Below are 57208 nucleotides of genomic sequence, written 5' to 3' on the forward strand. Positions count from 1 at the left end.
GGCGGAAGATCAGGACCTGCGCCCGACCGCAATGCCTCGATCATCAGGACCTCCAGCAGTCGATCAAGAATCATGGCACGGGCGGGCCGTTCGGCGCTTGTCTCATCGTAAAGCATCATCACAAGTGCCGTGAGCCGGTCTTGCCCACACACGTGGATCATCTGCGGCAGCACGGAGAGAAGAAGTGCCTTGTCGGGCGCGTCGAACCGGCAGTGGCCGACAAGGGCTCGCATCTCGACGGGGCTGTCGGGCGGCCCAAGGCGGAACATGCCCGGTCCGGTCTCGAGCGGAAGCCTGGCCACGCCAGGTGGCGGCGGGACCTCGCTGGTCATCGTGAAGCTGTTGAGCTCCGGTACAATCACGAAGTCCCCTGCCCTCAGCAGGATCGGCTTTTGCCGCTCCACGACCAGTCGTGCGCACCCATCGACAATGGCGGCATAGAACGGGCTCGCCATGTCGGTGCGTTCGACCTGCCAGCGCCCTCCGGCCGCGACCATCTTGGAGATGTCCGGTCGAGGTTTCAGAAGGGCGACGATGCTGGCTAACGGGTCCAGTGCGACTTCGGGCATGCATTCGGACTTTCGATGAATCTTGTCGGACTTCACAATATGGCGAGTCCAGACGTCTAGGTCTATCTCGCGGTCTTGCAGACAAGGAGAAACCTATGCCCCGTATCCTCATCACAGGCTGTTCTTCAGGCTTCGGACAGGCCATCGCCGCGCGCTTCCTCGACGAAGGCTGGGAGGTCATAGCGACGATGCGATCGCCCTCAACAGAGGGGCTGCCTCCCTCTGACCACCTCCGCATTGTCCCGCTCGACGTGACCAAGCCGGAGAGTATCGAGGCAGCGCTGTCCGAAACGGGTCAAATCGATGCGCTGGTCAACAATGCCGGCGTCGGTATGCTGAACGTGCTGGAAGGCGCGGAGATCGACAAGGCACGCGAGCTTTTTGAGATCAATGTGCTCGGCACGATGGCTATGTCACGGGCCGTAATGCCGGGAATGCGCCGGCGCCGAAGTGGTGTCATCGTTAACATCAGTTCCAGCGTGACGCTGCGCCCGCTCCCGGCCCTGTCGATCTACTCGGCGAGCAAGGCTGCTGTAAACGCCTTCACAGAAAGCTTCGCCCTCGAGGCTGCCGATTTCGGCGTGCGCGCGCGCCTCGTGCTGCCTGGTAGCGCGCCGGAGACTTCGTTCGGTCGGAACGCCGTGGCGCGGATGGGTATGGATGTGCCCGAGGCTTACGGCGCCTTCGTGCAAACCTATTTGCAGACGCTGCGGCATTCGACGGACAAGACCTCGGCTCTGGATGTGTCGAATGCTGTCTGGCGCGCCGTTACCGATGTCTACGCCCCGATGATACTGCCTGCCGGGCCCGACGCGCATGCCTTGTTCCAGAAAACCGGCGGTGCAGCAGCCTAACGCCTGCTGCGCAAAGATGGCCGCGGCGGCCACTGTCGCCTGCCGTGGCTGCTCAAGGAGACGGAATGAACCGACTGATCGACCTCGCTTTGCATCTGCCGACACCCGAACCGGCACTGACCGTAGCTTACACGCCGATCCGGCTGAGCCTGCCAAACCGTTCGGTCTTGGAACTCCGGCTAACCGCGCCGGCGTCAGGAAGGCACCTCCCTATCGTGCTGTTTTCGCATGGATACGGGCCGTCGCAGTACATTCCCTCCAAGGACGGTTACGCACCGTTGATCCAGTTCTGGGCAGAACGAGGACTGGCAATCATCCAGCCGACCCATGCAAGCTCTCGGCTTGGCGGGCTCGGTCCCGGGCAGCCAGAAGCACCATTCTACTGGCGCGAACGGGTGGCTGAAATGCAAGCGGTCCTTGACCGCCTTGACGAGGTGGAGCGACAGGCACCGGCCGTGGCGGGACGCTTGGACCGTAGCCGGATCGCCGTGGCCGGGCACTCTTTTGGAGGCCATACCTCGGCTCTTTTGCTTGGCGCGCGACTCCAGGATGAGGATTTCTCGGACCCGCGCATCGGCGCAGGCGTCCTGCTGGCCGCACCGGGCCGGGGTGGAGACGACCTCACGGCCGAAAGCGCCGCTCGTTTTCCCTTCTTCGACGTGGATTTAGGCACGATTCGAAAGCCACTCATTGTGGTCTGCGGGGCAGACGACAACCCACACTTCACGCCGCGCGGTCCCGAATGGCATGCCGACGCTTTTACCGACGCCCCCGGGGCGGAAGCCCTATTAACCATCGCTGGGGTGGGCCACGGCCTCGGAGGTATTGCCGGCCTTGATGCCAAGGAGACCGAGGCTGAAGTACCCGATGCGCTCGAAACAGTGCGACGCCTCACATTCGCTTGGTTGTCCAAGCGCATGGGCATCAACACGGAGCTTTGGGAAAAGGGCCGAGCGGCTCTGGGTGGTGATGCTTCGAGACTGGCAGCTCTTATTGAAAAAGTAAGATAGTCGCAGCCCCAATCTCTCACGATTGCGGCCGACCTATCCATATCCATCGGCGACTCTCGGAAATCGCGGATATTTGTCCAGTACTCCAACGGGCGCACGGCCCCCATTTGAATGTATTCGGCCAGATGAATCGGCGCTGGCTTGAATTCGCCACTCAGAATTGAACGGTTGGCCCTCCCGCCCCGATTGCCAGCAGCGGATTTCGATGGGGAATGGCCCCCCCCTACTCCGATCTTCAAGTGACCGGCCGTAGATGAAGGTGGTGAGGCTCGGGCAACCAAGAAACGCTTGCGTGGTGACCGCGTTCGTTATGCGAGGTATGCTGTGCGTCTGGCGCTACAGCTGCGGCAACCTAGCTGTCCACAGCAGCCTCAAACCATCTCCACGAACAACGTCTCAATCATCGAGATCACGTGTCGCAATCCACGGTCGGCAGATTGCCGGCTATGCCAAGCGATCTGCAGAGGAAATCCCGTAATGGGGATTGGCGGCGTCACCGCAAGAAGAGCATCGTGTTGATGCCAGCGGAGGCTGTGCGCCGGCAGGAGCGCAAGAAGAGAGGTGCGCGCAAGTAAGCCGGGAACAAGTTGAAACGCTGGCACCACTAACCCGACCTGACGTTGACGACCTATGGCAGCCAGTTGCGCATCAAGCGGTGTGCGCATCTCGCCTTGGCCGGAAACGACCACATGAGGCCAGGCGAGCCAAGCATCGAGGTCGAAGCCTCTGGCTGCAGGATGATCTCGTCGCATCGCAACGACATAGGTTTCTTCCAGCAGTGTGCGTCGCTCGATTTCCTCCTCGACCCGATCGAAAACCGAAATCGCAATGTCCGTATCGCCGATTCGCAACGCCGAAGCTGCTGCAGCCGCGCCGTGCCACGGCTGGAAAACGACAGAGACGTGCGGCGCCATCCGCTCAAGATTCTCCAGAAGCGGTTCTGCGATCATAGCGATCGGCAGGTCTGCCGCAGTGACCCTAAGGACGCGCTGCAGTTCAGCAAGTGGAACCTCCGCCGGATCTATCAGATCCTGAACCCCCGCAAGCAGCGATTTTAGTGGACCACGCAAGGCATCGGCACGCGGAGTGCGATGCATGGTGCCGCGTCCGCGGTCTAGGAGCTCGTCCCCCAGAAGGTGCCGGCAACGCTGCAACGCAGACGAAACCGCCGGCTGCGACAGGTTCAGCCTCCGCGCCGCGCGGCTGACATGCGCTTCGTCCAGCAGCACGTCGAGAATGACGAGAAGGTTGAGATCGACGGCCCGTAAATTCATGACGACGATAATAGAATAGAATGCATATCGATTGGAATGATTTTCCGTGACCTTCTAGCTTTTGTTCCACAGCCCGGATGCACAGGAGACCGCGATGCCCGGAACACTCATCCTTGTCTTTCACCGCGACCTTGCCGCTTCGAGGGCCAATTCCGCCCTCGCCGCTGCAGCCCGCACCCTGCCGCGTGTCGAGATCGTCGATATGCAGGCGCGATACCCCGAAGCTCGGATTGACCTCGACACCGACGCGGCACGGGATGCTCAGATGCTGCTCAACGCCGACCGGATCGTGCTGCAGTTCCCGATCCAGTGGTATTCCACACCGTCCCTGCTGAAATCCTGGCAGGATGCGGTCCTGACCCGCATGTACTACCTCGAGCGCGAGGCCGAGGGTGACCGGCTGGCCGGAACGCCGATGATGATCGCAGCGACTGCCGGGAACATCCCGGCCGCCTACGCACGTGGCGGACAGAACCACTTCACGATCGACGAGATCCTCACCCCCCTCAAGGCAACCGCGTATCGCTGCGACCTGCCTTGGCACCCACCGCATCTTGTCTTCACCGCCGACCGGCTCTCGGATGAGGCGCTTTCCAAAGCCGCCGACGACTATCGCCGGGCACTTGCAGGCTTCATCGCCGCAACTTCATCCAAGAACCCCACACATGGGATTGTCTAAGAAATGGAAACGCTGAAACACGATACGCTTCATGACATCGAGCACGGCACACCCGCCCTGTTCATCTGGTCTGCCCGTGCCTTACCTGCATTGCTCGGCGCACAATTTTTTCTTGCCGGACAAGCCCTCTTCGGTGGGATGTCCTGGGATCTCCACGGCCTTGTCGGCGCGATTGTCGGGCTGCCCGTCCTTGTCCTTGCCGGCGGTGCGATTGCACTGCCGCGACTGCGAGGTTTTAGCTGGTGGGCCGGGCTGACGCTGATCCTTTACGTCGCGCAGGTCGGGCTTGCCATGGCAGACACCGGAGCACTTGCCTTTCATCCCTTTAATGGTGCGCTTCTGCTGACCTCGGCGATCGTTCTGCTCGCCAAGGTCGAGCGCCGCCGACGCATCACCGCTGACATCCCAGGAAACCCGAAATGACCCTATCGAGACGCCAGATCCTGCGCATGGCTAGCGGACTTGCAGCCGCGACCGTCGCCAGCTCGCTCACCACATTCCGCTCGCTTGCCGAGAGTGCGGGGGTGCCGGGCTTTCTCACCGGCCATTTCCGGCCGGTGAATGCCGCGGTGCTCATTCCTCAACGATCCCAATGGCGAACGTGGTCGATCAGCGCCCGGAGCTTCGGCGCCATGTTCTGTCGCTGCGGAAAATAGAGGTAGAAGCCTGCGAAAGGCGGCAGGTAGTCCTCGAGCAAAGGGACCAACCGGCCGCTGGCGAAATGATCCCTCATACAATCCCATGGCGCAAAGGTAATGCCGCCACCCGCCAGCGCCGTGCGCAACATCAAACGCAGGTCGTTGGTCGTCACCTGCGGATTCACCATCACATCAAAGGGTTTGCCATGCTCTTCGAACTCCCACCGCCATGGTGCGGTATTGGGGGCCGGCCGCCAGCCGATGCAGCGGTGAAGAAGCAGGTCGCGTGGATGCGAGGGGACGCCATGCCGAGCGAGGTAGGCGGGCGTGGCCGCCGCTACCTCGCGTTGCGGGCTGCTGACGGGCACGGCGATCATGTCCTGTTCGATGACTTCGCCAAGCCGAATGCCCGCGTCGTAGCCACGCGCCACGATATCGAACTCGTCGTCCGTCACGGTCACGTCAAGTGTGACCTGTGGGTGCGCCTCCGCAAAGCGCGCGAGCAGCGGTCCCGCCAAGAAATCTTCCGCAATCGAGGTGACGGCCAACCGCAGCCGGCCACGCGGGATGTTCTCGCGGGTCTCCAGCGCAGTCTGCACTGCGGCCATCGGCGCACGCAGGCTCTCGACCAGCCGTTGCCCGGCTTCAGTCAGTCGGACCGAACGAGTCGTGCGCATGACCAGGTGGACGCCCAGAGCATCCTCCAGCCGCCGCACGCCTTGGCTGACGGCGGAACGCGTCAGGCCGAGCCGGTCGGCGGCAGCGCGAAAGTTGGGCTCCTCGGCTACGGCAAGGAGCAGCGGCAGCAGGTTCAGGTCCATCCTGGGGCCTCCATTGTCGAGCTTTGTTAACCGCTCAGTCCAGCAAATGCGCAATACCGTGGACAGAGTGGAGCGTCCATCTTCCTGCGTGCAACAGGCTGAACAGGAGAAAGCCATGGACAAGGTCATTCTCATCACCGGCGCTTCGAGCGGCATCGGCGAAGGGGTCGCGCGCGAGCTTGCAGCGTTTGGCGCGAAGGTTCTTATGGGTGCACGACGCAAGGAGCGTCTGGATCAGATCGCCGAAGACATTAGGGGCGGGGGCGGCGTAGTCGCGACATACGCGCTCGATGTCACCGACATTGCCTCCATGCAAGAGTTTGCACAGATAGCACTCGACCTATGGGGACGCATCGACGTGTTGGTGAACAATGCCGGCGTCATGCCGCTGTCCCCCATGTCCGCCGTCAAGTTCGACGAGTGGGAGCGAATGGTGGACGTGAACATCAAGGGTGTGCTGTGGGGGATCGGTGCCGTCCTCCCGGTAATGGAGCGTCAGGGCGAAGGCCAGATCATCAATATCGGCTCCATTGGCGCACTGCAGGCCGTACCCACAGCCGCCGTTTATTGCGGCACCAAATTCGCCGTTCGCGCGATCTCGGACGGGCTGCGCCAGGAAAGCAGCGCCATCCGTGTCACCTGCGTGAACCCGGGCGTCGTGGAAAGCGAACTCGCATCGACAATCACCCACAAGGAGACCCGGACGCTCATCGACGATTATCGCTCCATCGCGTTGAAGCCGGCTGACATCGCCCGCGCCGTGCGCCAGATCATCGAAGCCCCGTCGAGCGTCGACACGACCGAGATCACCATCCGTCCCACCGCATCAGCGAATTGAGGTCCCCAATGACGAAATCGACCATGCTCAGCGCTGCGCTGCTGACGATTGGCGCTGAGTTCGCACGAACGGATACCTCCAATTCCTATGTCGGTATTTGGGTCACCGCCGACAATCGCATCCGACACGAACTGCTACCCAACGGCCGATACGTTGAGGCTCGCGGTGAGCGGGAACGCGCCTACGAAGGGCGCTACGAGGTAACAGGCACACATATCGAATACTGGGACGACACCGGCTTCACTGCCGACGGCGACTTTGTGGAGCCGGACGTGCTGCATCATGCCGGCATGGTGCTCTATCGCAAGTGATCACTATTGCAGCGATCGCTGATCATCATGCCAGCGGCCGATGGCGTTCTAAAGGGGCTCCCTACCCTCTTGCGCAACTTGTCACTAAGTGACATATTCTCTCAGTCACTTAGTGACGCGACCGATCTTCCTGGTCGCCGTCATTCAACCAAATACGGAAAAATTGCCCATGAAAGTGCCCGGCTCTCTGAAGATGTAAGAAGAGCACTCTCCCAAGGAGAGCGCTGCGAATCGTCCAGTTCAGCGAAGCGACGAGCGAATGGAGCCTTAGATTGACGGATGGATCGAAACTGGAACAGGCCCGGCTTGAGGTATCCCGGCATGCAGCAAGGTTGTTCTGGGAGAAGGGCTTTGATGCGACGAGCGGCGATGAAATCGCTGCAGCAGCCGGCATTTCAAAGCGAACTGTTTGGCGATACTTCCGGTCTAAGGAAGCCTGTGTTGAGCCGGTGCTGAAAGTCGGCGAACTTCGCTTTGCGGCAATGCTCAAGCAGTGGCCAAAAGCTGAGAGCATTGACACGTTTCTAGCACGGTCAATGGATGCATTCATATCCGAGGATGCCTTCGTTCAGGATGCGATCGCTGCCATCCGGATTCTCTCGATCCTGCATCGAGAGCCAGCCCTCCGCTCGGCTTGGCTGATGGCATGTCACGAGTCTGAGATGGAGCTTGTTGGTATCGTCGCGGACCGGGCGTCACTGAGCAACGACAATTTCGAGGTGAGACTCTGTGCGGCGGCCATCACATCAGCCGTGCGTCTCGTGGACGAAGAAATCAGCTCGGCCGTCATCAACGGCGGAATTCGTGTGAGTTCGGAAGAAGCAACTGCCCGCATCGTCTCGGCAATCCGGGCGGCCGCGATACTACCCATCTGCGACCCCGTCGTCTGACGGGCTGCGTAGGCAGCTACACGGCGCGCCCACCGACGACAAGGATACGACATCATGACAGCAAGAGTGACCCGGATCGCCGGGCGCACGCCAACACGCGCATCGTGCCGAAAGATGCCTGAACGAATCAGCTGGCCTTCAATGACAAGGCCTCTCCGAGGCGCCGTGACCGCGCTGCTTTTTTCTATCGCCCAAGCCGCTGCAGAGGAGAATGTGCCGATGATCTATCCGGAAACCCGCCAGGCGGACACGGCAGAGGTGCATTTTGGCGTCACGATCGCGGACCCATTCCGCTGGCTGGAGAATGACCCACGTCAGGATGCAGAGGTGGCTCGGTGGATTGAAGCGCAGAATGCGCTCTCGAAGCCCTATCTTGAAGCTCTGCCTGGACAGGACGTTTTCAAGCGCCGACTTGCGGCGATGTTCGACCATGAAACCTTGCTTCCCCCTGTCGAGCGCGCGGGAAAGTATTTCCTTATCCGCAACGGCGGCCTCGATAACCAGCCGCAACTCTTGATGCGGCAAGGCGCGGACGGCGCGAACCGCATCCTGATCGACCCCAATATTTGGTCCAGAGACGGCACCCTAGCACTGGCCGAATGGGCGACCTCCAGCGATGGCGCGTTTGTGGCTTTTGCCTTGCAGGATGGTGGGTCAGACTGGCGGACCATTCACGTGATGGATACATCGACAGGAGAGATGCTGGACGACAAGGTCGAATGGGCGCGGTTCACCACCATCGCCTGGCATCCGGATGGTTCTGGGTTCTACTACTCCCGGTTTCCTGAGCCTGAGGAGGGTGCAGCCTTCAGCACCAGCATTGAAGGCCACGCCGTCTATTTCCATCGGCTTGGTTCGGACCAGTCGGAAGATCGGCTCATACATGCGCCAATACCGGGGCGCTCACTGTTGCACACGGCCGATGTCACACCGGATGGCCGGTATCTCATCGTTTACTCGTCGGCGCTTACGGGCGGGGTCGCGGTCACTGTAACGGACCTCACATCCGAAACCCAGCAACCAAGAACAATTGTTAAAAGCTACGATGATCGTTGGGTGCTGTTGGGGAACGTCGGCACAAAACTCTTCTTCGCGACCCAAGAGGATGCTCCTCGTGGTCGTATCGTGACGATGGACCTGTCAGAGGCGCGGCCCGAGTTTTCCGAACTGATCCGAGAACGGACCGATGCGGTTCTACGAGAGGGCGGATCTGCGCTTCTTGGCGACCGGATTGTCCTGTCGTATACGATCGACGTCCAGTCCCGCGTCGAGCGCTATCGGCTTGACGGGACATTCGATGGCAATGTGTCGTTACCTGGTCCTGGCAGCACCGGGATCGTCCAAGGGCGTCCCGGCGAGAACGAGGCATTCTTCGCCTTCACCAGCTATGATGCGCCGCTGACCGTGCTCCGCCTTGACGTAGAAGCTAACAGCACCACAGTCTGGTCAGAACCCAAGATTGCGGTGGATCTCGACGATATCGTCGTCGAACCACAATTCTACACTTCGAGGGACGGCACTCGGGTACCCCTGTTTGTCGTCAGGCGCAAAGAGCTCAACGGTCCGGCACCGACTATGCTCAGCGCGTATGGTGGTTTCGGGATCAGCATGGTGCCACATTTCTCGCCCACCGCGCTGGCTTGGGTCGAGCAGGGCGGCGTCTATGCCGTAGCGAACATCCGTGGTGGTGGTGAATACGGTCAGGCGTGGCATCATGCCGGGCGACGCGCGAACAAACCGAACGCGTTCGACGACTTTATTGCCGCCGGTGAGCATCTGATCGATCAAGGCATCACGCCGACTGACGGGCTGGCGATACAGGGAGAATCTAATGGCGGATTGCTGATCGGAGCGGTCGTCAACCAACGTCCTGATCTGTTCGCGGCAGCCCTGCCCGGAGTGGGTGTCCTCGACATGCTGCGCTTTGACCGCTTCACGAGTGGCGCAGCCTGGGCCGAGGAATTCGGCAGCCCCCATGTGGAGCGCGAGTTCCACACCTTGCTCTCCTATTCGCCCTTGCACACCATTGGCGAGAGTGAGCCCTACCCGGCAATACTCGTCACCACGGCAGACACCGATAACAGGGTGGTTCCAGCTCATTCGTTCAAGTACGCGGCCACTCTGCAGGCCGCAGACATTGGGGAACGACCGCACCTTTTGCGAGTAGAAACCCGAGCAGGCCACGGTGCCGGCAAACCGACAGATATGGTCATAGCAGAGTACGCTGACATGTGGACCTTTGCCGCCCACTGGACCGGGCTCGCGATTGCAGAAGGCGACTGAGGCATCAAACCTGCAACGGCTGTCTCAGGCTTCACATCATCCTGATCGGTGGGATGGACTGATCGAGGCTCGCTCGGAAAGATCTTCGCCTCTTCCATCTGCATAATGTGTCCGCTCCCGAGACGAACGGAGCTAGGCACCTCCGCAAAGGAGCACGTGCATCGACACAGGCGCGTAGTGCAGCGAGGACGTAAGCAATCTAGGACGCAAAATGAGAGTACTTCTCGTTGAAGACGAGGCCGAATTCGCCAAAGCCTTGCGCGGCGCGCTTGAACGCGACCAGTTCGTCGTCGACTGGGTGGCAGGATTGTCTCTCGCCAGCGAAGCATCACGGTCTGGCGTCCACGATCTCGTTCTGCTCGATCGCACGCTGCCCGACGGCGATGGCCTGAGCCTGATTCCACAACTGCGTATCGACACTCCGGGCGTCCCGATCATCGTGTTAAGCGCGCGCGGCGAACTGAGCGACCGGGTGGCCGGGCTAGACGATGGTGCCGACGATTACCTGGTGAAACCCTTCGACCTAGAGGAAATGCTCGCTCGCATTCGGGCCGTGCGGCGCCGCCCGAATCAACTTGCACCAGACGAGATTGTTGTCGGTGACCTCGTATTCGATATGGCTCACGGCGAAGCGATAGTGCGCGGAACGCGGTTGAATCTGCGGAGACGAGAAGTGAGGGTGCTAACAGCACTGCTTCGCCGCCGCGGGCGTGCTGTCCTCCGCGAGTCCATTGAGGAAGCGGTCTACGGCTTCGACGATACGATCCAGTCGAACATACTCGATTCTCACGTCTCCCGCCTGCGTCGAAAACTCAGCGATTCAGGCGCTGGCGTCGAGATCCATACAGTAAGAGGAGTGGGCTATCTGCTCAAAGAAATGGATTGAAGCACCGTCAGCCATCATTGAAGTTTCGCCTTATCAGCAGGCAACTGATCCTCCAGTTCCTGACGGTCGCGGCTGCCGCCCTCGGCTTCATTGTCTTCATCGTGAGTTCGGCTCCCGATGGGATGTATGTCGAGGAGGCCGTTGTAAAGGTCGCCGCAAACTCGATCGTTTGGGATGCGGCTGGAGCTCCGCTGGTGAAAGTGACACCCGAGCTGGCGAAACTTCAAGAGGAGTCGCCCGACCTTTGGTTCGCTGCCAGGCTGAGCGACACCAATTTGGTTACCTTCGGGCAAGTACCTGCTGAGTACGCCCCCCTTATCCCCCAGCTCGACAAACTGTCCTCGGCAGACATACGTGGGCAGTTCGAGCCCTTTGCCCTTTCCGCCGTCGTCCGCCAGGTAGCTGGTCCCTTAGGCGACATGAAGATTATTGCGCATGGTCGGGTCACCCCCTTCACAGCGCTCATCACAATGGCATCCAATATGGTGGCAGCCGCGATTTTCCTCGCACTGGCTCTGGTCTCCATCGTCGCGACGCCAATGATCGTCAGACGTGCTTTGGCCGGCATCACCAAGACTGCGGAAGAAGCAGCGCGGATCGACGTCGGGCGTCGCGGCATCCGCCTTTCGGAGGACAGAGTTCCACGGGAGATTGGCCCGCTCGTCCGAGCTGTCAATGAAGCTCTCGATCGCCTTGATGCCGGATATGATCGTCAGAACCGCTTCATCGCGTCGGCCGCACATGAGCTGCGCACGCCAATCGCAATTTTGAGAATGAAGATCGATGCCACGAGCGACAAAAGTCTGCGGGCGCTCTCGCTCGACCTATCCCGGCTTGGAACGCTGTCGGAGCAATTGCTCGATCTTCATCGGCTGGACAATGACGCGCCAAGGGACCGGATCGACCTGGTTGCGCTTGCCCGCAGCGTCGCTGCGGATCAGGCACCATTGCTGATCGCTGTGAACAAGGCAATCGGAGTGGTCGTAGAGCAGCCTGGGGTGATACTGGGCAATCCGAGCTCGATAGAGCGCGCGCTCGCAAATCTCATTCAGAATGCTGTCGAGCATGGCGGGGACGAGGTGATCGTGCGGGTCGACGGTTCCTCCGTGGAAGTGGAGGACAACGGACCCGGCATACCTGGAGAGGAACACGAACGGGTGCTTGAACCCTTCTATCGGCTAAGGCCGCGGGCCTCAGGCACTGGTCTTGGGCTCAATCTGGTGAAGCAGGTCTTGGACCACCATTGCGGCCGCGTCACCATCACAGCGGCGCCCGCCGGAGGCACGATCGTCCGGTTGGATTTCCCCTCGATCAAGGACTGGCCGCCCGGAAATTGTTGATGCAACTCCTGCGTCTATTCGAGCGAGATGGTACTCGGGCACGGGCATGACGTCCGCATGACCCTGCCCGTCTCGATCATGGTCAGCCTTCTCGTCGTGTTCTCTTTCCGCCAACAACAAGAAGGGTCGGCCTGACCCCCGCGCCGCCCTGCACTGCCTCCATACCGGGATGATCGTCATCGCGTCGGCGCTCGGCCTCGCAGCGATGCAGGAACGGCGCGCGTAGTGATGGCTGAAAAAGCATACTCGGCTGTTCAGCGCGCATTTTTCGATCTCAGACAATGTTGCCGCAATGTGTGCCTGCTTCTTGGCGCCGTGATGACGGATTTTCGGGGCACCGCTTCGCCCTCTTTGTGCCGCCGAGAAAACGTCCAACCTCAATTTACAAGGAGATTAACAGAATGCTTAGACACCCTTCCGCCAAACATCGTGGGTCTGCGATAACCATCTTCTCCATCGCCCTGATCGGCCTCGCTGTAACGGGCTGCGTGTCCGCGCAAGAAGGGCAGTACAGGGACGCGGGCACCTGCGAAAGCTTTGGGGCTCCCTTTGGGTCTCGCGCTTATACAAACTGCATGCTGGAACAACAGGCACGGCGGGACAACGCACAGCGGGATTCGCTTGAGCGGATGCGACTGACGCAGGAGGTTGCGAGGAACGCTCAGGAGATGACTGATCGTGCGCGCTTGGACCGTTGCAGGCGTGATCCTGATCGGCGCGAGTGCCGGCCATGAGGCAGACCGTCGACTGATATTGGCTAACAATGGCACTGTTTCGCCTTTCTCTGCGGCTAAACAGTCCGCACCGTTGATGGGGAAAGATTCGGGCCAGCTTCCCCGTTAGGAAGTGACACACCTCTCTTGCTCAGTTGGCCTGACACTCGTGCTCAAGGATCGCCACCTTGAGGACGGCAACGGCTAGCTGAGCGAGATCCGGTGTGGTGTCGACAGCAGCATCGCTACGCAAGTTTTTGGCAGCCTCAAGGTGCGCAAGAACCGACTTCGATATTGCGGTAGGCGAGAGTATGGCGAGGATAAACACAAGCGATCCACTGTCACGATGATCACACGGTTGTCCATTTTGTTGGTTTGCATCGCAGCGACCGCTCTTGCCATCTCCCAAGCAAATGACGGTATGAACGCGGGAATGAGAATGTCTGTACACGAAGAACTGACTGCGGCGGGTCCAACTGGGCCACTCGCTGGGACCTTGACTCTCCCGTCCGGCGAAGTGCCGCTTTCCATGGACCTGCCGGTGTTTTTGATCGTGCCAGGATCGGGTCCGACCGATCGTGACGGCAACTCGCCTCTCGGTATTACTGCGGCGCCCTACAGACTGCTTGCAGAGGAGCTAGCTGCTAAGGGGTATGCTTCAGTGCGCATCGACAAGCGTGGCATGTTCGGATCCATAGGTGCCGCCCAAGACCCAAACAATGTGACGATCGCAGCCTATGGCGACGACCTCCGAGCGTGGATTGAAGCCATTCAAGAGCGGCTGCCCGCAAATTCTGGTGCGCGCTGCGTCATCCCGATTGGGCACAGCGAAGGCGGACTCGTCGCCCTAGCTGCCATGACACGTCTCACAGACGCCTGTGGGCTGATTTTGATCGCAAGCATCGGCAGGCCATTGGATGCGGTGCTTCTTGAGCAGTTGCGCGCCAACGCCGCCAATGCACCTTTCCTGATGGAGGCGGAATTGGCACTCGCGGAACTGAAACGCGGCAGACGGGTCGATCCGAGCGCGCTCAGTTCCGAACTTCAGCCACTTTTTCGGCTTGAGGTTCAGGGCTACCTGATCGATGCGATCTCGTACGACCCGCTGAAACTTGCAGCACAAGTCCAAGTTCCGATACTGGTTTTGCAAGGCACACGCGACCTGCAGGTTAGCTTACAGGATGCACGGATGCTGGCGCACGCGGCGACTGACGCAAAGCTCTCTCTGCTTCCGGACGTCAATCACGTGCTCAAGACTGTAGCGTCCGAAGACGTCGCAGCTAACGTTGCAACATATGCAGACCCTGACCTTCCCATCGCGCCCGATGTTGTTGATGTAGTTGCGCATTTCGCTGCCACGATCGCTGGTAAATAAAGCTGCGAATGGCGTTTAACAACGACGCTGAGCAAGACTTACTTTCGAGCGAGTCTAACACTGACGCCGAGACCGGCGAGATGGCTCGCCTCCCGGTCAGCCGATCCGGCATTCAGACGAATCTGCCGAGTTGAAGAACCTGGCTCTTCGTTGAGTTCAGAATGGTAGGTCCGCTTTTGGGTGAAGGAGAGCTTCCTTTTAGCGTCCAAAAAGGGGCGCAAAGCTGACGTTGACGGGGTGGACGGGAAATCAATTCCCAAGCTATTCGGGGCCAACGTCTAAGCGTTAGCTTTGCGCCCCATCCCGGTCGATAGGCGCTTCGAAGTATGAGCCCAAAAGCAGACGCTGGTGGACGGATGCTCAACTGGGCCAGCCGATGTCAAGGCAAAGCACTCCAGCCTTCGGTTTGGACTGGTTGAACAGTCGCCGCACTGCTCCGCCGTCCCAGCGAAGCGAGAACGTCGCTATTCACGCCGATTGCCGATAGCTACCGCTGACGTTAATAGGCGGCCAGAAGACGCCGGGGGCTGATAATCCTAGTTCTTCCGGGCGAAATGAATGCCGCAGATCTACTCTCGGTATCGGTCTCAAAACCGACTAAAGCGATTGTTCTTCGGCGCCGGTTTGATCCTAAAATCGAACGGCCGCAGCGAGAGCGAAAAACCATCCGTTTTGGGCGAGATCATTCCGATTACAAGCTGCTCTTCCCGGACGCCGGCGCAGGCGGGTATATGCTGGCAAGCTGGCGGAGATGGTTCAACATTTCACGCTCGGCCGCTTCGGGGTCACGCTCCTTGATCGCCCTGAAGATGCGCTCATGGGCCGCAAAGGCGGTGTCCATTTGCCCCTCAATCTTCAGACTCGTGTGTCGTACTTCATGGAGCCAGCGGTCGATCGCCGTGAAAAATGCGTTGATGATGGGGTTATCGACGATATCGGCGATCTTTTGATGGAACGCGATATCGGTTCGTCCGAACAAATCTGCGTCTCCGATAGCCTCTCGATTGGCGTATAGAGCCTCCTCGAGAGCTCTTATCTGGGCGTCGCTCGCTGTGGGCGCAGCCAGACGTGCGACGCCTGCTTCGACGATTTGACGGACCTCGCTGAAGGATCTGAGCCCGCCGGGTTGCTGGAGATAGAACGTCGCAGCCTGCGACAGCATGCCGAGCAAGAATTCCGGCTGCGGCGCGCAGACACGCGCGCGGGTACCCGGACGCGTTTCGATAAGTCCCATCGCCTCCAAAGCAGCAGTCGCCTCGCGAACGGTGAGACGCGATACGCCATACTCATCCATGAGCGCCCGCTCGGATGGCAGCGAGTCGCCAGGTGCATACACGCCTTCCTGAATATCCGCTGCAAGCATGTCCACGAGGTCTTCGTGCATTCGGCGGCGCTTGATCGTTCGATCCACGTCTTTGCGTCCCGTCTCCAACTGATCAGTTGCCACGGAATTCTCCTGAGACTTTTGATCGGCGTGACCGACCTCTGTTGACAACACCACCATTTCCGAAGAACAAATGCAACCGTTCAGATGGTCTGATGGTCAGACCAGTTTCGCGGGAGGTGGGGAGCCGCGATTGAGGAGCATTCGACAGCCTTGCACAGCACGGCAGTGCGTCGTCCCCGACGCATGAACTTTGGGAGGAGTTGAACAATGACCCGTCACATCATGGCCGCACTGCTGGTCGGTGCTGCTTTCACCACGCCTGCATTCGCGGAAGACATCGCGATCGCGCTTCACGTCGATCCCGGGCACGAAATGTTTCAAGTGGGGGAGCGGCTAAAGGAAACGATCGAAGAGCGTACCGAGGGCCGGTTCACGGTCACTCTTCTTGGAACGGAAGTTGGTGGTGAGCGCGATCATCTTGAGGGCGCGAGCATCGGCGAGTACCAAATCGCACTTGGCGGCTCAATGCCGATGTCTCTCTACGCAGCACCCTACGCAGCTTCCGATCTTCCTTTCGTGTTCAACTCGAGCGCGGACGCAAGACGCGTGTACGAAGGCGAGATCGGCGACGCCGTTCAGGAATCGCTCGTAACAAACGGCAATCTTCGCCTCGTCGGTTTGTCGATCCGCAATCCCCGGAACCTGACCTCCAAGGTTCCGGTGCTCAGCCCCGACGATGTTTCTGGTGCCCGCTTGCGCATCCCGGAGATCACCCCTTGGGTTGAAATCTGGAGCGAGATCGGCGCGCTGCCGAGCCCGATCGCCTGGCCGGAAGTTTACACGTCCCTGCAAACGGGCGTGATCGAAATGCAGGAAAACCCCGTCGACTTCATCTACAACGGCAAGCTCTTTGAAGTTCAGAGCCATGTGAACCAGACGGAACACGTCTACTCGTTCTTCCACTGGCTCATGAATAATGGCTTCTATGAGGGACTGTCAGAAGACGATCGGGTTCTGATTCAGGCGGCCATCGATGAAGCCATTGCCTGGGGCGATGAGCTTGTCCAGGGCAATGAAGCCAAGGTCTACGACCAACTCGTCGACGCAGGCATGGAACTGACCGAGCCTGATGTTGATGCTTTCCGCGCGAAAGCCGAGCCGGCTATCCGTCGTGTTGCCGATACATTCGCACCGGAAGTGCGTGACTACGTTCTGTCTCAGATCGACTAACGGCTGTGCGCGCCGCTCTAACTGAGCGGCGCGTTCCCTTGCTCAATCAAAGGATGGGACCGATGTCAGACGTGGATACGCTGTTGGATCCAGCGCCGCCTCCGAAAAGTGCATTCTGGACTGTCGTCGAGACGGCCATGATCTTGGCGTTCATCGGCATGCTGGCCGTGATGCTCATTCAAGTAGTCTCACGTTACGCTCTCGCGATTGGGGTGCCGTGGACGGACGAAGCGTCACGTTATCTCTACATCACCCAAATCTTTCTGGGTCTGGCCGTAGCAGAGCGCTATGGCATGAACATTCGCGTCACGCTGGTGCTCGATATGCTGTCCACCCGCATCAGAAGCGTAATTGAGGCAATCGGCTATCTGCTGACCATCGCCATCGCCGTCGCAGTGCTCTTCGGTGCGATGCGCATGATCAACCAAACCGGCAATGTCGCTGCAAGCACGCTTCCAGTGACAATGGCCTGGCTCTACGGCGTTCAGGCTCTCGGGCTGGCTCTCTACATCACGCTGCTTGCGAAAGACGTCGTAGCAACCTTCCGTCGCACATCTTCGGAGGCGCACGCGTCATGATCATCCTTCTCGCATTGTTTGGCACACTGATCGTGCTGATGATCGTCGGTGTTCCCGTCGGTCTCGCCATGATCGGCGCCTCAGTCGCGGTGCTCTTGTCCAACCGCGGCTTCGACAATATCCCTTACGAGATGCTTGCGCAGCGCACGCTTTACGGTGTCAACAGCTTCACGCTTTTGGCTATTCCGGCCTTTCTTCTCATAGGCCGGTTGATGAATGCCTCGGGCATATCCGACCGTGTCTTCAACGTAGCCCGCTCACTCGTGGGTCATCTGCGCGGCGGGCTTGGGCACGTAAATGTTCTCTCCAGCATGATCTTTGCGGGCATGTCGGGGTCTGCCGTTGCCGATGCTGGCGGGCTCGGCCCGGTGCAGATGCGCGCCATGGAGAAAGACGGTTACGATCGCGGCTTCAGTGCTGCGGTGACTGCCAGCTCGGCAACAATCGGTCCGATCATCCCACCGTCGATACCGGCCGTCATCTATGGCGCGCTCGCCAACACATCGATCGCCGCCGTCTTCCTTGGATCGATCATTCCAGGGATCTTGATGGGACTGTCTTTGATGGCGCTGGTTTTCATCATGTCGCACCGTCGGGGTTATCCCGTGTCTAAGCGAGCCAAACTGTCAGAGATCATTGCCGCGATCGGCGCGGGCTTCCTGCCGATGATGACGCCGGTGATCATCATCGTAGGCATCCTCTCGGGCATTTTCACGCCGACAGAGGCATCGGTGATCGCCGTCGGTTACTGCATGATCATCGCATTCCTGGTGTACCGCACGATTTCACTCCGGGAATTCTGGGTGATCTGCAGGGATACGGCTGTCGATACTGCGGCCCTTCTGGTCATCATCGCCGGCTCGGCGCTTTATGCCTGGGTTCTGGCGCGTTATCAGGTGACCAGCCAGATTATCGACTTCCTGTCCGGTGCGATCGAGAGCAAGTACCTTCTGCTCTTCCTGTTGATGATATTCGTGCTGGTCATCGGTTGCTTCATCGACTCTGTCCCCGCGCTGTTCCTGCTCACGCCGATTTTGGTCCCACTGGTCGTCAGTTACGGCATTGATCCGGTCCATTTCGGTGTCGCAATGATCTTCAATCTTATGATTGGATTGGTCACGCCACCCGTCGGAACGGTGTTATTCACGGTGCAGAAAGTGGCGAACATCCCGTATGGCGAACTCGTGCGCGAGATCATGCCCTTCTATATCCCGCTGTTCGGGATGCTCCTCGCAATTACCTTCATTCCCGGGCTGGTCATGTTCCTGCCCAATCTCCTGCTGCGATAGCAGCGGGAGGACCTACTTCCGGAGACTTTATCAATGGCAATTTTGGTATTTGGCGGTCTCGGCCATGTCGGGTCGTGGGTTGCGCACGACCTCGCGCAGCGCGGCGAAGACGTGGTCATCTTTGACCTGGGTGCGCGGGGTCTGGATGGCCTCGGGCTTGATTATCTCGAAGCGGTATCCGAGCGCCTGACCTTCGAGAACGTGGATGTTCTCGATATGCACACCGTGTTCGAACGCATGCGGGCCTACGAGGGCCGCATTGATGCGGTCATCTTCGGTGTCGCGGTGATTGCCGGCCCCACGTTTCAGCTTCGCCCCTTCCGCAACATCCAGATCAACACCATGGGAATGCTGAATGTCCTGGATGCATGTCGCATCCTCGGCGTCCCAAAGTTCATCAATCTCAGCTCGGGGGCCGTTTACGGAACCCAGGCTGGCGGCCAGACTGAGCAACTGCCGTTCATGGCGAGCGATCTCTACGGCGCCACGAAGGTCGCCAATGAAGTTCTGGCAGATCAGTATGGCGCGACCTACGGCATCGACGTGCGTCAGGCGCGGCTCTATTTCGTCTACGGCCCCGGTAAACTCCCTTCTCGTATGCACACGCTTTACCAGGCGATGTTCGGCGGTCTGGAAGGGCTCCATGGGATTGAAGTGCCGACCGGTGGGGATCAGTCTCTGGACTGGACGCACGTGCGGGATACGGCCGCCGGCATCGTGGCGCTTCTCGATGCCAATCCTGAAGACGCGGACGGCGCATTCAACATTTCATCCGGGGTTGCCGTCAGCCATCGTGACATCGTCGCGCACGTCGCCGAGATCGTTGGCCGGCCGACCGATATGCGACTGGGCGACGGCCTCTTCTTCCAGCGCGGGGCACCGCTCGATATTTCGAAAGCCAAGCAGCAGCTTCAGTTCGAGCCGCGCTTTACAGACATTCGAGATGGTCTGAAAGATTACCACGCTTGGCTGGCCACAGCCGGTCGGGCAGCATGATCCCCGATCAAAGCCGGGAGTGCATAAGGGCGAGCTATTGGCTGCGCACCATGGGCAACGTTCAGGCCGTTGCAGAAGCGATCGCAGGCGAGCAATCAAGCGGTACGTTCATCGCTCTGCCCAATGAGAGCGTTGCACTGCGCGAGCGTTCCGCAGCTCGCGTCGAAGAAGTTGCCGAAGCTCCTGATGAGGGAAACCCCTCCCTGCCCGGCTCGGCAGGAGAAGGCAGCCCCAAGACTTACCGGCTGACTGTGTCCTGGCCGCTGGCCAATGTCGGCGCGTCGCTGCCCAATCTGCTGGCCACCGTCGCCGGAAACCTGTTCGAACTCAGGCAGGTTGCCGGCCTCAAGCTCCTCGACTTCTCGGTTCCACGCGCGTTTGCCGACGCCTATCCGGGACCCGGATTTGGCGTGGCTGGCACTCGCCGCCTATCCGGCGTCGCCGAGGGTCCACTGATCGGCACCATCATCAAACCTTCGGTTGGCCTAAGTGTCGAAGAGACTGCTGAACTCGTAGAAGAGCTCTGTGCGGGGGGCATCGATTTCATCAAAGACGATGAATTGCAGGCCGACGGACCGTCATGCCCATTTGACGAACGGGCGCGCGCGGTGCTTGAGGTCATCGACCGTCATGCCCAGCGCACGGGTCGGCAGGTGATGTATGCTGCCAATCTGACGGGTGAGTTGGATGAGATGCGTCGCCGGCACGATTTGGTCCAGGCTCTCGGCGGAAACTGCGTCATGCTGAGCCTGAACAGTGTAGGCCTCACCGGCTTCTCGGCATTTCGCAAGCACTGCAGCCTGCCCATCCACGCACATCGAAATGGCTGGGGCTATCTCGGTCGCTCATCCGACAATGGGTTCTCCTATCTCGCCTGGCAGAAGTTCTGGCGGATTGCCGGCGTTGATCACATGCACGTCAACGGCATTCGCAACAAATTCTGGGAGGATGACGACAGCGTCATTGCTTCTGCACGGGCTTGTTTGACGCCCATGTACCAAGATCGGCCTCTGACCGTGATGCCCGTATTCAGCTCTGGCCAAACGGTTCATCAGGCCCATGATACGTGGCGCCGTCTCGGATCGGCAGACCTCATCCACTGTGCCGGTGGAGGCATCGTTGCTCATCCAGGCGGCGTAAGTGCCGGCGTCGAAGCGCTGCGCTTCGCTTGGGATGCAGCCCGCTCGGGCATTCCGCTAGAAACTGCGGCGCGATCATCGCGCTCGCTTGCTCAGGCCCTGGAGACATTCCAATGACCCCAACATTTCCAAAGGGGACTTTGTTGGCATTTTACGGCGACGACTTCACCGGCTCCACGGATGCCATGGAAGTGACTGCCCTTGCAGGCCTGAAGACGGTGCTTTTCGCCGGGACGCCGAGTGCTGATACGCTTGCCGAATTCGCAGATTATCCCGTCATTGGCATCGCCGGCGTTGCTCGCTCGAAAGATCCAGCGTGGATGGAAGCCAATCTGCGCCCTGCACTCGCCGCGTTGGCGGCACGTCACCCGCGTATCCTGCAATACAAAGTCTGTTCGACTTTCGATTCCTCTGCGCGCATCGGCTCGATCGGCAAGGCGATCGACATCGGCCGAGACGTTCTCGAGCCAGATTGGTCGCCCTGCATCGTGGGGGCACCGCAACTCGGACGGTGGCAGATCTTTTCCAACCTTTTTGCCGTCGCCGCCGGAACTGCCTATCGCATCGACCGTCACCCGACCATGTCGCGCCATCCGGTCACACCGATGCACGAAGCTGATCTGCGTTTGCATCTTTCCCAGCAGACGAATGCACCCGTTGGTTCGATCGACATTGGTGAGATGCAATCGGGCCTAGCTGCCCCGAAGGTATTGGCTGCGCGTGACTCCAACCAAGTGACGTTCATCGACGTCGCCGACACGCAAACGCAGGCAATCGCCGGTCGCCTTGTCTGGGAAAACAGCGAGCGCAGTTTGTTCTCGGCGTCATCTTCCGGGTTGCAATACGCCTTGGTCGCGCACTGGCGCGAACAAGGGTTGCTCCCTGCGCAGCCGCCTGAATTCGCCTCACCTCCACCAGTCGATCGGCTGCTTGTCCTCTCGGGCAGTTGTTCACCGGTCACTGCCGCACAGATTGCCGCGGCCGAGGCCGCTGGCTTCGCCTCTATCCGGCTCGACGTGATCGCGACCAGCGATCGCAAAACCGCCGTAGCTGAGCTGACCCGTGTCGAAGAAGCGATTGCCGAGGGGTTCGCAAAACATCGGGGCGTGATCGTTTACGCCGCCCGAACGGTGGATGATCCCAACTTCAGCAGGCTCAAAGAGCGCGCTGAGCAAAGCGGGATGACGTTCGACGAGGCTCAGGACAGCATCGGTCGCGCTTTGGGATCGTTGGCCCACGCCTGCGTGTCCCGTTTTGATCTGACCCGGCTCGTCGTCGCTGGTGGAGATACATCAGGACGCGTTCTCGAAGCATTGCCGATCCACGCGCTGGAATTGAAGTATCCTTTGGGCCGGGGTGCACCGATATGCGCCTCGCACAGCCACGAAGAGGCATTCAACAGGCTTGAACTCGTGCTGAAAGGCGGACAGCTCGGCCAAGAATCATTGTTTGTCGATGCTTTGGGCTAGCCACGCCAACTATGGCGACGGACACGGACGCCGGCGCAAGCCAGTGCAGCTCCGAACGTCCGCAAGACCTATCTTGTGCGATGCTAATCCATCGATGCGGCTCAGCGGCGTCGCGACAAGCCCAGAGCCGCATCCGATCATCGCTTTCCAGCAGAGCCCGCACCACTTGCGTAACGCTGCTCCATTGCATCGAATTCATCTTTCCGGACGAGACGCTGCCGTTCGGCGAACGACGCGACGGGGCCGCTTTCATCAAGGCGGTTGTCGCGTTTCAATGCGCCAAGCGCTGCTTGCATGCCGTGGACTGCGCCTTGAAGCGCGACATTGGCGTACAAGACCAGCGAGAAGCTCATCGCATCTAGTTCGGCCAGATCCATGATTGGGGTCTTGCCGCCAACGACGAGGCTCATCGATTGCCGCCGATGGTCGGGGCTGCGACGACGGCGGTGGTCGCGAAGATCACGGAACATCGTTTCACTTGGTGGGTTCGCTTTCATCTCGTCAGATGGAGTGATCGCCTTGAATTATGACTTGAAGCCAATCGACAGGCAGGTGATCGTCATCACCGGCGCTAGTTCGGGATCGGGCTTGCCACTGCCAAGGCAGCGGCTGCCGCTGGTGCCAAGGTGATGTTGGCTGCGCGGGATGAACACGCGCTGGAAAGGATCTGCAACGACCTCAAGTCGACGGGCGGGGATGTTGACTTCATGAAGACGGACGTCGGCGAAGAAGAGCAGGTCCAAGCCTTGGCTGACAGAGCTATCGAGAGCCGGCTTTGACACATGGGTCAACGATGCCGGGGTCGGGTTGATCGCAACCGTCGACAAAACGTCGACCGAGGACCATCAGCAGATTTTCCAGACGAACTATTTCGGGGTGGTCCATGGCTCGATCGCCGCTGTGAGGTATTTTCGACGCAAACGAGAACCCGCTGCCCTGATCAATTTCGGCTCGGTCGTTCCGACATGCCGATTCCACTTTCGGTTGCCTATTCCGCCACCAAGCACGCGATCAAGGGTTTTACCGACGGTCTGCGCAATGAGTCGATGCAGGAAGAGCTGCCGATATCCGTTACGCTGATCAAGCCCAGCGCCATCGATACCCAGTTCTTCGATCACGCCAAGACCGAGATGGGCGGCATGGGCAAAGCACCGGGTCCTCACTATGCGCCGGAAGTCGTGGCAGCCGCGATAATACACGCTTCCCAGCATCAGAAACGCGATTTCCCCCTCGGTGCGACCGCCGTTTTCGCGGCAGCGGCGGAACAGATGGCGCCGGAATTTGTCGACCAGCAGCAATCGTCGATGAAGCTTTCCGATCTCGTCGACTTCGGCCATATGCCAGATGCGGATTCCCTGCATGAGACGCCGGACGAAGGAGAGGAACGCTCCAGATATGGTCACGGCAGGAGATACAGCATGACGACGACAGGCCAAATCCAGCAGAAGACGACGCTTGGCCTATTGGCCGCAGCTGGTGCAGGCGCCGCCCTGGCCCTTTTCGCGACCCGTTCAGCGCGAGGCGGCAACGGCCGTTAACGACTTCGCTCCAACGACTGCTCCCCGATGATACACTGAAGATCATCTAGCGCGCGGAGAGCTGAGAGACGGTGAGGGATCTCACAGCGCTCTGTCGCGAATTTGATTTGAATCAATGCCTCGCCGCCGTTCGCGCTTTAACTGCGAGAGCCAACATCAACAATTGTCGTCAGCAATGTTCACTAGGCGCAGGCATATCGAGCCAACTCGTTTATCTGAGGAAGGTCTCTTTCACGTCACCGACGTCGTCATACTTGTTGCGGCCGTTGCCTTGATAGCAGGCGTTTCAATTTCGCTTCTCGGCGTCTTTTAAGCCTTTGTACCGGCTGCAACGGCTGCGGCTCATCATCGGCATGATAGCCACTTCCCTGCCCCGAATGGCACGTGCGCTTCTACAATCGCTTGAAATTACGCTTCACGCCACGCTCGACCTTTTCACGGCTTAAATTGGATCTTCTGGCGTATCATCGATGAGGATGCGCTCGGCGGCGCCGTCGGGATCGTCGTACTGTCCGCTGCGGAGCGCCCACTGGAACGCGATGAGCCCGATGCCGCCGAGGAACAGCGCCACCGGGATGAGGTAGACAAGCATGGTCACGCGAGCGCCTCCCGTTGGATTGCCTGTCCAGCAGAAGCGCCTGGGCGCTTGGCGGCGAAGCCGAGCCGCAGCGCGTTGGCGATGACTATGAGCGATGACGCCGACATGGCGATTGCTGCAATGAGCGGCGTGGCGTGGCCGAGGACGGCGATGGGCACGGCGACGACATTGTAGGCGATCGCGAAGCCAATGTTCTGCCGCACCAGCCTGTTTGCCTGAAGCGCAATCGAGCGGGCAAAGGGTACCGCGTCAAGACTGCCCTTCATGAAGACGAAATCGGCAGCGGCTCGGCCGATATCGGCCGCCTCTGAGGGTGCGATCGAGACATGGGCAGCGGCGAGCGCGGGAGCGTCGTTGATGCCGTCACCGACCATCAGGACCTTGCGGCCCTCTCGTTCCAGCGCCGCGATCCGCTGGAGCTTGTCGGAGGGCAGCATGCCCGGGTGCCAATCCAAGATGCCGGCGACTTCCGCCACCTTGCGACAGGCGTCTCCCGTGTCGCCCGACAGCATTTCGACGGGGCCGACGGAAGCGAGAGCTGCAACGGCTTGCGCCGCACCGGGGCGCAGGCGATCCTCGAAGCTGAAACGCGCTTTCTCCGTGCCATCAACCGTCAGAACGGTTCCTGATCCATTACCGTCGTGCCTGGCCCAGTCGGCGCGGCCAAGGCGCCATACGCCGTCGGCGTCGTGGCCTTCGATGCCGTCTCCCGGCACCTCTCGAATATCGGTCAGAGTGCCGCCCCAGTCGTCACCTGCCGCCCCGGCGATGGCGCGCGAGGCCGGATGACGCGACTGACGCGCGAGCGCACCGGCCCGGGCGAGCATTGCCGGCTTGATTGCATCGGCATTCGTCAGCCGCATTTCGCCAAGCGTCAGCGTGCCTGTCTTATCGAAAATGACATGATCGGCCTCGGCGAGCCGCTCCATCGCCGAGCCATCCTTGACCATGATGCCCGCCTCGAAGAGCCGGCGCGCCGCGACGACCTGGACGATTGGAACCGCCAGTCCGAGCGCGCAGGGGCAGGTGATGATGAGAACGGCAATCGCGATCGTCATCGCACGATGCCAGTCGCCGCCAAACGCCATCCAGCCGAGGAAGGTGAGCAGCGCGCCCAAATGCACGACGGGCGCGTAGAGCGCCGACACGCGCTCGGCAATGCGGCGATAGCCGGCGCGGCCGCCTTCGGCCGTTTCCAGCATGCGCAGCATGTCGGCGAGGAAAGAGTCCGATGCCCTGCGCTCAGCCACCAGCGTCAGGGGTCCGGTGACGTTGAGTGCGCCAGCGCGAACGCTCGCACCGCTGTCTACGCGGATGGGCCGGCTTTCGCCCGTGACCAGCGCCATATCGACATCGGAAGCGCCGGTTTCGATCAGACCATCAACCGGAATGCGATCGCCGGCAGCGATCAAGAGCCGTATGCCCGGTTCGATCTCGCTGACGGGGCGGTAGCGACGCTCACCGTCCGGTTCAATCACCAGCGCGCCGCGCGGCGCGATGCGGGCGAGGTTGCGAACCGCGGTGCGCGCGCGGTTGCGCATGACGTGGTCGAGCGTGCGGCCGATCAGAAGGAAGAAGAGTAGGGACACGGAGGCGTCGAAATAGGCGTGCGGGCCGTTCGTGATCGTCTCGTAGAGGCTCATCGCATAGGCGAGGCTCACGCCGACAGCGATCGGCACATCCATGTTCATGCGCCCATGCGACAGTGCATTCCACGCGGAGCGGAAGTAGATGCCGCCCGCATAGATCAGCGCCGGCAAAGCGATGAGCGCGGAGACAAAGTGGAACAGGTCTCGGGTCGCGCCTTCAGCCCCCGACCATACGGATACCGACAAGAGCATGATGTTGCCGGCAGCGAAGCCTGAGATGCCGACGGCGCGCAACAGGCGCGACAGTTCCGGGTCGCCATCGTCTGCCGTGTCTTCGGCCAGATGCGCCGGATAGCCGACTGCCGCCAGCGTCGAGGTTACCGGTGGCACGGTTCCCTCATAGAAGCGGACCGAGACGCGTTTGGTCGAGAGGTTGACGCGGGCATTCTCCACGCCGGGCAGCGATGCAAGTGCCTTCTCGATCGTTCGGATACAGGCGGCGCAATGGACGCCGGGAACCGATAGGTCGACCTGGCGCAGGCCGTTGCCAAGCGGGCGACTGACGAGGAGAAGCTCTTCGTCGGATGGGAGCGATTGTGACGGCAGCGTTTCCGCCCCCGGCGCGCAGCAGCTCATTGCAGCCTCCCGTCGCTCAGGATGATGCGTCGCGTCTCCCGCCAGGCCCGGCCGTCAATGGTGACGGCGTCGATCTCGACGACCCAGAGGCCATCGCGCAGCCTTGCCGCGCCGACCATTCCGCGGGCGCCAGGAACGAGCGAGATCGTGGTGTCGTCCGCCTCGGAGGCCGGGTTGCGGAAGACGAGTTCGGCGGCCGATAGCGGAATCGGCGCCGCTCCGGCATCTGCGAGGCGCAGCGAGACCGTGCCATCGTCTAGCGTCAGCGATGCGGCCCATCCAAGCGCAATCTGCTCGCGGGCCGCCTCGACTTTGCCGTTGAACTCCTGGCTCGCAATGTAGGAATTCCGCACGACGAAACCCGTCCAGCTCGTCCCCGCCAATGTCGCCATGGTGACATTGACGCCGATGATGACGCCGAAGAAGGCGATCATGATGAGGAGCATATGGCGCCCGGTAAAGGCGCCGGTGTCTTGCCCGGTCGTCATGGCTGCGGTGCCTCGAAGCTGGCAGTGTAAGAGTCGGCCTCGAAGCTCGACGGGTCTTCGACGACGAAGCGGAAGGTCTGGACGGAGCCGTTGATCGCTGCGGCTGGCTGCGCCACATAGATTTTCAGCGTGCGCAGGCGGTCCGGCTCCAACGTGACCGCCAGCTTTCGCGATGCCGGCTCGTTGATCCCGACGGCACTCATCGCCGCATGCGGCAGGCCTTTAAGCGATATGATGACGGCGCGCGGCTCAGGGATCTTGTTCAGGAGCTTGACGGTATAGCCGTTGCGGATCGCACCGTCGGATAACAGGACATATTGCGGATTGCGATCGTGCAGCACGTTCACCTGAAGACGGTCGCGCGTCATCAAGCCGTAGAGAAGGGCAAGACCGACCAGCGACCAGGCCGCGAAGTAGACCATCGTCCTCGGCCGCACGATGCGGGTGAAGCGGACATTGGTGATCCCTGGAAGCAGTCGTCCATCCCTGCCGCGGATACGCTTCGGATCGATCGCGCTGGTTCCGCCTGCCGTCGCCAGAGCCATGTTCTGGTTGTAGTCGGCAAGCGTCGCGTAGGAGATCAGGCCGCGGTCGCGGTTGAGCTTGTCCATGACGCCATCGCAGGCATCGATGCAAAGCGCGCAAGTGATGCATTCGAGCTGCTGCCCGTCGCGGATGTCGATGCCCATCGGACAGACGGCGACGCAGGCATTGCAGTCGACGCAGTCGCCGACCGCGTCCCCGGCGGCCAGCGCCTTCTTGGCATGGCGCGAGCGCGGTTCGCCGCGCCAGTCATTGTAGGTGACGGTCAGCGAGTTTTCGTCGAGCATCGCCGCCTGGATGCGCGGCCAGGGGCACATATAGGTGCAGACCTGCTCGCGCATGAGCCCGCCGAAGACGTAGGTCGTGGCCGTCAGCACGGCGATGGTGATGTAGGCGATCGGCGCGGCCCGGCCGGTGAAGAGGCCGACGAACAAGCTCGGCGCATCGGCGAAGTAGAAGATCCAGGCGCCGCCGGTCGCGACTGCGATCAGGAGCCAGATGGCATGCTTGGATACCCGCAAGGCAAGCTTGCGCGCATCATAAGGGGCGGCGTCGAGCTTGATGCGGGCATTGCGGTCGCCTTCGATGGCCCGCTCCACAACGAGGAACAGATCGACCCAGACCGTCTGTGGGCAGGCATAGCCGCACCAGGCGCGCCCGACGGCAGACGTGACAAGAAACAAGCCGAAGCCCGCCATGACCAGCAAGCCTGCGACGAGCCAAAATTCCTGCGGCCAAATCTCAACGAAGAAGAAATAGAACCGTCGATTGGCCATGTCGACCAGGACGGCCTGGTCGGGCGCGTGCGGGCCGCGGTCCCAGCGCAGCCAGGGCGTCACGTAGTAGATCATGAGTGTGATCAGCATGACGAGCCACTTGAAGCGGCGGAACGTTCCTTCAGCGCGTTTGGGAAAAATCTTGCGCCGCGGCGCGTAAAGCGGCTGACGGATGCGCGCGGCGTTCACCGGCTCGGCTGCGTGCTGCTCGATGGCGTTCCGCTCGATCGATGTGTCGAATGCTGTCATGGGATGACGAGGCCCCTTGTTGCGATCATCCCTCGCACCGGTCCGGCTGTCCGGCCTTGACCAGGATCAAATCGCAAAACAAAGAGGCCCGGCATTGCTGCCGGGCCTCTTATGGACGCAACGCGCCTCGTCATCGCGTTGCGCCCTGCTCTCTCATTGACCTCCGCCGAGAGAGTGAACGTAAACCGCGAGTTCCTTGACCGTGGTCTCACCGAGGCGATCCTGCCAGGCCGGCATCACCCCGTGACGCGGCGCGCGGATCTGGGCGGCGATCTCCTCCTTGCTCGCCCCATAGAGCCAGATCGCATCGGCGAGGTTCGGCACGCCCAGTTCGACCATGCCCTCGCCGGCATCGCCATGGCAGGCGGCGCAGTTGGCGGCGTAAAGATCGGCGCCGGCACCCGTCGACGGCGTCGCCGACATCGAAGCGACATGGCCCGCAAGCTCACCGATTTCCGTCTCGCTCAGAATGTCCGCAAAGGCCGGCATTTCCGACAAGCGGGTCATGTCGTCGCCGACAAAGCGGATGCCGTGCGCAATCGTCAACCGGATGTCCTCCGGCTTGCCGCCCCAGAGCCAGGAATCGTCATTCAGGCTGGGGTAGCCTGCCGAGCCAGTCGCACCGGAACCGTGGCACTGGACGCAATTGACCTTGTAGGCAGCCGCACCTGCAGCGGTGGCAAAGGTGCGCAGCGCGTCGTCGATGAGGATGTCGTCGACCGAGGCGACCGCGACGGCGGTTACATAATCAGCCTTCGAGGCTTCGGCGGCATCGAGCGCTGCACGCACCTCCTGCCGGCTCGAATAGCCGAGCATGCCGCCGGTGGCGCTCGAGATGAGCGGCCAGGCCGGGTAGGCGATCGTGTAAGCGAACGCCCAGACGATGGTGGCGTAGAAGGTCCACACCCACCAGCGCGGCAGCGGATTGTTCAGTTCCTTGATGCCGTCCCATTCATGGCCGGTTGTGGCCACGCCTGTGACGTCGTCGATCTCTTTCTCGCTCATGGGCGTGGTTCCGGATGTTCGTCGTTCAGCGGGATCTGGGCAGCCAGGTCTGAAGCGTTGCGCCCGCCAGGCCGCAGCGCGAAGATGACGACGCCGAAGAAGAAAAGCGTCATCGCAAGCAGTGCCCAGCTGTCGGCAAAGGCACGCATGGCCGTATAGGTGTCCATCAGCGCCCCCTCACCGGTAGCCGGCCGTTTCGTCGTACGTTTCGAAATCGACCAGCGTGCCCAGCATCTGCAGATAGGCAACGAGCGCATCCATCTCGGTCAGCGCTTGCGGATCGCCATCGAAATTGCCGATCTTGGCATTGGGATACCGGGCGAGCAGATCGGTATGCGCAGCATTGGGATCGGCCTGTGCTGTGAGGTCGGCCTCGGCGACGGCGATCATCTCGTCCGTATAAGGTACGCCGAGCCGCTGGTTGGCGACGAGATGCGTGGAAAAACCGCGCGGGTCGAGCGGCGTGTCCTTCAGGAAGACGTAGCTCGGCATGATCGATTCCGGCACAACCGAGCGCGGGTCAATGAGGTGCTGAACGTGCCATTCGTTGGAATAGCGATCGCCGACGCGCGCAAGATCAGGCCCCGTGCGCTTGGAGCCCCACTGGAACGGCCGATCGTACATGGACTCGGCGGCGAGGCTGTAATGCCCGTAACGCTCCACCTCGTCGCGGAAGGGGCGGACCATCTGCGAGTGGCAGACATAGCAGCCCTCCCGGATGTAGATGTTGCGGCCGGCAAGCTCGAGAGGCGAATAGGGCCGCATGCCTTCCACCTTTTCGATGGTGTTTTCGAGGTAGAAGAGTGGGGCGATCTCGACGATGCCGCCGACCGTGACCACGAGCAGCGAGCCGGCCAGAAGCAGCGTGGCGTTGCGCTCGATAATTGCGTGCTTGTCCATCAGTGCCATTGTGTGCCTCCTCATTCGGCCGGCTGCAGGGAGGAAGGAGCCTTGGCGACAGGCGCGCCGATCGGTTGTTCCTCGCGCTGGTGGCCGAGAATGGTCATGGTAATGTTGAAGGCCATGATCAGGGCACCGGCCAGATACAGCGCGCCGCCGATCGCCCGCATGACGTAGTAGGGGAACATCGCCTGAACGGTCTCGGCGAAGGAGTAGACCAGGAAGCCTTGAGCGTCGTACTCGCGCCACATCAAGCCTTGCATGATGCCTGACACCCACATGACGGCCGCGTAAACGACGATGCCGAGCATCGCGAGCCAGAAGTGCCAGGTGACCATGCGCACCGAATAGAGCCGCTCGCGCGCCCAGAGCTTTGGTACCATGTGGTAGATCGCGGCAAAGGAGATCAGTCCGACCCAGCCCAATGCACCGGAATGTACGTGGCCGATCGTCCAGTCGGTGTAGTGCGACAGCGAGTTGACGGCCTTTATGGACATGACCGGGCCCTCGAAGGTGGACATGCCATAGAAGGCGATGGCCGCTACCATCATGCGGATGATCGGGTCGGTGCGGATCTTGTCCCACGCGCCAGACAGCGTCATCAGACCGTTGATCATGCCGCCCCAGGAGGGCATCCACAGCATGATCGAGAACACCATGCCGAGCGTCTGCGCCCAGTCGGGCAACGCGGTGTAGTGGAGGTGGTGCGGACCGGCCCAGATATAGAGGAAGATCAGCGCCCAGAAGTGGATGATCGACAGCCGGTAAGAATAGATTGGGCGGGCGGCCTGCTTGGGCACGAAGTAATACATCATGCCGAGGAAGCCGGCGGTCAGGAAGAAACCGACGGCGTTGTGGCCATACCACCATTGCGTCAGCGCATCCTGCACACCGGCAAAGGCCGAATAGCTCTTCACGCCAAGGAATGAGACGGGGATCGCGAGATTGTTGACCACGTGCAACATCGCGATGGTCACGATGAAGGCGAGGTAGAACCAGTTCGCGACGTAGATGTGCGGTTCCTTGCGCCTCAGGATCGTACCGAGGAACACCACGAGATAGGCGACCCAGACCACCGTCAGCCATAGGTCGACATACCATTCGGGCTCGGCGTATTCGCGGCTTTGCGTGATGCCGAGCAGGTAGCCCGTCGCGGCCATGACGATGAAAAGCTGGTAGCCCCAAAAGACGAACCAGGCGAGGTTGCCACCGAAGAGCCGCGCGCGGCTGGTGCGTTGCACGACGTAGAAGGACGTCGCGATCAGCGCGTTGCCGCCGAAGGCGAAGATGACGGCCGAGGTGTGCAGCGGCCGCATGCGCCCGAAGGTGAACCATGGCTCGATGTTGAAGGCCGGCCAGGCAAGCTGCAGCGCGACGACGACGCCGACGAGCAAACCGACGATGCCCCAGGCCATGGTGGCGATCGAGCCGTAACGCACGACATCGTCCATGTAGCCGGTGTCGACCTTGGTCTTGGCTGGCGCGAAGAACGGGCGGCGCAGCATCACCACCGTGGCGATTGCGAGCACGATAGTGAGTATCCCCATGTGCTGCGCAAAGAGAGGGTCGGCTGCAAAGGCCGCACCCAACAGCGCCAGAAAGGCGAACAGACCGACGCCTATGGTCTGTGGACCGTATGTCATGATGGTTCAGGCTCCCGATGACACTGCCTGGCCGATGATCCGGCCATGCCTGCACTCATCATGGCTTTTCGCCTTGTCTGCCTTGATCCAGGTCAAGCCCGCGCGCCGCTTGTTCGATCAGTTTGGCGCTTATCGAGCGGACGGGGAGGTTGACGGCCATGATTATCGTTGAGGCGGGAAAGGATCAGGATTGCGCAGCGCGCTCGCAGTGCCCTGCAGCGTCGGCCTGCAGTCCCCTCCGCCTCGCACCCTGCGAAGGCATCCAGCACCGCCACGCGGCAAAGCTTGTGCTTTGCGACGCACTTGAGCGGATTGCAAATTCGCTGCCAGGGCCGGTCGACCGGCATCTCTGCCTGATGGTTGCGGCGGGTCTGGTGCCGCTGGTGCGCGATGCACAGCGCTATGTGGAGGAAGCGGTGTTTCCCGCCTGCAAGTTCTCGGTCGTCACGATCTCGTTTGGGGAACCACATCCGAGCACGTGACCATCTTTCATTGCAACGATCCGGTCAGCGTAGGCTGCGGCTTGATTGATGTCGTGAAGGACAATGGCGATGGTTCGGCCCCTCTCATCAACGAGCGCACGCAACTGCTGCATGAGTTCGCGGGCATAGAAGATGTCGAGGTTGTTCAGCGGTTCGCAGCTTTGCCCTGAACCATCTGAGGCAAATGATTGTGAAAGGCACATTGGCGCCCGGCCGAAGCTCTTCGACACGCCCTGGATCGAGAGCGCCGAAGGCGGCGCTCCGCAATTTCAGCCGCTCTCGCGCGATGCGGTAAATGTTTACCTGCCGCTTCGTCACCGGACATTCCAAGCGTGGTGGCCTGCCCACCGACCTCGATTGGGCCGCCGTGGTCGACAAGTCGGCATCGACCATCTTCTACATGGGCTCACGCACGGCCGGCGCGATCACAAACCGCTTCTTCGCGGAGGGCATGGCGGGCGATACGCCCGTCGTTTTTGCGGCGAATGTGGGTCGAGCGGACAGTTGGATCTATCGCACATCGATCGAAACATTGAGTGAAAAAGCGCTCCCTTATGAGGGAGACGGGCCCGTCATTGTCGGTATAGGCTTGGCCTTTGGGGAATGTCCCACTGCTGCCGAAACTCCCTTTAGGATCGACTGCAGGCATCAAACCCCATATCATCAGGATTGCCGAGAGCGGACCAGTAATGCGTCTTAATGGTCTCGTCGATCGACGATCTCTGGGGCCTGTAGGAAGACCCATGATGATCCAAGTTTCTGCCTATTATCTTTGGATAATGTCGGCGGGTGCTAAGACTCGGCTCGCCCTGTAGTAGCCACAATTTGGTAGACCCGTCTTCACCCGTTCGGGTGAGGAGGTCATTTGACATGTCTTGCTTGGACGGCGATCTGGTGGAGCAGTTGTACGAAGCCTCAGCCTTCTGACAGGCCAAAGACATCACGCAGACGCCGTCGGCGGTCTTACTGGCGGCCGCGGTGATCAGCTTGTCCGGCAGGGTTCTGTCGATGAACCAGCAAGAAACATTGCTTAGACCGAGCACCCGGGCCAATACCAACCGCCGGCCGTAGGCGGAAGCAGTACGGATCATGCGTGTTTATGCGATGTTTATGCAGATGGCATTGATGACACATCGCGCGTTGATGCCCCTGGTTAATAGATAGGACGCTTCCGAAACAACGGAGCGTTCTATGCTCGACATTCTCTACATCGCTCTGGCTGCCGGCTTCTTTGTCGCGGCCGCTACCGCCGTTCGCCTGCTCGAACGGCTCTGAGGTCCTGCCATGGCCCTCGATCTCATCATTGGCGGCGCGGTTGCCGCTCTCCTCATTGTCTATCTCGGCTATGCGCTCGCCCGTCCGGAACGGTTCTGACCCGGCGCAAGGACAATTTTCATGGCACCCGATATTTTGCAGTTCATCCTCTACGCGGTGCTTGTCACCGTGCTCGCCTGGCCGCTCGGCCTATATCTCGCCCGCGTCTATGAGGGCGGGACGACATGGCTGTCGCCTGTCTTCGCGCCAGTCGAGCGGGCGTTCTTCAGGCTCGCCGGCGTGCGCCCCGATCAAGGTCAGCACTGGACGCGCTATGCGCTGAGCGTGCTCGCCTTCAGCCTTGGTTCCTGGGCTCTGCTCTACGCGATCCTGCGGCTGCAGCATCTGCTGCCGTTCAATCCGCAGGCACTCGGCCCTCTTTCACCCGACCTTGCCTTTAACACGGCGGTCTCGTTCACGACCAACACCAACTGGCAAGCCTATGGCGGCGAGACGACCATGTCGTATTTCAGCCAGATGGCCGGGCTGACGGTGCAGAACTTCGTCTCGGCCGGCGTCGGCATGGCGGTTTGTGCAGCGATCATCCGCGGCTTCTTTGCCCGCGAACAGAAAACGCTTGGCAATTTCTGGGTCGATCTGACCCGCTCGGTTCTTTACGTTCTGCTTCCGCTATCCATAGTGCTGACCCTGTTCCTCGTTTGGCAGGGCGTCCCGCAAAACCTGCTGGCCTATGTCTCGGCCACGACCGTCGAAGGTGCACAGCAGACGATCAGCCAGGGTCCGGCAGCCTCACAGATCGCGATCAAGCAGCTCGGCACGAATGGCGGCGGTTTCTGGAACGCGAATTCGTCCGTGCCGTACGAGAACCCGACGCCGCTCTCGAACTTCATCGAGATGGTCGCCATCCTGCTCATCCCGGCCGCTTTCTGCTTCATGTTCGGGAAGATGGTGCGCGACATGCGCCAGGGGGCCGCGATCTTCGCCACCATGGGCATCCTGTTCCTCGGCGCACTGGCGCTGACATATTCGTCGGAAATTGCCGGCAACCCAGCTTTCGCGCAGCTCCCGGTCGAACAGTCGGCTGGCAACATGGAGGGCAAGGAAGTCCGCTTCGGCGTCGGCAACTCCGCGCTTTGGGCAACAGCGACGACGGCTGCATCCAACGGATCGGTCAATTCCATGCATGACTCGTTCATGCCGCTCGGCGCACTCGCTCCGATGCTCCTGATGCAGGTCGGCGAGGTCGTCTTCGGCGGGGTCGGCTCCGGCTTCTACGGCATGCTGTCTTTCGTCGTGCTGACCGTCTTTCTCGCGGGGTTGATGGTCGGACGCACGCCGGAATATCTCGGCAAGAAGATCGAAGCACGCGAGGTGAAACTTTCCGTGATCGCCTTCCTGGTGATGCCGCTTGGCGTGCTCGGGCTCGGCGCGCTCGCCGCCGTACTTCCGATCTCGCTGTCTTCGCTGCAAGAGGCAGGGCCGCACGGTCTGTCCGAAATCATCTATGCCTATTCGTCGGCGACGGGCAACAACGGCTCGGCCTTCGCAGGCTTTAGTGCCAACGTGCCTTACCACAACACGATGCAGGGCATCGCCATGCTGCTCGGTCGGTTCGTCTACATCGTGCCGATGCTGGCGGTTGCAGGGTCGTTGGCTGCCAAGAAGTCGGCGCCCGCATCGAGCGGGACGTTTCCGACACATGGCCCGCTCTTCATCACACTACTCGTCGCCGTGATCCTGATCCTCGGCGGGCTGACCTTCTTCCCGGCGCTCGCGCTGGGGCCGATTGCCGAGCACGTCTCAATGCTGGCCGGCGAAACCTTCTGAGGTACTCCCATGCGAACGAAACCCGAAATTTCACTCCTTGACTGGCGTGTCACCGGTCCTGCCCTGAAAGTGGCGTTGGCGAAGCTCAACCCCCGTTCCATGGCGCGAAATCCCGTCATGTTCGTCACCTTGGTGGTGGCGGCGCTCTCCACGTTGCTGTTCCTGCGTGATCTCATCATCGGCAGCGAGAATTTGGCCGTCAGCGGGCAAATCGCCGCCTGGCTCTGGTTCACGGTCTATTTCGCCAATGTCGCCGAGGCAATGGCGGAAGGCCGAGGCAAGGCCCGCGCCGACTCGCTGCGTGCAACCCAGTCAGAGACACCGGCGCGGAAGCTTGCCTCCATCGAGGCGCCCGAACCGGAAATGGTGTCCAGCCGTTCGCTCAAGCCAGGCGATCTGGTGCTTGTGTCCGTCAATGACATCGTTCCCGCCGATGGCGAGATCGTCGAGGGCATTGCCTCTGTCGACGAAAGCGCGATTACCGGCGAATCCGCCCCGGTCATTCGTGAAGCAGGCGGCGATCGCTCCGCGGTGACGGGCGGCACGCGCGTGGTGTCGGACTTTATCAAAGTTCGGATCACTTCCAAGCCCGGCGAGAGCTTTCTCGATCGCATGATCGCCATGGTCGAAGGCGCGGAACGCCAGAAAACCCCAAACGAGATCGCACTCAACATCCTGCTGGCGGGCATGACGATCATCTTCCTGATCGTCGTCGTGACGCTGCAACCCTTTGTCATCTATTCGGGCGCATTCGTGCCTGTGGTCTTCCTGATCGCGCTTCTCGTCACACTCATCCCGACGACGATCGGCGGCCTTCTGTCCGCCATCGGCATTGCCGGCATGGATCGGCTGGTGAAGGCGAATGTCATCGCCAAGTCGGGCCGTGCTGTGGAGGCAGCCGGCGACGTCGATGTACTGCTTCTCGACAAGACGGGCACCATCACGTTCGGCGCTCGACAGGCGGATGGTTTCGAGCCCTTGCCTGGCGTTACCGCAAAGGACATGACGGAAGCCGCGCTGCTCGCTTCCCTCTCCGATGAAACGCCCGAAGGCCGGTCGATCGTTGATTTTGCCAGAAAGCAACTCGGGCGCGCGCTGCACGGCACGGAGCAAGTCGCAGAAGCCATTCCCTTCTCGGCCAACACGCGCATTTCGGGCGCGGATCTCAAGGACGGCTCTCAGTTGCGGAAAGGTGCCTCCGATGCCGTTCTGAGATGGTGCGGCGTCGATTCATCGCCACAGCTTCGTGCGGTTGTCGAGAGCATCGCCAAGTCAGGCGGGACTCCCCTTCTCGTTGCACGCGACAAGCAGGTGCTCGGCGTCATCCATCTGAAGGACATCGTCAAGCCGGGCATTCGCGAACGCTTTGCCGAGCTGCGCCGGATGGGCGTGCGCACGGTGATGGTGACGGGAGACAATCCGCTAACGGCCGCAGCCATTGCGGCGGAGGCAGGCGTCGACGATTTCCTCGCCGAGGCGACGCCCGAGCGCAAGCTGGAACTGATCCGCAAGGAGCAGGCCGAGGGCAAGCTCGTTGCCATGTGCGGCGACGGATCGAACGACGCACCCGCGCTGGCCCAGGCCGATGTGGGCGTGGCGATGAACACCGGCACACCCGCCGCAAAGGAGGCGGGCAATTTGATCGATCTCGATTCCGACCCCACGAAGCTGATCGAGATCGTGCTCGTCGGCAAGCAGTTGCTAATCAGCCGCGGCTCGCTGACTACCTTTTCGATCGCCAACGATGTGGCAAAATACTTCGCTATCCTCCCGGCGCTGTTCGTGACGGCCTATCCGGCACTCGATGCGCTCAACGTGATGGGGCTGGGCAGTCCGGCCAGCGCCATCCTGTCGGCCGTCATCTTCAACGCACTGATCATCATCGCGCTCATTCCGCTCGCATTGCGCGGCGTGAAATACCAGCCGGCGACGGCAGCCGTGCTGCTGCGCCGCAACCTGCTGATCTATGGCCTTGGCGGCCTGATCGTTCCCTTCATCGGCATCAAGGCGATCGATCTTATTGTCAACGCCGCCGGCATCCTGTGAGGTGAGACCATGATTTCCGAATTGCGACCCGCCCTGACACTTCTCGCACTGTTCACGCTCATCACCGGTGTGGCCTATCCATTGGCCATGACGGGAGCAGCGCAGGCGCTCTTCCCGGCGCAGGCCGATGGCAGCCTGGTCGATCGCGATGGCCAGATCATCGGCTCGTCTCTCGTTGGCCAGGTGTTTACCGGCGAGACCTATTTCCATGGCCGCCCTTCAGCCGCCGGCGCCGATGGTTATGACGCTGCCTCCACCGGGGGCAGCAATCTCGGTCCGACATCGGCAGCTTTGATCGACCGTGTGACGGCCGATGCGCAAAGGTTGAGCGCCGAAAATGGTGGCGCTGCGGTCCCAATCGACCTCGTAACCGCGTCAGGCAGCGGTCTCGACCCGCATATCTCGCCGGCGGCCGCATATTTGCAGATCGAGCGCATTGCCGCCGCAAGAGGCACGGCCCCTGCGACCGTGCGCGTGCTGGTCAACGAGCAAATCGAGGGCAGGACGCTCGGCGTACTGGGCGAACCCCGCGTCAATGTCCTCCTGCTCAATCTCGCTCTTAATGAGCGCATTCCGGTCACAGACTGATCATGGAACAGGAACGCCGCCCGGAACCCGAAGCTCTCCTCGCGGAAGCCGCGAAGGAAGGACGCGGGCGGCTGAAAATCTTTCTCGGCGCGGCACCTGGTGTCGGCAAGACCTACGCGATGCTGGAGGCAGCCCAGCGCCGCAGGGCGGACGGTCTCGACCTCGTCGTCGGCATTGTCGAGACGCATGGGCGGGCAGAGACCGAGCGCCTCGTTGCCGGACTTGAAATCGTGCCGCGCGCGCGCATTCACTATGGCGGGCGTCTGCTCGCCGAGATGGATCTCGACGGCATCATCGCGCGGCAACCGAGATTGGTCCTTGTCGATGAGTTGGCCCACACCAACGTGCCGGGCAGCCGGCATGCCAAGCGCTGGCAGGACGTGGAGGAACTCCTCGCCAAGGGGATCGACGTCTATTCCACACTGAACATACAGCACCTGGAAAGTCTCAACGATGTTGTTGCCCGCATCGCCCGTGTGAAGGTGCGTGAGACAGTCCCTGACAAGGTGCTGGAGCTCGCCGATGACATCGAACTGATCGACCTGCCGCCGGACGAGCTCATCGAGCGCCTTCGGGAAGGCAAGGTCTATGTGCAGGACCAGATTGCCCGCGCGATTCAGAATTTCTTTTCCAAGGGCAATCTGACCGCGTTGCGTGAGTTGGCGATGCGTGTTGCTGCCGACCGGGTGGACGCGCAAATGACCGCCCACATGAAGAGCCATGCGATTTCCGGTCCCTGGCCGGCGCAGGATCGGGTGCTCGTTTGCGTGAATGAAGCTCCGGTCTCCAAGGCGCTGGTAAGGGCCGCCAAGCGAATGGCGGAACGCTCACGCACCGACTGGATTGCGGCAAGCGTGACGACGCCCGCATCCGAGCATCTGCCGGATGCCGCCAAGGATGCGATCGCCGAAACCCTGCGGCTGGCCGAAACGCTCGGCGCCGAAATCGCCACGATCCATGCCGAAAGCCACGTCGCCGACGAGATCCTCGCCTTTGCCCGAAGCCGGAATGTTTCGCGCATCGTGCTCGGACGCCCCAGGCCTCGCTTTTTCACGGCCCGCTTCACGCGCGAAACGGTTGCCGAGGAGATCATCCGCAAGGCCGACGACTTCGAGGTGACCATCGTCTCCGCCGATCCCGGCGAAGCGCGCAAGGCCGCGATCCGAGGCGCCGTGATCGTTCCCGAGCGCAACCCGAAAGCCTATCTGTGGTCGGCAGCCGCCGTCATGCTCGCGACCGCCACGGCAATCGTCGTCAATCGCATTTTCCCGGTGGAGAGCCTGTCGCTCTTCTTTCTGGTGGCAGTTCTGGGAGTCGCCGCCCGCTTCGGCCTATGGCCATCGATCTTCGCAAGCGGGCTGGCTTTCCTCAGCTATAATTTTTTCCTGACCGAACCGTTCTTCACCTTCGAGATCGCCAATCAGGATCTGGTGCTGACACTGTTCCTCTTCCTTGCGGTCGCGGTCGTCACCGGAAATCTCGCGGCGCGTCTTCGCGACCAGGCGCAGGCTCAGCGCGCCATAGCAAGGCGCACGGCAAATCTCTTCGACTTTTCACGCAAGGTCGCAAGCGTTGCGTCTCTCGACGATGTGGTCTGGGCGGCCGTTACCCACGTCGCTTCGACGATGCAATGCTCATCGATGATCCTCATGCCGGACGCTGCAGGAAGGCTGTCGATCATCGGCGGCATGCCGCCGGAGGACCAGCTTGAGACGCGCGACCGCGCCGCCGCCGACTGGGCGTGGGACAAGCGCGAACCTGCTGGCTGGTCGTCAGAAACCCTGCCATCCGCCAGCTGGCTCTTCCTGCCGATGAAAAGCGCGGGCAGGATCCATGGCCTGCTCGGTGTCCAGTTCGGTGCGCGCCAGTACATTACCGCCGATGAGCGGAGGCTGCTGGATTCACTCGTGGATCAGGTCGGTCTTGCCGTTGAGCGCACCAAACTCGCTTCCGACATGGAGCAGACGCGTCTGCTCTCCGAAACCGAGAGCCTGCGCGCTGCCCTGCTGTCCTCCGTCAGCCATGATCTCAGGACCCCATTGGTATCGATTATCGGCGCCGCGACCTCTCTCGTCGATGCGGACGAGGTGCTTGGCAAGTTGGGACGACGGACGATGGCCGAAACGATCCGCGACGAAGGCGAACGATTGAACCGCTATGTCCAGAACCTTCTCGACATGACCCGGCTCGGCTATGGTGCACTGAAGGTGGCTCAGCAGCCGATCGATCTGCGCGAAGTGGTGGGCCTTGCCTTGCGGCGGTTGGAGCGCGATCTCGCCGGACATCGGATCGTGCGCAACCTGCCCAAGACATTGCCGGAGATTTGGGGCGATGCCGTTCTTCTGGAGCAAGTGGTGGCGAACATCTTGGACAACGCCGCAAAATATGCGCCCGCCGGTACGGAGGTGACACTATCTGCCGAAGCGAATGGCGGCGACATAACTCTCTCGATCGCGGACGAGGGCCCCGGCCTTGCCGAAAGCGATCGCGCTCAGGTCTTCGACATGTTCTTTCGCGTCCGCGCGGGTGATGGTCGATCCGGCGGAACCGGCCTTGGCCTTGCGATCGCCAAGGGGATTATCGATGCGCATGGCGGCTCTATCCGTGCCGAGGTCGCGCAGAAAGATGGCAGCGGAACGCGCATCGTGATGACCCTTCCCGCCATCAGACAGTCGGCCGAGCCGGAATGAATACTGGCCGCATCCTTCTGATCGAGGACGATCCGGGCATTCGGAAGTTCCTGCGTGTGGCGCTGGAGGCGCAGGGCTTCACGCTGGACGAAGAGGCCTCCGGCAAAAGCGGGATCGCCAAGGCAGCGACGTCCCAGCCCGATCTCGTCGTGCTCGATCTCGGCCTGCCGGACATGGACGGCAAGGCCGTGATCGCGCGCATCCGCGAATGGTCGAAAGTGCCGATCCTGATCCTGTCGGTGCGCCAATCCGAGGACGAGAAGGTAGCAGCCCTCGATGCAGGCGCGAACGACTACGTCGTCAAGCCCTTCGGCATTGCGGAGATGCTGGCCCGCGTGAGGGCGCTGCTGCGATCGGCGCCGGGCGGCGCGACACCCGAGACAGAAATTCTGCGACGCGACCTGCGCATCGACCTCGCCCGGCATGAAGTCGCGCTCGCTGGCGAGCCGGTCAAGCTCACGCGCAAGGAATTCGACCTTCTGGCGCTGCTTGCCCGCAACCCGGGCCGCATCGTTACCCATCGCCAATTGCTTGCCGACATCTGGGGGCCCGCCCACGAGCACGATCTCCAATATCTCCGCGTCTTCATCGGCCGCCTCCGCGCCAAGCTCGGCGACGACCCTGCGGCACCGAGGTTCATCCTCAATGAGCCGGGCGTTGGATACCGATTTCTGGACTAGGACGCCGCCCAGGAAGCCTCTCTGTCAAACGGCCGTTTCCCATTTGCGCCACCGTGAGCTGACTGTCTCCTCACGGCCCCAACTGACAATGTCTGCTGTCTCCAAAGTAGCGCCACGGGGATGCAAGGCTGGACGCTCTCAGGGAGCCGCAGCCGCAACTTTTTGATGTCGCAGCAGCATTCCGAAAAGGTCGCGTGGTTCGTCCGGATCGGCCAGTAGGTCGAGGTCCGTGCTGAAGGCCGTGTCAGTGAGGGAGTCCCTCACGTAGCGCAGTGCCGAGAAATCCTCGACGGCAAAGCCCACGCTGTCGAACAGCGTGATCTGATGGCTGTCCGCCCGCCCCGGCGCCTCGCCACGGATGACCTTCCAGAGTTCCTGAACCGAATGTTCGGCCGGCAATTGCTGAATTTCACCTTCGATACGCGTCTGGGGCTCGAATTCGACGAAGATGCCCGCGCGCAACAGAATATCCCGATGAAGTTCTGTCTTGCCCGGGCAGTCGCCGCCGACCGCGTTGATATGCACGCCGGAGCCGATCATGTTGTCGGTCAGGATCGTGGCGTTTTGCTTGTCGGCGGTGACGGTGGTGATGATGTCGACACCCTGCACGGCTGCTTCTGCCGACGTGCAGGGTTCAAGCGTCAAGCCGGAGCCGGCCAGGTTCGTCATGGCCTTCTTCGTGGCCTCCGGATCGATGTCGAACAGGCGCACGCTCTCGATGCCGAGCAGCGCCTTGAAGGCGAGCGCCTGGAACTCGCACTGGGCCCCGTTGCCGATGATCGCCATGGCACGCGATCCCTTCGGCGCCAGGTAGCGCGCCGCAAGGGCTGACATCGCAGCCGTTCGAAGTGCAGTCAGGATCGTCATTTCGCTCAGCAGAACCGGATAGCCATTGCCCACATCCGACAGAACACCGAAGGCCGTGACTGTCTGGCGCCCTTCCCGCGTGTTCTTGGGATGACCATTGACGTATTTGAAGCCGTAATGGGTGCCATCCGAGGTCGGCATCAGTTCTATCACACCCTCGGCCGAATGCGACGCCACGCGCGGCGTCTTGTCGAACATGTCCCAGCGGCGGAAATCCTCTTCGATATAGCCCGCCAACTCCACCGTGAAGCGCTCGACGCCCTTCGCCAACACGAGCGACATCATGTGATCGACGCTGACGAACGGAACGATATTGAGTTTGGGGATCATCGAAAGCTCCTTGTCGGTCGGTCGAGGATGCGGCGGCCCATCAGGCTGGCGACGAGATCGACGAGCAGGCTCGCGGTGCGCCCGCGCTCGTCGAGAAACGGGTTGAGTTCGACGAGGTCGAGGCTTTCGACCAGGCCGCTGTCGTGAAGCATCTCCATGACGAGATGCGCCTCGCGAAACGTGGCGCCGCCGGGCACCGTCGTACCGACGGCCGGCGCGAATTCCGGATCGAGGAAATCGACGTCGAAGCTGACATGCAGCCGGCCATTCGCTGCGGCGACCTTTTGGAGAAACGAGCCGAGCAGAGGCGCGACGCCCTGCTCGTCGAGCGCCCGCATGTCATGGACGGTGATCGGCAGGTCGGCCAATGTGCTACGCTCGGCAGGATCGACGCTGCGGACACCGAGCATGCACACATTGGCTGGATCGACCTGAGCCTCAAGCGCCGGCAAGTACGTCCCAAAGCCCGGCTGGTTCGTGAAATAGGCGACGGGAATGCCGTGGAGGTTGCCGCTGTCGGTCGTTTCCAGCGTGTGAAAATCCGTATGGGCATCGAGCCAGAGCACGAAGAGCGGGCGCCCCTGCTCGCTCGCCCGGCGCGCAAGGCCGGCAACGGTGCCAGCGGACAGAACGTGGTCGCCACCGAGAAAGATCGGCATCGCGCCATCGCTGTGGGCATAGGCGGTCTCGGCCAGCCGCTCCACCCATAAGGCGACCTTGCCGAGGTCGTGGACCGCATCATTGGGGTGGCGGCGGTCCGGAGCGTCTTCGACGCGGATGTCGCCAATGTCACTCACGTCATGACCGAGCTCGCGAAGTGTCGGTCCGATCCCTGCAGTTCTGAGCGCGCTTGGCCCCATCTCGCATCCAAGGCGAGAGGCGCCATCCTGCACCGGTACGCCGATCAACTTGCACTTCATTCGTCTGCCCCTGGCCCATCTTTCGATCAGTGGACCATCGACGCCCGGCAGGGTGAACAGGACAATTTGTCGGATCGAACAGCTATTCAGCGCAAAACGGCAGTGCTATTTACCGTTATGGAGATAAGCGACCTCGACAACCGACTGATTACCCTGCTGCGGCACGACGCCCGACGAAGCCTCTCCGATCTCGCGGTCGACCTCGGCGTGTCGCGCGCCACGGTCCGCAACCGGATCGAGCGCCTCGAGCGCGCGCGGATCATTCTCGGCTACACCGTCATCCTGCAGTCCGACGTCGTCGAGGTGCCGGTTCGCGGCATCACGATGATCGAGATCGAAGGTCACGTGACTGAGCGGGTCATCCGCGCGCTAGGAGGCTTTCCCGAAGTATCGGCGATTCACACCACCAACGGGCGGTGGGACCTCATCGTCGAGCTGGCCACATCGAGCCTCGGGGAATTCGACTCCGTCTTGCGCCGCATCCGGCTTGTGCCCGGGATTACCGCGAGCGAAACAAGCCTGTTGTTGTCGACGCCACGCAGCGCCCGCGCGCGCCTTTAACGTAACGCAGCTCGAACGGCCGGCCACGATCAGGGACGCAGATCGATCCATCGCCGCGTCGGCTGCGACCTGTCGAAGGGCAGCGTCGGGTCATTCGCAAGCCGTTTCACGACTGCAGCAGCTGCGCTTGCCGTATCAACGGCGATCTGAAAATCGATCCGATCGAGGCTGTCGCCACGCGTGTGGTAGTAGGGGTGGGTCGGCGGGTTGCGCCAGAAGAATGCGGCGGGCACGCCGGCGTCGATAAAGGGATTGTGGTCCGAGCCGGGAAACAGGGAAGCATCGGCACGGTTTTCGATCAGCCAGCCGGCGGCTTCAGCCGTTTCTGCGGCAAATTCCATGATTGATGGATCGGCGTGCAGGGAACGCTGGGCAGGCGCCCAGGCCAGTGCATCGAGATTGACCATTCCGACCGTTTCGGCCAGTCGCGCGCCGTAGCGCTGAACATAGTCGGCCGATCCCCGAAAACCCGCCTCTTCGTCGGCGAAAGCCACGGCGACGACGCGTCGTCTCAGATCGTGCTCGCCGAGTTGGCGCATCATCTCCAGCAGGCACGCGATGCCGAGCGCATTGTCCGATGCACCCACGCCGTCGAGCTGGGTGTCGTAATGGGCGCCCACCACCACCTCGCCCACATCGCTTCCCGGCAACTCGCCTATGACGTTTCCGGTTTCGACGATCGGGTATTCGGCCTGATGCTCCAGGCGAAGCCTGCCGCCTGCCGCGATATGTGCCAGCAGCATCGTGGACGACTGTTCCGAAAGGGTGACGCCCGCAATGCGATGATGTGCGCCGTTCGGCCGCTCGACGAGCGCCGGATACATCATGGCGTTGAGATTGCGGCAGTATCCGTCGGGAGCATCGCCGAGCATGACGATGCCCAGTGCGCCGCGCTCCGTCAGATCATCGACGAAGAGGTAGGGATAGCTGGTCTTGATCACAGCAATACGCCCTCGGACCGGCGGCAAATGCCGACAGATGGCATCGAGATCTGCCGTGTCGGACAGCTCGCCGATGAGCACTGCCTCGGCCTCGACACGATCGCTGCCCATGAACTGGAGGCCCACGCAATCAAGTGCCGGGGCTGCAGCGCCCACCAGCGTGCATTTGGCGTTGAGGGGCCGGTACGTCGCGACCTCGAACATGTCCTTGCGAACGGATTGGAGGTCGAGTTCGCGCATCCGCGCAAAGATGTAGTCGCGCGCTTGCCGTTCTCCATCGCTGCCGACGAAACGGTTGCCAATTTCGCAAAGCGCAGCCGTATCCCTGCGGATATTCACGATGTCCAGTCGCATGATGCCTCTCGTCGCGTGTCGAATGATGCTTGTGCTAGCCGAGCAGCAGGCCGGCTGTTTCGTCGTCGGACATCGCCCGCAGATCCATGATCGCGCGCGGCTCCGATCCGGATGTGACGATGTCGATGAAGGCCCGCGCTTCGAGCGTGGGATGGGCATTGGCAAAAAGCCCGATGGTGATTTCAACGGGGCACAGGGAGTCAGGAATCGGCTGGATGATCCGACACCCGCGCGGAACGGTGCCGTTCATCATCGGCGCAGCACCGAGGCCGGCCCGCACGGCAGCCGACGTCGCCAAGAGGGTCGATGCCTCGGACACAATGCGCCAATCAACACCTGCCCGTGCAAGCGTCGCGATCGCAGCCGCACGCCATGGACAGGCATCGTCGAACATGACGATTGGCAACGGTCGATCGTAGTGAATGGTGAAGTCGTCGCGCACCGCCCAGTAAAGGCGCTCGGACCAGACGCCGAGCGGCTTCCGGTGGATGCCGCTGACATCGCAGATCACCGCGTCGAGCATCTTGCTGTCGAACATGGCGGCGAGGCGGGCATTTGGCTGGACGATGATGTCGATCTGGATCGCCGGATTTTCGGCGCGATACTGCGACAGGATAGCGATGAGACGGGTCGCGACGAAATCCTCCACCACACCCAGACGAAGCCGTCCCTTTTCCTGGTTGCCGCCAAGATGCGCGATGAAGGTGTCGTTCAAAGACAGGATCTCGCGCGCATAGGACATGAGCATGTGGCCGTTGGACGTCATTTTCAGGCCGCGTGGTCCCCGCTCGAACAGCATCGTGCCAACATGGTCCTCAAGCTTGCGGATCTGCATGCTGACGGCAGCCTGGGTGCGGTTGAGATGAGCAGCGGCACCGACCACCGTGCCGATGTCGGCCGTTGCCACGAAAGCTTGAAGCAGATGGGGATCCAGGTAACGCATCATCGTCATTCTCCCGCTCGCATTCCGATCGCTGGATCGGCAATCCGACACGAAATACCTTCAGCTTTCTTCGGGCAATGCCGAACTCATCTGCCGTTGGACGAATGCCGCAGCGGCGACATCGGCAATGCCGAGACCGGTCGAGCGGAAGAAGCGCCGTCCCTCCCGTACTCCCTGCCGCTTACCGGAAAGAAGTTCGCTCAGATCGGCGACGATCGTCTCGCTGCGCCAGGCGTGATCGCGTGCGGCGAGGATCATTTCCCCCGCCTGGTGAGGCGCGGTCGAACGCAGATCGCAGAAGACCTGAAACCCCGAAAGCGCTTGCGGAGCGATCTCATGGGCAAGGCTTGCATTCGTGCTGATCGACGTGACGACGACGTCCGGAGACAACCAGTCCAGCGCGATCACCGGCACGCCGGACGAGGTGCACAGCATGACGGCATCCGCATCGGCAAGGGCGTCGCGCACGCTCGCGCAGACCTTCAGCCGACCCATCGCGTCAACATCGCTCCACGCTCGAATCCTTGCCGGCTCTGCCGCAAGTCCCGGCGAGAACACCCTGATCTCCTCCCATTTTCTGGATAGAAGCTCGTATCTGAGATGCAGGCGAGCCAAGGGCCCGGCGCCGATGACCGCGAGAATGCGCGTACGCGATCCGATCAGGTGATCGACGGCGAGCGATGTGGTGGCCGCCGTTCGATGAGCCGTGAGTGCCAGGGAATCGCACAGCGCGACGGGCTCGCCGTTTTCGAGCGAGATCAACAGAGTGTAAGCCGTGACGGGGTCGCCGTGGGTCTGCCCGCGTTTGACCAGATAAGGCGAAACCTTCACCCCGATCAGCCCGCAGTCATAATCCGCTGCGCTGTAGATGATGAAGTCGCCGTTCGCATCGGGCAAAGGCACCAGTGTTTGCAGCGGTTGAACGGCGAGCCCACGCGCCAATGCCGCAAACCCGCGGGCGACCGCCGCCTTGATCCCGGCCGGATCGACATGCGCTGCCACCATCTCCGCATCGAGAATGGCAATGTGGCTTTGAGCGGCGCTCGATCTTTGCGTTTCCAGCACGGATATTTCCTCCATCAGATCAGTTTTGGTTTTGGTGGACCATCAGGCATCGCGCGCTTCACAGACGCTCTCGGCTGCGCGGGTCGAGCCACGCATTCACCAGGTCCACGATCAAGGCGACGGTGACGAGAAGAGCCGTGGAGACGACGGTCGCTCCCATGACCACGGGGTAATTTCGGTTGAGCACGGATGCGTAGATGAGCTTCCCGATGCCCGGCCGCGAAAAGATGATTTCCGCGAAGACGGCCCCGGACAGAAGCGTTCCGACGCCGATGCCGATCATCGCGACCACGGGCTGCACGGCGATCTTCAGCGCATAGCCGAAGATGATGCGGCTTTCGGAAACGCCGTAGGCGCGCAGCGTGCGGATGTGATCCTCGTTCAGAACCTCGAGCATGGATGCCCGAATGATGCGCGAGAAATAGCCCAACCATCCAAGCCCGACGGCGAGCGCCGGCAGGATGAGATGGCGCAGATAGCTTCCCAAATCTCCGGGCGAGCCGACACCGATTGCCGGCAGCCATTTCAGCTGCACCGCGAAAACGATGAGCAGAATAATGGCGACGACGAAGGACGGCAGCGCAATCACGCCCACGGACAGGATGCTGACCGTGATATCGGCGAACGAGCCGGGCCTCACCGCCGCAAGGCAGCCAAGCGGCAGCGCCAAGGCCAGCGGCCAGGCCAACCCGGCGGCAAGCAGCGCAAGCGTGTGTGGCAGGTCCTCCAACACGATGTCGAGAACGTCGCGGTTGCTCCAGACGTCCTTGCCCAGATCGCCGGTAAGCATGTTGCCGAAGAAATTGAGCAACTGGATGTGGATCGGCTGGTCGAGGCCGAGGCGTTGCACGAGAGCCGCCTGCATCTCCGGCGTGGCGCGCGGGCCAAGCGCGACGCTGACCGGATCGCCGGGGATCAGAAACACCGCGCAAAACAATGCCGTCGCGATGACGATGACGATACCGACCGAAAGAAGAGTGCGCCGCAGAATGTAGGCGAGCATCACGCGCTTCCTCCGACGGCGACCGGCTTGTCGACTTCCGCTAGTGGCCAATGGCATTCCACCATGCGCGCTGCACTCAGCACTCGTCGTTCCGGCGCCTGTATACGGCAATGCTCGGTCGCGCGGGGGCAGCGCGGATGAAGGACGCAGCCCTTCGGTCTGTCGAACAGGCTCGGCACATCGCCCCTGATGGGCATGGAGGGCCACGGCTCGTTCGGATCGCTCGACAGATTGGCCGCGCAAAGACCCGCAGTGTAGGGATGGGCAGGCTCGGCAAAAACCTGCGCCGACGGTCCCTCCTCCACGAGGCGACCGAGATAGATGACGCCAACCCGCGATGCCATGAGACGAACGACGTGCAGATTGTGCGAGATCACGAGCATCGCCAGGCCGAGTTCGCGCTGCAGGCGCATCAACAGATTGATGATCTCGCCCTGTACGGACACGTCGAGACCGGCGGTCGGCTCATCTGCCACGATCAGATCGGGCCGCAGCGCGAGCGCACGCGCCACGGCAACCCGTCGTGCCTGGCCGCCGGACAATTGATGCGGATAGGATGCCGGCAGATGCAGGGGCAGACCGACCAAGCCAAGCAGGCGGCTTGTTTCAGCGGGGAAATCTGCGCTCGACACGCCCGCGTGACGCAAAGCTTCGGCCATGCTGGTACCGACCGTCAACCGCGGGCTCAGTGAGCCAGCAGCGTCCTGGGACAGGATGGCAATCCGGCGCCGCGCTCCCTTTCCAGGCGGCAGCTGCGTCACATCCTCGCCGTTGACGAGAATGCGTCCGCCTTTGACCGGAACGAGGCCCGCAACGGCGTTGACGAGACTGCTCTTGCCGGAGCCACTTTCACCGATCAGCGCATAGGTCTCCCCCGCCGCCACCGAGAGACTGACGTCATCGAGCGCGGCTAGCTCCCGCCGTTGCGACAGGATGCCGGCCTGCGGATCGCGAGCTCGATAGGAGACACGAAGGTTGATGACTTCAAGCAAGCTGGCCACGGCGCTCGCCTTCAGCTGTGACATGACAGGCGACTGCATGTCCTTGCGAGCCGCGCAGGGCGGGATGTTCGCGGATGCACGCACTCACCGCCATGTCGCATCGTGGTTGGAACGCGCATCCGGCCCAATGCTGAGAAAGATCAGGCACCACGCCAGGGATGGTCGGCAAGAATGTGCCGGGCTGGTAGACGCGACTTGGATCGCAGTCGAGCAGGCGGCGCGAATAGGGATGGCCCGGCGCACCGAGCACCCGTTGGACGCTCCCCTGCTCCACCACCGAGCCGGCATACATGACCGCGACTCGATCGCACATCTGCGCGACCGTGCCCAGATGATGCGACACATAGAGGATCGAGCAGCCGATCTCCTCGCGCAGATCCCGAAGCAACTGAAGGATCTGCACCTCCAGCGTCGCGTCCAGAGCGGTCGTCGGCTCGTCGGCAATCAGCAGGTCGGGACGCGACATGAGAGCCATCCCGATCGATATGCGCTGAAGCATTCCGCCGGACATCTGGTGGGGATAGGATTGCAACCTTGCCAGTGGATCGGGGATCCCCACCTTGGACAGCATCACAGCCGCCCTAGCTAGTTTGTCGGCCCGGCTGCCCTTGTCCCGGTGCAGAATGTCCACCATCTGCTGGTCGATCCTCACCACGGGGCTCAGCGTCGTCATGGGGTTTTGAAACACCATGGAGATCCGCGCCCCGCGCAGCGTGCGGTAGTCGCGCTTCGTCATGGTCTGCAGCTCGCGACCGTCGAAACGAATGGACCCGGACGAGCGAGCACCGGGCCCGAGCAGGCCCATGATCGCTGTCAGCAGCGTAGACTTTCCGCTTCCGCTCTCGCCGACGATCCCGAAAACTTCACCTCGCCTCACATCGAGCGAGATGTTGCGCAATGCGTGCACCTCGCCGCGCGTCGCCGGAAACGAGACTGAAAAATCGCGCAACTGAAGCAGGGCGTCGCGCATCACCGCCGCCTCGTCTTGGGGTCCAGCGCGTCGCGCAGCGCCTCGCCGACGAAGGTGAAGCCGAGCGTGATGAGCACGAGCGGCAGGCATCCGGCGAGGATTGGCCACGGCGTTGCCTGGATGAACGAGAAGCCATCGTTCAAAATGGTGCCCCAGCTCGGTGTCGGCGGGCGAACTCCGAGACCCAGGAACGAGAGCCCTGCCTCGATCGTGATCACCACGGGGATATCCATCGAAGCCAGGATGAAGACCGGCCCAACGACATTGGGCGCCAGATGAACGAGCAGGATGCGCCAGAATGGCAGGCCCATCGCCTGCGCAGTTCGAATGAAGGTGGCGTTGCGCAGGCTCTGCGTCTGTGCCCGGACCACGCGGGCATAGTCCGGGATTTTGGCGACGACGACGACGATCAGGATGGTCGTAAGACTCGGGCCCGTCACCGTAATCATCACCAAGGCCAGAATGACGACTGGAAACGAGCGAACCGCGTCGAACACGAACAGAAGCCCATTGTCCAGCCACTGCGGCCCAAACCCCGCGAGCAGCCCGAGCGGCACGCCGATCAGGAACGAAAGAATGACGCAGGACAGTGCGATCTGCAGCGCCACGCGTCCGCCATAGAGCACGCGTGAAAACAGATCCCGACCCAGTTGATCGGTGCCGAGGAGATGGTCGAGCGACGGCGCGAGAAACCGCTGTGCGGGATTGATAGCTATCGGGTCATACGGTGCGATTAGGGGTGCAAAAAGCGCTGAAACGATCAGTACGGCGATAATCACGAGGCCGATGGCCGTCAGCGGTGCGCGTGAAAACGTTCCAATGGCGCCGAGAACGGCACGTGACTGCCTCCGCCGCAGACGCGTGTTCGGCACCGGTGTCATGCATCCGACCCGTCGAGAAGGCGCAGCGCATTGCGCCCGAGGATAAGCTCTCTCTCCTCATCGGACAGGAGCGGAAGCGCGTTCACGCGTTCGATCGTCCTGTCGAGATCGTACCAGGGATAGTCGGATCCAAGCAAAACCCTGTGCACGCCCACCTGCCGGATGAGAGCCGCTAGCTCAAAATCGGATGGTGCCTCGGACGCTGCTGTCCATTCGATGATCTCGGCGCAATCGAACCAGGCGTTCGGATAGCGTTCCGCGAGTTCTGCTGTCTGCTGCCAAGCGCCACCGCCCATATGGGCCACGATGAGCTGTAGCTCAGGGAACGCCTCCAGCACCGGCGCAAATGCCTTGGGCTCGGCAAAGCCGGCATTTGCGGGATCACGTCCGGCATGACCGAGCACCGGCAAACCGTATTCGCGGCAAAGATCGAACAATGGCCACAACCGCTCATCGTCCATGCTGTGGCGGTGGATCGCGCTGTGCAGCTTGAGACCGCGCGCGCCATGGTTCTCGACAAGGTTGCGCACCATGGCCGTGCTTTCGGCGGCGCCCGCGACGTTCAGGTCGACGGAAACGAAGGGCGTGATCGCGGGATAGCGTTTGGCGACCTCGCAGCCCCAGAGATTGAAGTCGCGCAGCGTCTCGGGAAGCTTCCTGCGAAAATCGGCGACCAGTTGCTTTCGCTCAGTCGGCGCCATGTCTGAGGGCAAGCTTCTCTCGAAGCGGCTGACTTCCCATTCGGCAATGAACAGATTGAGGACGACGACGCGGGAAACGCCGGATGCCTCCATCGAACGTGCAAGTTCTTCCGGAGAGCCGAGTGACTGCGAGTAGAGTGGCGCGCCGCCCTCGCCATATTCCCAGATGACATAGCTCTCCTTATCCTCGGCAGCGGCTGCCGACGAACGATAGAGATGCACATGCGTGTCGATGAGGAGCGGTGTGGTCATGGGGTTCCCCGGATCCGTGTCATCGCGGCTCGAGCCGTCGCCAGGTCTGCGGATCGAGCAGCCGGGTTTTCAGCGCGGTGGCGGCAGCGTCGGCAAGCAATTCGCCCTTGGCCGCACTTGCGGCAGACGGATTGCCAAGAACGCCATTCACCGACAGCTCGTCCATGTCCAGCGAGCGGTAGAACGCCGATTCGAAAGGATCTTCGGATCCCTCGAAGCTCGGAGCCGTGAGGCCAACCATTTGCTCGTGACGGACCGTTTCAGGCGCAAGCGCCATCATCAGGGAGGTCTCCGCCTCGCAGGCGTGCATCACGCAGGGCTGCGTTTCGAGAATGTCCCGGAACGCGGCCGCCGCCACGTCCCAATAGGTGCAGGTTACGATGGGCAGTCGCTCACTGCGGGCAAGTTCGTTGACCACGACACGAAGGGCCGTCGTGTTGCCACCATGACCGTTGACGAGCGCGATGCGGCGGAAGCCCGACGCAACGATGGACCGCACCCAGCAGCCGATGACGGCATGAAAGGTGGCGAAATCCAGCGTCAGCGCTCCGCTATAGCTCAGGTGATGCTGGGCAAGACCCACCGAGATCGTCGGAGCGACGATAATCGGCGTGTCCTCAGGCGCGAGGCGCGCCGCGCGCCTGGAGATTTCGGTCGCCAGCCGCGCATCCACCTCGACCGGCAGATGCGGACCGTGCTGCTCGATCGAGCCGACGGGAATGATGACGACTGCGTATTTCTGGGCGAGCGCCACAATCTGCGGCGCCGCCAGGCTTGCCCAGTCCACCGCGGCTACGCTTGCTTGAATTTCGAGAAGGACAGACGATTGCCGTCCGGGGTCACACCCGGGGTAATGCCCTCTCGATACAACAGAAGCTGAACGCCGTGGGTCAAAAGGATGTAGGCGCTGGATTCATCGAGCAGCGTCGCCATCCGCTCATAGATCTCGCCGCGCTTGGCGTCATCGGTCTCGGCCATCGCATCGCTGTTGAGCTTGGTGTATTCCTCGTTGCACCAGCGTTCCCAGTTGAACTGGCCGACACCGTCGCAGGTGTAGAACTTGGTAGCCCAGCTCGGATCCGGACCGTTGCCCCAACGATGGATGAACATCTGGAGGTCCTTCCAGGTGTCGCCCGATTCCTCCACGCCCAGCGTCCAGAACGTGCCCGATTCCAAAGGCTCGATCTCCACATTGATGCCGATCTCGGAGAGGTTTGCCTGGATGACCTGGGCCATCGTCAGGAGATCGGTGGCATTGATGATCGACAGGCGGGTATCGAAGCCCGACACGCCGGCTTCCTCGAGCAAGGCCTTGGCAGCCGCCACGTCGCGTGCCGGATAGGGCGAGCTTTCGCGATGACCGGGAAGACCGGAGGCAATGACACCCGTTGCACGTTCCGCGCCGCCGAAATAGGCGGCATCGACGACTGCATCGACATCGATCGCATGTGCGATCGCCTGCCGCACCTTCACATCCGCGAACAGGGGATGCTCGGTGTTGAGGCCGAGCCACTCCATGCCGACCTTCGGCCGCGTGCTGATGGTCACGCCTTGCGGCGGGTTGGATTGGTAGATGGGGAGCGAGCTCGGCGCGACGTTGATGAAGTCGAACTCGCCTGCAAGAAAGCCCTGCTCCGCCACTTGCCGGTCGTCGATCGGGAAGATGTGGACTTCGTCGAAATCGGGCCTTGGCCCGTTCCAGTCCGGATTGCGCACCAGGACAGTGCGCTGCTTCGGACGCCATTCCTTGAGAAGATAAGGTCCGCATTGCGCTGGCGGTTCGGTGGTGAAGCGTCCGCCCGCCTGCTCGACCGCTGCCTTGCACACGATCAGCCCTGCATTCCAAGGCAGCGTCGTGCGCCAGACAGGCGAGAAAGGCTGCTTGAGAACGATGACGCCCTCGCGTTCGTTCGTCACATCGACGCGATCGAGAAACTCCCAGTCGCCTTTCCAGGGTGACTCGTTTTCAGGATTGGCGACACGCTCGAAGGAGTATTTGACGTCTTCCGCACTCACTTCGCCGAACCCGTTCGTCCAGGCAATGCCCGGCCGCAGCGCGAACCGAATATGGGTCGGATCGACCTGTTCGATCTCCGCCGCGCCATCGAGTTGCGTGTTCCAGCTGGTTCCATCGTAAGAGATCAAGCGAACGAACAGGCTGTCCTGGATGTCCGATTCCGCCACCGTGGACGAAAATGCCGGGTCGAGCGATTGAAAATCGTTCTGCGCGGCGATGCGGAGGATCCGCGTATCCTGTCCTTGAGCCTGTGCAAGCCTGGGCATAACCCAAGCTGCACCGATCGCTGCACCCATCCCGTGCAGCAGCGTCCGTCTGTTGAAAATCATAGCTTTCTCACCCTCAGCCGCCACACGAGCAAGGCCCGTGGCACATGAGAAAGATGAAATGTTGGGCGGTCGCCTCACAAGCCCAATAATTATTCAGACCCTATCACGAAACCTGATAGCGGCAAACAAAGCCATGTTGCGGCAGCGGTAGGACACCGACGTTCATGATTGAAGACGAAGTGACTTGACCTGATCACCGTTTCGCAGCTGCGCAAATCACTGACGGCTTGCGCCCTCCGCCATTCTGGCGCTGAGCAGCAGCCACTGCCTGCCAGTGCCAGAAAGCTTTTTTCATCCCGGCGCCTTCCGGGCAAATTTTCGGGCAGTCCGGTTTCGAGCTTGGTGCGCCAAATGGCTGCCTCTGGGACATCCGATACACCTCTCGGTGCTGTTCGGGATACGACTGACGTGCTGATGAGCGGGGAAAACCGTTCTGTCGATCATCAGAACCTCGGCGGCCCCTCGATGTGACATGGCAGGAGAACCCGATCCCGGACGCCTGCGCATCGCCAGCAAACGAACCGATTGCAGTAGGTCTTAGCATCAGCGCAGACCGCTTCAGGACGCACCTGAACGCTGGACGCAGAAGATGCCGTTCAGGACGCGTCCGTCGCCGGCCCGCAAGCTGATACATTCGTTCCTATGGCCACTAGGTGCCTGTGATGGCTTGCCTCCAGTTGGCTCAGAAGACTTCAGCGGCCTTTAACATATGTTGACTGAGGTCAAATCGAATGGTGCTTAAAGGCTTCGGTCGTCATTTCACAACTGGCCTATGACGCTGGTGAGACACCGCGTGCTCCCGCCAATCCCGGAGCACGAGCATGTTTCGTCATCACCGAAGCGCGATTGCGCTCCTAGAGCACAGACTGGGATGTTTTGAGACGCTATCGACTGCGCAGCGAGAGGCGCTAGCGACGCTGCCCATTCGCATCGTCGAACTCGCAGCTCGTCACGACATCGTTCGCGAGTTAGATCCCAGTGTCCAATCCTGCCTGATCATCGAAGGAATGGCGCACTCCTCAAAAATGGACTTCGAAGGCAAGCGCCAAATCATAGCCTTGCATCTTCCTGGGGACCTGCCGGATCTACACAGCTTCTATTTAAGCAACATCGACAGCACCATCTCGACGATGACTGCGTGCCGGATCGGCATTATCCGGCACGAACACTTCGAAGATCTGGCAGCCGACCCTTTTTTTGCCAAGGCTTTTGCCCGATCGGTTGCCCGGGACGCCTCTGTCGCACGCGAGTGGATACTGAACCTCGGGCAGCGAGACTGTGTCGTTCGGATGGCTCACCTTCTGAGCGAAATCAGAGTCCGGCTCGGTCAAGCCGGTTTGAGTGCCGGAGATCACGCAGAATGGCCGATGTCTCAGGTCGACCTTGCAGATGCGCTTGGGATGTCGACGGTTCATGCAAACAGGTGTGTACGGCAACTTGCTCGTGACGGTATGATCGAGTGGGGAACTGGCACGATCCGCATCATCGATCCGGTAGCGTTGGCGGAGATTGGCCGCTTTGATGATTCTTATCTGCAACTTCATCTGCCGGTGGATCACCCCGTCAGTCGAACGAACGCATAGCCATTTCGACATTCTTGATCGGCGGGCCTCGATCAGAGTTTTGCAGAGCTGGTTCGAGGACACATCCAACCGTCGACATTGTACGTATCCAGAGGGGGATATAAAATGAGTCAGACCATGCATCGGTACTATTTTGATGTCGTCGATGCCCAGGGAACTGAACGCGACGATGTCGGTCAGATACTCCCCAATCTTCAGGCTGCCAGAAAAGAGTCGCTACGAGCGCTTATAGACATCGCGCGCGAGCAGTTCGCCAGCGGGCGAACAGCAACTCTTCAGATCAACGTCCGGACCGACGATGACATCGCCGTGTCGAGCGACTGCCTCCAACTCACACGCACTGCGATCCAGTAGGATTCTGGTGACAA

Annotated in this window: 56 protein-coding genes (1 of these 56 only partly in view); 31 read left to right on the forward strand and 25 right to left on the reverse strand. The window is 61.2% G+C overall.

Annotated elements, in window-relative coordinates; genetic code table 11:
- Positions 1-569, reverse strand: partial view of a helix-turn-helix transcriptional regulator gene (locus tag D5400_RS17685; protein WP_126011246.1) — the 5' portion only. 346 nt of this gene lie to the left of the window's left edge; the window shows 569 of its 915 coding nt (coding positions 1-569); the start codon lies at positions 567-569; the stop codon falls past the left edge of the window.
- Between the two features lie 95 nt (positions 570-664).
- Here D5400_RS17685 and D5400_RS17690 point away from each other — a divergent pair, with 95 nt between their 5' ends.
- Complete coding sequence (locus D5400_RS17690; protein WP_126011248.1) at positions 665-1423, forward strand: SDR family oxidoreductase; 759 nt, start codon at positions 665-667, stop codon at positions 1421-1423.
- Between the two features lie 65 nt (positions 1424-1488).
- The gene (locus tag D5400_RS17695; protein ID WP_126011250.1) at positions 1489-2433 is read left to right on the forward strand and encodes an alpha/beta hydrolase family protein; all 945 of its coding nucleotides are present in this window, start codon (positions 1489-1491) and stop codon (positions 2431-2433) included.
- A 371-nt stretch (positions 2434-2804) separates the two neighbouring features.
- Here D5400_RS17695 and D5400_RS17700 read toward each other — a convergent pair whose 3' ends face one another.
- The gene (locus D5400_RS17700) at positions 2805-3707 is read right to left on the reverse strand and encodes a LysR family transcriptional regulator (RefSeq protein ID WP_126011252.1); all 903 of its coding nucleotides are present in this window, start codon (positions 3705-3707) and stop codon (positions 2805-2807) included.
- A gap of 94 nt (positions 3708-3801) precedes the next feature.
- On the opposite strand from D5400_RS17700, the gene D5400_RS17705 reads away from it, so the two are divergent.
- Together D5400_RS17705 and D5400_RS17710 are read left to right on the forward strand one after the other, a co-directional pair.
- Positions 3802-4386, forward strand: coding sequence for an NAD(P)H-dependent oxidoreductase (locus D5400_RS17705; protein ID WP_126011254.1), 585 nt, complete (start codon positions 3802-3804; stop codon positions 4384-4386).
- A 3-nt stretch (positions 4387-4389) separates the two neighbouring features.
- Positions 4390-4809 (forward strand): DUF6220 domain-containing protein, encoded by a 420-nt coding sequence (locus D5400_RS17710; protein WP_126011256.1) that lies wholly within the window; start codon positions 4390-4392, stop codon positions 4807-4809.
- 157 nt (positions 4810-4966) lie between these two features.
- Here D5400_RS17710 and D5400_RS17715 read toward each other — a convergent pair whose 3' ends face one another.
- A complete protein-coding gene (locus D5400_RS17715; RefSeq protein ID WP_126011258.1) occupies positions 4967-5845 on the reverse strand; it encodes a LysR family transcriptional regulator in 879 nt (292 codons plus the stop codon).
- Between the two features lie 115 nt (positions 5846-5960).
- Here D5400_RS17715 and D5400_RS17720 point away from each other — a divergent pair, with 115 nt between their 5' ends.
- From D5400_RS17720 to D5400_RS17755, 7 genes are all read left to right on the forward strand, one after another.
- On the forward strand, positions 5961-6683 hold the full coding sequence (locus D5400_RS17720; protein ID WP_126011260.1) for an SDR family oxidoreductase: 723 nt from the start codon (positions 5961-5963) through the stop codon (positions 6681-6683).
- A 23-nt stretch (positions 6684-6706) separates the two neighbouring features.
- Positions 6707-6994 (forward strand): Atu4866 domain-containing protein, encoded by a 288-nt coding sequence (locus tag D5400_RS17725; RefSeq protein ID WP_245451575.1) that lies wholly within the window; start codon positions 6707-6709, stop codon positions 6992-6994.
- Between the two features lie 272 nt (positions 6995-7266).
- Positions 7267-7884, forward strand: a complete 618-nt coding sequence (locus D5400_RS17730; RefSeq protein WP_205665483.1) for a TetR/AcrR family transcriptional regulator — start codon at positions 7267-7269, stop codon at positions 7882-7884.
- A gap of 165 nt (positions 7885-8049) precedes the next feature.
- Positions 8050-10167: a prolyl oligopeptidase family serine peptidase gene (locus D5400_RS17735; RefSeq protein ID WP_245451343.1), complete on the forward strand. Its 2118-nt coding sequence runs from the start codon at positions 8050-8052 to the stop codon at positions 10165-10167.
- 211 nt (positions 10168-10378) lie between these two features.
- Positions 10379-11053, forward strand: a complete 675-nt coding sequence (locus D5400_RS17740) for a response regulator (RefSeq protein ID WP_126011264.1) — start codon at positions 10379-10381, stop codon at positions 11051-11053.
- Entirely contained in the window at positions 11050-12393 is a 1344-nt protein-coding gene (locus D5400_RS17745) for a sensor histidine kinase (protein WP_126011266.1), read from the forward strand. Before D5400_RS17740 ends, D5400_RS17745 begins: the two co-directional genes overlap by 4 nt.
- 1242 nt (positions 12394-13635) lie before the next feature.
- Positions 13636-14481 (forward strand): alpha/beta hydrolase, encoded by an 846-nt coding sequence (locus tag D5400_RS17755; RefSeq protein ID WP_245451344.1) that lies wholly within the window; start codon positions 13636-13638, stop codon positions 14479-14481.
- 691 nt (positions 14482-15172) lie between these two features.
- On the opposite strand, the gene D5400_RS17760 is transcribed toward D5400_RS17755, so the two are convergent.
- Positions 15173-15928, reverse strand: coding sequence for an FCD domain-containing protein (locus D5400_RS17760; protein WP_245451345.1), 756 nt, complete (start codon positions 15926-15928; stop codon positions 15173-15175).
- A 207-nt stretch (positions 15929-16135) separates the two neighbouring features.
- On the opposite strand from D5400_RS17760, the gene D5400_RS17765 reads away from it, so the two are divergent.
- From D5400_RS17765 to D5400_RS17790, 6 genes are all read left to right on the forward strand, one after another.
- Complete coding sequence (locus tag D5400_RS17765) at positions 16136-17098, forward strand: TRAP transporter substrate-binding protein (protein ID WP_126011272.1); 963 nt, start codon at positions 16136-16138, stop codon at positions 17096-17098.
- Between the two features lie 83 nt (positions 17099-17181).
- The gene (locus tag D5400_RS17770; protein WP_164527932.1) at positions 17182-17676 is read left to right on the forward strand and encodes a TRAP transporter small permease; all 495 of its coding nucleotides are present in this window, start codon (positions 17182-17184) and stop codon (positions 17674-17676) included.
- Positions 17673-18965, forward strand: a complete 1293-nt coding sequence (locus D5400_RS17775) for a TRAP transporter large permease (protein WP_126011276.1) — start codon at positions 17673-17675, stop codon at positions 18963-18965. Before D5400_RS17770 ends, D5400_RS17775 begins: the two co-directional genes overlap by 4 nt.
- Before the next feature lie 33 nt (positions 18966-18998).
- Positions 18999-19961, forward strand: a complete 963-nt coding sequence (locus D5400_RS17780) for an NAD-dependent epimerase/dehydratase family protein (protein ID WP_126011278.1) — start codon at positions 18999-19001, stop codon at positions 19959-19961.
- Complete coding sequence (locus D5400_RS17785; RefSeq protein WP_205665595.1) at positions 19958-21217, forward strand: ribulose-bisphosphate carboxylase large subunit family protein; 1260 nt, start codon at positions 19958-19960, stop codon at positions 21215-21217. The genes D5400_RS17780 and D5400_RS17785 overlap by 4 nt, the downstream gene beginning before the upstream one ends.
- Positions 21130-22569, forward strand: a complete 1440-nt coding sequence (locus D5400_RS17790; RefSeq protein WP_245451346.1) for a four-carbon acid sugar kinase family protein — start codon at positions 21130-21132, stop codon at positions 22567-22569. The genes D5400_RS17785 and D5400_RS17790 overlap by 88 nt, the downstream gene beginning before the upstream one ends.
- Positions 22570-22706: 137 nt before the next feature.
- Here D5400_RS17790 and D5400_RS17795 read toward each other — a convergent pair whose 3' ends face one another.
- On the reverse strand, positions 22707-22979 hold the full coding sequence (locus tag D5400_RS17795) for a hypothetical protein (RefSeq protein ID WP_245451347.1): 273 nt from the start codon (positions 22977-22979) through the stop codon (positions 22707-22709).
- A gap of 219 nt (positions 22980-23198) precedes the next feature.
- Here D5400_RS17795 and D5400_RS21900 point away from each other — a divergent pair, with 219 nt between their 5' ends.
- Complete coding sequence (locus tag D5400_RS21900; RefSeq protein ID WP_425364890.1) at positions 23199-23348, forward strand: hypothetical protein; 150 nt, start codon at positions 23199-23201, stop codon at positions 23346-23348.
- 3 nt (positions 23349-23351) lie between these two features.
- Positions 23352-24107, forward strand: a complete 756-nt coding sequence (locus D5400_RS17805; RefSeq protein ID WP_126011280.1) for an SDR family NAD(P)-dependent oxidoreductase — start codon at positions 23352-23354, stop codon at positions 24105-24107.
- 442 nt (positions 24108-24549) lie between these two features.
- On the opposite strand, the gene ccoS is transcribed toward D5400_RS17805, so the two are convergent.
- The 8 genes from ccoS to ccoN form a co-directional block, all read right to left on the reverse strand.
- Positions 24550-24705, reverse strand: a complete 156-nt coding sequence (ccoS, locus tag D5400_RS17810) for a cbb3-type cytochrome oxidase assembly protein CcoS (RefSeq protein WP_126011282.1) — start codon at positions 24703-24705, stop codon at positions 24550-24552.
- On the reverse strand, positions 24702-26930 hold the full coding sequence (locus tag D5400_RS17815) for a cation-translocating P-type ATPase (protein ID WP_126011284.1): 2229 nt from the start codon (positions 26928-26930) through the stop codon (positions 24702-24704). Before D5400_RS17815 ends, ccoS begins: the two co-directional genes overlap by 4 nt.
- Positions 26927-27418 (reverse strand): FixH family protein, encoded by a 492-nt coding sequence (locus tag D5400_RS17820; protein WP_126011286.1) that lies wholly within the window; start codon positions 27416-27418, stop codon positions 26927-26929. Before D5400_RS17820 ends, D5400_RS17815 begins: the two co-directional genes overlap by 4 nt.
- Positions 27415-28986 (reverse strand): cytochrome c oxidase accessory protein CcoG, encoded by a 1572-nt coding sequence (gene ccoG / locus D5400_RS17825; RefSeq protein ID WP_126011288.1) that lies wholly within the window; start codon positions 28984-28986, stop codon positions 27415-27417. The genes D5400_RS17820 and ccoG overlap by 4 nt, the downstream gene beginning before the upstream one ends.
- Before the next feature lie 153 nt (positions 28987-29139).
- On the reverse strand, positions 29140-29991 hold the full coding sequence (ccoP, locus tag D5400_RS17830) for a cytochrome-c oxidase, cbb3-type subunit III (RefSeq protein WP_126011290.1): 852 nt from the start codon (positions 29989-29991) through the stop codon (positions 29140-29142).
- Positions 29988-30158 carry a cbb3-type cytochrome c oxidase subunit 3 gene (locus D5400_RS17835; protein ID WP_126011292.1) on the reverse strand — a complete coding sequence of 57 codons (171 nt, stop codon included), beginning with the start codon at positions 30156-30158 and terminating at the stop codon, positions 29988-29990. Before D5400_RS17835 ends, ccoP begins: the two co-directional genes overlap by 4 nt.
- Positions 30159-30168: 10 nt before the next feature.
- Positions 30169-30900 (reverse strand): cytochrome-c oxidase, cbb3-type subunit II, encoded by a 732-nt coding sequence (gene ccoO, locus D5400_RS17840; protein ID WP_126011294.1) that lies wholly within the window; start codon positions 30898-30900, stop codon positions 30169-30171.
- 11 nt (positions 30901-30911) lie between these two features.
- Complete coding sequence (ccoN, locus tag D5400_RS17845; RefSeq protein ID WP_126011296.1) at positions 30912-32534, reverse strand: cytochrome-c oxidase, cbb3-type subunit I; 1623 nt, start codon at positions 32532-32534, stop codon at positions 30912-30914.
- Positions 32535-32692: 158 nt separating this feature from the next.
- On the opposite strand from ccoN, the gene D5400_RS17850 reads away from it, so the two are divergent.
- The 9 genes from D5400_RS17850 to D5400_RS17885 all read left to right on the forward strand — a co-directional run bounded on the left by D5400_RS17850 (position 32693) and on the right by D5400_RS17885 (position 42122).
- Complete coding sequence (locus tag D5400_RS17850; RefSeq protein ID WP_126011298.1) at positions 32693-33016, forward strand: hypothetical protein; 324 nt, start codon at positions 32693-32695, stop codon at positions 33014-33016.
- Entirely contained in the window at positions 33013-33186 is a 174-nt protein-coding gene (locus D5400_RS21905) for a hypothetical protein (protein WP_164527934.1), read from the forward strand. The genes D5400_RS17850 and D5400_RS21905 overlap by 4 nt, the downstream gene beginning before the upstream one ends.
- 125 nt (positions 33187-33311) lie before the next feature.
- Positions 33312-33716 carry an SAM-dependent methyltransferase gene (locus D5400_RS17855; RefSeq protein ID WP_126011300.1) on the forward strand — a complete coding sequence of 135 codons (405 nt, stop codon included), beginning with the start codon at positions 33312-33314 and terminating at the stop codon, positions 33714-33716.
- Positions 33717-34300: 584 nt separating this feature from the next.
- Positions 34301-34390, forward strand: a complete 90-nt coding sequence (kdpF, locus tag D5400_RS17860) for a K(+)-transporting ATPase subunit F (protein ID WP_126011302.1) — start codon at positions 34301-34303, stop codon at positions 34388-34390.
- Positions 34391-34411: 21 nt separating this feature from the next.
- Positions 34412-36118, forward strand: coding sequence for a potassium-transporting ATPase subunit KdpA (kdpA, locus tag D5400_RS17865; protein ID WP_126011304.1), 1707 nt, complete (start codon positions 34412-34414; stop codon positions 36116-36118).
- A 9-nt stretch (positions 36119-36127) separates the two neighbouring features.
- On the forward strand, positions 36128-38164 hold the full coding sequence (gene kdpB / locus D5400_RS17870) for a potassium-transporting ATPase subunit KdpB (protein WP_126011306.1): 2037 nt from the start codon (positions 36128-36130) through the stop codon (positions 38162-38164).
- A gap of 9 nt (positions 38165-38173) precedes the next feature.
- A complete protein-coding gene (gene kdpC, locus D5400_RS17875; protein ID WP_126011308.1) occupies positions 38174-38752 on the forward strand; it encodes a potassium-transporting ATPase subunit KdpC in 579 nt (192 codons plus the stop codon).
- A 2-nt stretch (positions 38753-38754) separates the two neighbouring features.
- Positions 38755-41442 carry a sensor histidine kinase gene (locus D5400_RS17880; protein ID WP_205665484.1) on the forward strand — a complete coding sequence of 896 codons (2688 nt, stop codon included), beginning with the start codon at positions 38755-38757 and terminating at the stop codon, positions 41440-41442.
- Complete coding sequence (locus tag D5400_RS17885; RefSeq protein WP_126011312.1) at positions 41439-42122, forward strand: response regulator; 684 nt, start codon at positions 41439-41441, stop codon at positions 42120-42122. The genes D5400_RS17880 and D5400_RS17885 overlap by 4 nt, the downstream gene beginning before the upstream one ends.
- 138 nt (positions 42123-42260) lie before the next feature.
- Here D5400_RS17885 and D5400_RS17890 read toward each other — a convergent pair whose 3' ends face one another.
- Together D5400_RS17890 and rocF are read right to left on the reverse strand one after the other, a co-directional pair.
- Positions 42261-43319: an ornithine cyclodeaminase gene (locus D5400_RS17890; protein WP_126011314.1), complete on the reverse strand. Its 1059-nt coding sequence runs from the start codon at positions 43317-43319 to the stop codon at positions 42261-42263.
- Positions 43316-44239, reverse strand: coding sequence for an arginase (rocF, locus tag D5400_RS17895; RefSeq protein ID WP_126011316.1), 924 nt, complete (start codon positions 44237-44239; stop codon positions 43316-43318). The genes D5400_RS17890 and rocF overlap by 4 nt, the downstream gene beginning before the upstream one ends.
- Positions 44240-44362: 123 nt before the next feature.
- On the opposite strand from rocF, the gene D5400_RS17900 reads away from it, so the two are divergent.
- Positions 44363-44800: an Lrp/AsnC family transcriptional regulator gene (locus D5400_RS17900; RefSeq protein ID WP_126013539.1), complete on the forward strand. Its 438-nt coding sequence runs from the start codon at positions 44363-44365 to the stop codon at positions 44798-44800.
- A 29-nt stretch (positions 44801-44829) separates the two neighbouring features.
- On the opposite strand, the gene D5400_RS17905 is transcribed toward D5400_RS17900, so the two are convergent.
- From D5400_RS17905 to D5400_RS17950, 10 genes are read right to left on the reverse strand one after another with little or no spacing between them, the layout of a single operon-like run.
- Complete coding sequence (locus D5400_RS17905) at positions 44830-46095, reverse strand: M28 family metallopeptidase (RefSeq protein WP_164527935.1); 1266 nt, start codon at positions 46093-46095, stop codon at positions 44830-44832.
- Positions 46096-46129: 34 nt separating this feature from the next.
- Positions 46130-47041, reverse strand: a complete 912-nt coding sequence (locus D5400_RS17910; RefSeq protein WP_164527936.1) for a LysR substrate-binding domain-containing protein — start codon at positions 47039-47041, stop codon at positions 46130-46132.
- A 57-nt stretch (positions 47042-47098) separates the two neighbouring features.
- Positions 47099-48103 carry an ornithine cyclodeaminase family protein gene (locus tag D5400_RS17915; protein ID WP_164527937.1) on the reverse strand — a complete coding sequence of 335 codons (1005 nt, stop codon included), beginning with the start codon at positions 48101-48103 and terminating at the stop codon, positions 47099-47101.
- Positions 48104-48161: 58 nt separating this feature from the next.
- Positions 48162-49106 carry an ABC transporter permease gene (locus D5400_RS17920; RefSeq protein WP_126011324.1) on the reverse strand — a complete coding sequence of 315 codons (945 nt, stop codon included), beginning with the start codon at positions 49104-49106 and terminating at the stop codon, positions 48162-48164.
- Positions 49106-50107, reverse strand: coding sequence for an ABC transporter ATP-binding protein (locus D5400_RS17925; RefSeq protein ID WP_164527938.1), 1002 nt, complete (start codon positions 50105-50107; stop codon positions 49106-49108). Before D5400_RS17925 ends, D5400_RS17920 begins: the two co-directional genes overlap by 1 nt.
- Positions 50091-51077 carry an ABC transporter ATP-binding protein gene (locus D5400_RS17930; RefSeq protein ID WP_126011328.1) on the reverse strand — a complete coding sequence of 329 codons (987 nt, stop codon included), beginning with the start codon at positions 51075-51077 and terminating at the stop codon, positions 50091-50093. Before D5400_RS17930 ends, D5400_RS17925 begins: the two co-directional genes overlap by 17 nt.
- Entirely contained in the window at positions 51077-51958 is an 882-nt protein-coding gene (locus tag D5400_RS17935) for an ABC transporter permease (protein WP_126011330.1), read from the reverse strand. The genes D5400_RS17930 and D5400_RS17935 overlap by 1 nt, the downstream gene beginning before the upstream one ends.
- Positions 51955-52911 (reverse strand): amidohydrolase family protein, encoded by a 957-nt coding sequence (locus D5400_RS17940; RefSeq protein ID WP_126011332.1) that lies wholly within the window; start codon positions 52909-52911, stop codon positions 51955-51957. The genes D5400_RS17935 and D5400_RS17940 overlap by 4 nt, the downstream gene beginning before the upstream one ends.
- Before the next feature lie 19 nt (positions 52912-52930).
- Positions 52931-53698: a creatininase family protein gene (locus tag D5400_RS17945; protein ID WP_164527939.1), complete on the reverse strand. Its 768-nt coding sequence runs from the start codon at positions 53696-53698 to the stop codon at positions 52931-52933.
- Between the two features lie 5 nt (positions 53699-53703).
- Complete coding sequence (locus tag D5400_RS17950) at positions 53704-55257, reverse strand: ABC transporter substrate-binding protein (RefSeq protein WP_126011336.1); 1554 nt, start codon at positions 55255-55257, stop codon at positions 53704-53706.
- A gap of 821 nt (positions 55258-56078) precedes the next feature.
- Between D5400_RS17950 and D5400_RS17955 the strand changes: the two genes are divergently transcribed.
- Positions 56079-56840: a Crp/Fnr family transcriptional regulator gene (locus D5400_RS17955; protein WP_126011338.1), complete on the forward strand. Its 762-nt coding sequence runs from the start codon at positions 56079-56081 to the stop codon at positions 56838-56840.
- Positions 56841-56945: 105 nt separating this feature from the next.
- Positions 56946-57194 (forward strand): DUF6894 family protein, encoded by a 249-nt coding sequence (locus tag D5400_RS17960; protein ID WP_126011340.1) that lies wholly within the window; start codon positions 56946-56948, stop codon positions 57192-57194.
- Positions 57195-57208: the final 14 nt, after the last annotated feature.

The organism is Georhizobium profundi (assembly GCF_003952725.1).
GTDB lineage: Bacteria > Pseudomonadota > Alphaproteobacteria > Rhizobiales > Rhizobiaceae > Georhizobium > Georhizobium profundi.

Excerpts from the sequence above, each read along its gene's own strand:
- D5400_RS17690 (WP_126011248.1), top strand. The coding sequence starts at position 665 with ATGCCCCGTATCCTCATCACAGGCTGTTCTTCAGGCTTCGGACAGGCC.
- D5400_RS17940 (WP_126011332.1), bottom strand. The coding sequence starts at position 52,911 with ATGACCACACCGCTCCTCATCGACACGCATGTGCATCTCTATCGTTCG.
- D5400_RS17700 (WP_126011252.1), bottom strand. The coding sequence starts at position 3,707 with ATGAATTTACGGGCCGTCGATCTCAACCTTCTCGTCATTCTCGACGTG.
- D5400_RS17705 (WP_126011254.1), top strand. The coding sequence starts at position 3,802 with ATGCCCGGAACACTCATCCTTGTCTTTCACCGCGACCTTGCCGCTTCG.
- D5400_RS17955 (WP_126011338.1), top strand. The coding sequence starts at position 56,079 with ATGTTTCGTCATCACCGAAGCGCGATTGCGCTCCTAGAGCACAGACTG.
- D5400_RS17820 (WP_126011286.1), bottom strand. The coding sequence starts at position 27,418 with ATGACGACCGGGCAAGACACCGGCGCCTTTACCGGGCGCCATATGCTC.
- ccoG (WP_126011288.1), bottom strand. The coding sequence starts at position 28,986 with ATGACAGCATTCGACACATCGATCGAGCGGAACGCCATCGAGCAGCAC.
- D5400_RS17755 (WP_245451344.1), top strand. The coding sequence starts at position 13,636 with ATGGACCTGCCGGTGTTTTTGATCGTGCCAGGATCGGGTCCGACCGAT.
- D5400_RS17725 (WP_245451575.1), top strand. The coding sequence starts at position 6,707 with ATGCTCAGCGCTGCGCTGCTGACGATTGGCGCTGAGTTCGCACGAACG.
- D5400_RS17935 (WP_126011330.1), bottom strand. The coding sequence starts at position 51,958 with ATGACACCGGTGCCGAACACGCGTCTGCGGCGGAGGCAGTCACGTGCC.
- D5400_RS17815 (WP_126011284.1), bottom strand. The coding sequence starts at position 26,930 with ATGAGCTGCTGCGCGCCGGGGGCGGAAACGCTGCCGTCACAATCGCTC.
- D5400_RS17805 (WP_126011280.1), top strand. The coding sequence starts at position 23,352 with ATGGGTCAACGATGCCGGGGTCGGGTTGATCGCAACCGTCGACAAAAC.
- D5400_RS17950 (WP_126011336.1), bottom strand. The coding sequence starts at position 55,257 with ATGATTTTCAACAGACGGACGCTGCTGCACGGGATGGGTGCAGCGATC.
- D5400_RS17880 (WP_205665484.1), top strand. The coding sequence starts at position 38,755 with ATGGAACAGGAACGCCGCCCGGAACCCGAAGCTCTCCTCGCGGAAGCC.
- D5400_RS17785 (WP_205665595.1), top strand. The coding sequence starts at position 19,958 with ATGATCCCCGATCAAAGCCGGGAGTGCATAAGGGCGAGCTATTGGCTG.
- D5400_RS17885 (WP_126011312.1), top strand. The coding sequence starts at position 41,439 with ATGAATACTGGCCGCATCCTTCTGATCGAGGACGATCCGGGCATTCGG.
- D5400_RS17775 (WP_126011276.1), top strand. The coding sequence starts at position 17,673 with ATGATCATCCTTCTCGCATTGTTTGGCACACTGATCGTGCTGATGATC.
- D5400_RS17835 (WP_126011292.1), bottom strand. The coding sequence starts at position 30,158 with ATGGACACCTATACGGCCATGCGTGCCTTTGCCGACAGCTGGGCACTG.
- D5400_RS17905 (WP_164527935.1), bottom strand. The coding sequence starts at position 46,095 with ATGCGACTGGACATCGTGAATATCCGCAGGGATACGGCTGCGCTTTGC.
- D5400_RS21900 (WP_425364890.1), top strand. The coding sequence starts at position 23,199 with ATGTTGGCTGCGCGGGATGAACACGCGCTGGAAAGGATCTGCAACGAC.
- D5400_RS17695 (WP_126011250.1), top strand. The coding sequence starts at position 1,489 with ATGAACCGACTGATCGACCTCGCTTTGCATCTGCCGACACCCGAACCG.
- D5400_RS17890 (WP_126011314.1), bottom strand. The coding sequence starts at position 43,319 with ATGATCCCCAAACTCAATATCGTTCCGTTCGTCAGCGTCGATCACATG.
- rocF (WP_126011316.1), bottom strand. The coding sequence starts at position 44,239 with ATGAAGTGCAAGTTGATCGGCGTACCGGTGCAGGATGGCGCCTCTCGC.
- ccoN (WP_126011296.1), bottom strand. The coding sequence starts at position 32,534 with ATGACATACGGTCCACAGACCATAGGCGTCGGTCTGTTCGCCTTTCTG.
- D5400_RS17920 (WP_126011324.1), bottom strand. The coding sequence starts at position 49,106 with ATGCTCGCCTACATTCTGCGGCGCACTCTTCTTTCGGTCGGTATCGTC.
- D5400_RS17795 (WP_245451347.1), bottom strand. The coding sequence starts at position 22,979 with ATGAGCCTCGTCGTTGGCGGCAAGACCCCAATCATGGATCTGGCCGAA.
- D5400_RS17855 (WP_126011300.1), top strand. The coding sequence starts at position 33,312 with ATGTTTACCTGCCGCTTCGTCACCGGACATTCCAAGCGTGGTGGCCTG.
- D5400_RS17910 (WP_164527936.1), bottom strand. The coding sequence starts at position 47,041 with ATGATGCGTTACCTGGATCCCCATCTGCTTCAAGCTTTCGTGGCAACG.
- ccoO (WP_126011294.1), bottom strand. The coding sequence starts at position 30,900 with ATGGCACTGATGGACAAGCACGCAATTATCGAGCGCAACGCCACGCTG.
- D5400_RS17710 (WP_126011256.1), top strand. The coding sequence starts at position 4,390 with ATGGAAACGCTGAAACACGATACGCTTCATGACATCGAGCACGGCACA.
- D5400_RS17715 (WP_126011258.1), bottom strand. The coding sequence starts at position 5,845 with ATGGACCTGAACCTGCTGCCGCTGCTCCTTGCCGTAGCCGAGGAGCCC.
- kdpC (WP_126011308.1), top strand. The coding sequence starts at position 38,174 with ATGATTTCCGAATTGCGACCCGCCCTGACACTTCTCGCACTGTTCACG.
- kdpB (WP_126011306.1), top strand. The coding sequence starts at position 36,128 with ATGCGAACGAAACCCGAAATTTCACTCCTTGACTGGCGTGTCACCGGT.
- ccoP (WP_126011290.1), bottom strand. The coding sequence starts at position 29,991 with ATGAGCGAGAAAGAGATCGACGACGTCACAGGCGTGGCCACAACCGGC.
- kdpF (WP_126011302.1), top strand. The coding sequence starts at position 34,301 with ATGGCCCTCGATCTCATCATTGGCGGCGCGGTTGCCGCTCTCCTCATT.
- kdpA (WP_126011304.1), top strand. The coding sequence starts at position 34,412 with ATGGCACCCGATATTTTGCAGTTCATCCTCTACGCGGTGCTTGTCACC.
- D5400_RS17720 (WP_126011260.1), top strand. The coding sequence starts at position 5,961 with ATGGACAAGGTCATTCTCATCACCGGCGCTTCGAGCGGCATCGGCGAA.
- D5400_RS17740 (WP_126011264.1), top strand. The coding sequence starts at position 10,379 with ATGAGAGTACTTCTCGTTGAAGACGAGGCCGAATTCGCCAAAGCCTTG.
- D5400_RS17765 (WP_126011272.1), top strand. The coding sequence starts at position 16,136 with ATGACCCGTCACATCATGGCCGCACTGCTGGTCGGTGCTGCTTTCACC.
- D5400_RS17850 (WP_126011298.1), top strand. The coding sequence starts at position 32,693 with ATGATTATCGTTGAGGCGGGAAAGGATCAGGATTGCGCAGCGCGCTCG.
- D5400_RS17960 (WP_126011340.1), top strand. The coding sequence starts at position 56,946 with ATGAGTCAGACCATGCATCGGTACTATTTTGATGTCGTCGATGCCCAG.
- D5400_RS17930 (WP_126011328.1), bottom strand. The coding sequence starts at position 51,077 with ATGCGCGACGCCCTGCTTCAGTTGCGCGATTTTTCAGTCTCGTTTCCG.
- D5400_RS17780 (WP_126011278.1), top strand. The coding sequence starts at position 18,999 with ATGGCAATTTTGGTATTTGGCGGTCTCGGCCATGTCGGGTCGTGGGTT.